This is a genomic window from Methylobacterium sp. J-088, assembly GCF_022829295.1.
Taxonomy (GTDB): Bacteria; Pseudomonadota; Alphaproteobacteria; order Rhizobiales; family Beijerinckiaceae; genus Methylobacterium.
In genome coordinates this window covers 1-54,405 of sequence record NZ_JAKSYH010000072.1, presented here as the reverse complement: position 1 = coordinate 54,405, position 54,405 = coordinate 1, and the positions used below count along the sequence as shown (strand labels likewise).

Below are 54,405 nucleotides of genomic sequence, written 5' to 3'. Positions count from 1 at the left end.
CAGGCAAACGTCGGACCTCCCCCGAGGGCTTGCACACTGCCCTCCATGGTATCGTCCCGATCATCGCGGCCTGTTCCTACCTCGCCATGGCAACGGGACAGGGTCTGATCCTTCTGCCGACGACCGAAGCCGCCGGGGCCGGAGCAGTGACGCCCACGCGAATTTTCTACTACGCGCGCTACATCGACTGGACCTTTACGACACCCCTGCTGCTGCTCTCGCTCGGGCTCACCGCCATGCGCCACGTTCCCAAGCGTCACGGTGCCATCGTGGGGGCCATCCTCGCGGATGTGATGATGATCGTCACCGCCTTCGCGTTCGGAGCCTCCGAGCTGGGCTGGACGAAATGGACATGGTTCATCGTCTCGTGCGTGGCGTTCCTGGGCGTCTACTACGCCATCTGGATGCCGCAGCTGGAAGCCAACGCCGCCGAGCGGGACGACATTCAGTACACCTACCGCCGCAACGCCTCCATCCTGTCGGTCGTGTGGCTCGGCTACCCGGTGATCCTGGCGGTGGCCCCGGCGGCTTCGGTCGTCGGCAGAAGGATCAGACCCTGTCCCGTTGCCATGGCGAGGTAGGAACAGGCCGCGATGATCGGGACGATACCATGGAGGGCAGTGTGCAAGCCCTCGGGGGAGGTCCGACGTTTGCCTGTGGCCAGGATGAAAAGCCCGCCTGCCAACATGATTATGGTGGTTGCCTACAAAATATAGTTGGAATTCATCGTGTCACCCGGGCGTATTTTTCGCGATATGCGTGCCTCTGGCCAATAAATGGTAAGGAGGATAAATGCGCATCAAATGACGTGAAATTCAAAAACATCCCGATGTTGCATTTTCATCGGTTAAAATGCTTTTCAGAAATATAATGCTGACGTGATAAAACGCATCAATGATCTGTTCTCTGGGTCATGCAGTGGTGAATGATCTGGGGCGGTTGCAAGCAGACTTTCCGTCGGTCCCTGAGTGCATACCCAAATCGCACTGCACTAATCGTTTGCTATTGGTGGACAGCAGCCCGGCCGCTTCTGAGTTAATCTATTGCGCGAGCGGACGTTCAACGACTATGCCTGTCTGGCAGGCCCTGTCAGGCACCACGGCTCAGCACCGGATCGGACAGGCTCAGGCCAGTGTTGACGATGGCGAGAAGCGGCCGATCCAGCCTCACCGATAGGCCCGCATGTCGAGGAGCGCTTGCTCGGGGTCAACCCGCTCTTCGCCCGACGCCGCGTCCATCAGCGACGCATAGGAGAGGACGAAGCACAGGCGCCCCCCTCCTTCATTGTGAAGGCCGTCATCGCCACGTCGTCATCGAGTGTCGCCGCCACGGACACGTCGAGGCTCACCCTGTCGGAGCCAATTATGGCCGTGATGCCGCGCGTGGTTGCCTCGCACCAGGGCGGCATAGTGCCGGAGGCGAAACGCAATGGCAGCGCCCTGTCGAGCGCGACCTCGCTCGACAGGCTCGCGACGATCCGCACGAGCCACGACTGGTCGCAGCAGTGGATCGGCATAAAGTCGGTGCCTCGATCGGCCCCGTCATCCCGCTCGAGATCCCATATTCACGACCCTGTCCGCCGACCTCGCACCCTCCCTCTTCAACTGCAGCCTGCTGCTCAGCGTCCTGTCGAGTGCGGTCTTGGCCGAGAGCATCGATCAGATCAGCGAGCGTTTCCGCTTTCCCCCCGGGGCTCGTCGGGCTGTTGACGGCGCCGGGGACGGACTCCCCCAAGATCGCCTCTGCCATCACTACGCTGGTCGGCGGCCAGCACAACCCGGGAGCTCGGGGTGATCTTCGGCTTCAAGGCGTTCAAGGCTTGACCCGAGAGAGCGTGCCGAGGCCCGCCTACTGCGGCGCGTGGCCAGCACGCGCGAGGACGCGGCGACCTCCGTCGCAGAGCAACGTCGTCACGGCGATGCCGATGACGAGAACCCCGACGGTCGCGAGGTCCGCCTCGAACCCCCCGAGCGTGATCAGGAGCGTCGTAGCCGCAGCAGGAGCATGCCCGGCGCGGAGTGGGATCTGGCCGCCAATGGTCAGCGCGACCGCCACGGCGCTGGCCGACGCACGAGCCATCGTAAGATGCCCCATCGTCATGGCGGGAGGCGCGTGCAAGCCGCCGAAGATCGTGAGGGAGAGGTAGGCCGCGGCCGCCCCCACCCCATGTCCCACGAAAGTGTTCCAGGGCCGTGCTGCGGCATCGTGTGGCGAGACGGTGTGGATGAATATCGTCGGCCCGAGGCTCGGGAACAACCAGGGTTGCTGGAATGCGAAGCCGAGGGTTCCCACGGCAAAGGTGATGACGAGCGAGACCGAACCGGCATAGGCCGCGGCGCGCAGACGGAACGGACCGGTCACGGGATGTGAGGACCGGTCCATCATATCGGCATCCGATAGCCGTAGAACTCGTGGTCCTCGTTGTAACCGCCCTGACCTGCGCCGAGGTGAGCGAAATCATTCACGAACTCGATCGCTGCGATCCACTTGACCATCTTGAAGCCGAGTTCGTTCTCGCAACGTAGTCGCAGCGGCGCCCCGTGCAGCACGCCGACGGCTTTCCCATTCATCTCGTAGGCGAGGATCGTCAGCGCGTGCCGCATGTTCCGCATCTCATGCACATCGTAGTAACGGCCTCCCTCGCCGCCGTCGGCGAGCGAATAGAAGACGGCGTAGCGGGCGGCATCGGTCGGCTTCACGAGGTCAAGAATGTGGCTCATCGGCACGCCGCCCCACTTGGCGACCCCCGACCAGCCTTGGATACAGAAATGCGTGGTGATCTGCTCCTGCCTTGGCATGGCCCGGAGGTCGGCGAGGGAGAACTCCAGCGGCTGTTCCACCAGACCATCGACCCGCAGACGATAGTCGACGAAGTCCCCGGCCACCAGGGCGTCGAACTCGGGCGATGCCGGCATGGTGCCGTTTGGCCAGAAATAGGGCGAGATATCCGCTTCATTCAATTGCGAGCGGGGATCCCACCATTCCGCCAGTCCCTTGAACCAGCCGACCATGAACTTGCCGGTGTGTTGCACCGCCCGGGCATGGCGAAGGGTCAGGGGAGAGGCCGCGGCCCAGGCGGCGATCACCACCCCCATGGCGAGCAGGAATGGCAGGATGCCGGACCAGGACGCGTTCTCCACGCCGGCGAACATATGGTTGGTGTTCTCGCGCAGGCTGGTGACAAAGACCATGATTCCATGCGCCAGGATGAACATGACGAACCACAGGAAGGATAGGAAGTGGATCGAGCGCGCAACCTGCCTGTTCAGCACGCGGCCCGTCCAGCCGAGTCTGTTCGAGATCGCCGGGCTCTGCAGTAGGCCCGTCGCGATAGAGAGGGGAGCTGCCACGAACACGGTGACGAAGTAGAAGATCTGCTGGAGGGCGTTGTAGCGCGTCCAGCCCTGATCCACCGGGAAGTTCAGGGACGCATATTGGATCGCGGTCGAGACCGCGCTCGGGAACACCTCCCAGGTCGTCGGCACGATGCGGTGCCACTGATCGGTCGAGAAGATGAGCGCGTAGAACGCGACGCCATTGAAGGTCCAAAGCATATTGACCGAGAAGTGCCACCAGCGGGCCAGCCCGATTGAGTGACGCAGGCCCGGGATGCCTAGCCACGCCGGGATGGTCACTGAGTCGTCCTTGGCCGTCCAGACGCGCCCGGTGGGCACGGGCTTCTGGAACCGAAACCAGTCGGCGCCCGGCGTACAGTCGCGTTGCCAATAGAGTCGCGGATGATCGGCCAGGATCTGGATGCCCGCCCGAATGATGAACATCATGAACAGCATGTTCAGGAAGTGCTGAAGCCGTAGCCACCAGGGGAAGCCAGACTTCACTGCCGGCGCTGCCTGAGCGATCCCGGGATGATGGAGGAGGAACTGCTGCACCTCGGGCAGGTCGCGGAGGCTCTGCGCGGCTGCGATGGCGAGGATCAGGGCCGCGAAGCCGATCGGCACCGCCCACAGCGTGCTGAACCAACGGTTCCCGATGCGCAGGAGCGGGACGATGCCCGCTTGCGGGGGCAACCAATGGCTCAGGAGGACCCGGTCGTCGGCCTCGCTCAACTTGGCGGCAAGAGGATCGTACGGCGGCATCTCAGAAACGTCCGTCATGTCATCTTTCATCGGACTACGGCAGCAAAGGAAGATCTACCTCTCTATCTTCGACATGGAATATAAAATTCATCATATGATGGATAGCTATGAATAGTAACGGCTCAGTGATTGGGACGGTTGCGACCATTCGCTTTTGGACGCAACAAACCGAAGCTCAACGTACCTGTCCCGATGAACGTCTGCGTTACAATGACGGCGCGCGCTGTCTCCGACCTGCGGGGTTGGGTCAGAAGCGGCTTGGAATATGGGGTCGACAGGGGCCTCTCCAGGCCGAACCGGTCGCGCCTAATTCTTCGGTCATACCCAAATCGAACCGGCGATCGGCTTCTATGGGTGGTAACCGGACTTTGGCTTTTCATACTGAAGCGGACGTGACACATCCGACCTAACCCCACCATTGAGGCCGATGCGCGCAGCTTCCCAAATTGGACGAAAGGAAAAGCGGACCAATAGGTCTTGCGTGATGGAACGCCTTTGATAGAACTTTGCCGCGCGGAGGGGGCGTGACTTCTATACGCAATCCTAACTCGTAGCATACATCAAGTCGGCCCTGTCACTAATCGCGGAGCGGCGCGGGCTTTTGCCCGTCTGGCAGGATCTCCTTGATATGCTCTCGGACCATCTCAGCCGAGAACGGCTTCCCGAGGAAGCGCGCACCCTCCGGCAAGTCTCCGGAGCAAGGGCGAGCCTGCCCCGACGCGACGACGATCGAGATATGCGGCCACTGGCCAGCCGTTTCCCGGGCGACGGCAAAGCCGTTGCGGGACCCGGGCATCTGCACATCGGTGAACAGCAGAACGATCAGGGCATGCTTCTCGGCGAGCAGTGCCATGGCCGCGTCGCCGTCCCCGGCCTCGAAGGTGTGGAACCCCGCCTCCTCCAAGATACTCATCGCGGTCATACGGATCAGCGCGTCATCGTCCACGACGAGGGCGTAGGGCACGTGCGATACAGGCGATTGGCTCATTTGGTGAAGGTAACCCGACGCTTGAGAAGAGTTTCGGCACCGTGTTCCAGCACTGCGCCGGGACCCGTGTCACTTAACCATGGGACAGCGCCGACGAGGTCAGGTCGGCGTTAGGCGTCGTCGCAGCCAGCGCGTGGCGTCCTCTACGTTCAGGAAGGTCGGCGCCCTCTGCCCTTGCAGCCGGCCGAACCCCGCTTCCAGGAACCAGCTTCCGACATTGTCATGCTCTGGCTCGGCAAGTCGTACCAGCACGGCCACCAGCAGGCCGTTGGCCGTTACCAGCATTCCGTCCCGATCCGGGCTTCCGGTATCGACCGCGATGGGCTGAAGCTGCAGCACGAGCAGCGTCGCGACGTTGCTCCGCTCGGACATCGCCTAGCCCTCCTGCACGTGACCGGGCCAGCTCAGGTCGCGCCGCTCACCCCAGCGCGTGTTGCGCAGATGCAGATAGTTCGGCGTGAAGTCGCAGAAGGCCTGCAGCCGCTCGACGTCTAGGATGGTCAGCACCCGCCGCTTCAGGTGGATCAGGCCCTGTGCGCGCAGATCCCGCAGCGTCCGGTTCACGTGCACGTCGGACAGGCCCATCATATCGGCGATCTGCGTCTGCGTGAGTGGGAACGCGTAGCTGTTGTCGGTGACGCGCCCTACCGCCTCCAGGCGCATGAGAAGCTCGCAGAGAAGGTGGGCGATGCGCTGGGGCGGGAGCCGGCCGCCGATGTTGACGAGCCACTCGCGCAGGACGGCGCCGTCGACCAGCGAGCACCACCAGAAGGCGCGCGCGATGCTCGCGTGCTCACTGGCGATCTCATCGATGGCCTGGCGCGGTATGTCCACGACCTGGCAGGTTGAGATCGTGCCGATGGCGTGGTCCATCTCGTCGAGGATGAATACGTTCAGGTCACAGAAGTCGCCGGGCACGAGCAAGGCCATGATCTGGCGCTGGCCGTCCGGGAGGACCTTGTAGCGGCAGGCGAAGCCGTCGAGGATGAGCAGCACATTCTCGGGCTTGTCGCCCTCCTGGATCAGATCCTGGCGAGCGTCCACCTGCCGAACCTTGAGCACCACGCGGTTCAGGGCCCAGCGAGCCCGGTCGGACAGGGGTTCGAAGCTTTCCAGCTTCCGCGTCAGCGCTTGCTGCATCGGACCGTCCTCCCTGAAGGGAGAACGCGGTGATCGTTCTGAAGGTGACCTTCGGAGGTACACCGGATTGAGCGTCGCCATTCCAGCGACATCACTATCAGGGCAACGTTGGATGCCAACGCCCTGTCCCACGATCGCTGATCCGCCCGGTAAAAGACCCCGCCACCCGGACCGGGCGACGGGGCTTGAGTGCGCTCGGGTCGGAAGAAGCCGTGCAGGCGATGAAGGGGCAAGGAACGCTCGCGCGGCTCGCTGCGCTTGCAACATCACAGCTACAGCCTGCTATCCATGACACTGGCGGGGGAGGCGCATCTCGTCAAAAAGCAGGTTTCATCCAGATTTACTCTCAATAGGGGGCGCGCGCGCCAAAGTAACGATTAATTTACCGTAAAAGGTTCGCGCAACTGTCTTTTGATCGCGGGGGAAAGCGCAGTTTCCGTAGCCTAGCCATAGCTTGACACTTCGTCATGCACGACCAAGGCGCGGGAACCGGCAATGGCAGCAGGACCTCTGTGGGATCGTCTCTCTCTGGCGCTGTCTCCCGGCCCGAATGGCTACGGCTCACCCCGGCGCCGCACGCCTGCGGAACACCGGCTGTTCGATACCGGCACGATCGAGGCGGTACGGCGCGGCCTGTGGTCGGTCGAGACCCTGAGCCGGTGCATCGTCGAGGCGAGCCCGGACTGCATCGAAGTGCTCGACCCGCAGGGCAACCTTCAGTTCGCCAACCCGACCGCGCTACAACAGCTGCGCAGCAGCGAAACTGCCGAGAACGAGGGCGAACCCTGGGTTTTGTCCTGGCCCGATGATGCGCGGTCGGCCGTTCTCGAAGGGCTTGAAGTCGTGCGGGAGGCGGGCGTGGCTCGCTTCAGTCATTGGCGTCCAGGCCTCTCCGGAGAGGCGCGCTACTGGGACGTGACGCTCTCGCGCATGTTGGACGATGACAGGGATCCCATCGGCCTGCTCGCGGTCTCGCGAGACATCACCGCCCTGGCTCAGGCGGGAACCGACCGCGACCTGTGCAGCCGTGATTTGAGCCACCGGCTGAAGAATGTCTTCGCTCTGGTCAACGGCCTCGTCACCCTGTCTGCACGAAACACTCCAGCAGTTCAGCCGTATGCGCGGACGCTGAGGGATCGTTTCACTAGTCTCGGTCGGGCGCTGGAGTACCTGCAGGTGCCGCCCCCGGATGAGGCAGCGCCGCGCCCGGCGCAGACCCTGCAGGCGCTACTGCGTACCTTGCTGATGCCCTACGAGGGCGTGGGCAACGCGCATCGCCGCATCCGTTTGTTCGATGGGGCTGATATTTCAATCCGCGACACGGCGGTGACGAGTCTCGCGCTGATCATCCACGAACTTGCGACGAACGCGGTCAAGTACGGAGCCCTGTCCAGTGACACAGGCACCGTCAGTCTGAGCTGTCGCCGCCACGCCAAGAGCATCGGCCTGATCTGGTGCGAGCGAGGGGGGCCGCCGATCGCGCATCCGCCGGAATATGCTGGGTTCGGTGCAACCCTGGTCCAGCGTAGCGTCGGCGGCCAACTCGGCGGCAAGATCGTCTATCACTGGGAAGCCGAAGGCCTGCGCGTGCTGATATCGATGCCGACTGACCTGCTGTTGCAGCAGACAAGTTGACGCACGCTGGGAGACCTCGGAAGGCTCAGCACTGATCCCGTTCTTTTGGACGATCCACCAGAGTGTGCACATCGGGGACACGCAGGAGCGCGTGCGGCTGGGAGATATCGACGATGTGGAAGGGCTTCCGATCGTATGCGGTTAGGTCGAGCTGCGGAACCACGTCGCCTTACTGATACAAACCGCCTCTCGCCGCCTTTGGTCAGGATCAGTCAGAGAACTGGATCAGGCTCCCCGCAAGCGGACCTTCCGAACTTCATAGAAGGATCGATTGCGGCTGCTAGCGGCGGTTCGCTAGAGGCACATCTATAGCGGACCGACCGTGCCGATCCTCGTTTGCATACCCAAAAAGGACTATGCGTGTCGGCTGCTATGGGTAGATTTCGTTGAAAAACTCGCGCCCGAGCCGAACGTGCAGTGCGGGCCGCTCCAGATAGAGAGGTTCCTGCTATCGTGCTGCCCGAAACTCGCCAATGGAGCGGCAATGATCGGCAATGAGAGATGAACATTCTCCAGGGCGCCGCCTCGGATGACGCCTGAAGAGCCGCCTCTGAGTTTTTCAACAAAATCGGTAGGAACCAGATCCCGACATTACGCTCGAAAGCGGACGAGAAGTGTGACGTTCTATAGCGCAAGCCCACTGGAACTGCATAGCCGGAACTTGACGTTGCCATCGATGATCGACGGTGTGAGCCAGCTTTTTTGGTTTGATTGGGTTTGCGTCGCAGTCGTCCCGCCGTTTACGCGACGATAAGGTTTCTGGGTCGTGCTTGGCGCTCGTAGGCGAAGGCACTACAGACCGCACGGATGACCTCGACCGCGATCGATGGGTTTGCGGCCGAGCTGATGCCGTCCCACCCCGGCTTTCCCCCGCCGAACCGCAACCTATCCAGGATCGGCCTGCGCACCCGTGCTCGTGGCTGGCCGGAGAGATGGCACCTGCCCCAAGATCCTGTCGGCCGGGCATCTCGATGTCCCTGACCACCCGCATCCTGCTGCTCGTGCTGCTCGCCCTCGCCCCAGCCCTCGCGATCTGGAGCTATAACGAGGCTGACCTGCGCGCCGCGCGTGACGAGGCTGTGCGCGCCGACACGATGGCGACCGCCCGGGCCGTCGCGGATGACTTCGCCCAGCTCGCCGACGGCGTCGACCAAGCGCTGGACCTCGTCGGCGAGGACCCGAGCGTTCGCAACCTCGACGCCGTCCCGTGCGCGGATTACCTGCGCCGTGCCGCCGCCCGACTGCCGCACATCCTGTTGCTGGCGCTGGCCCGCCCGGACGGATCGGTCGTGTGCAGCAGCGTCGGCTCCCCGCCAGGCGCCTACTCGAACGCCGAGCGCACCTACCACCGCCGCGCCCTGGCCGAGGGCGGCTTCGTCATGGGCGGCTATGCGCGCGGGGCCGCGACCGGCAAGGCGTCGATCCACTTCGCCCAGCCCCTGCGCGGCGCCGGCGGGGCCATCGACGGCGTCCTGGTCGCAGCTATCGATCTAGATTGGTTGTCGCAGTACCTGCAACAGGGGCTGCGGCTGTCGAGCACCTCGCTGACCATCGCCGACGAGGACAACGTCATCATCGTGCGCAGGCTGGATGGGACCGACTGGGTCGGCAAGCCGGTCCCCGCCGAGCGTATGGGACTCCTGGCGAGCCGGGGCGAGGGTGTGCGCTTCGACTTCGGCATCGACGGACGTGCGCGCATCCTCGCCAACGTCCGCCCGCGGGGGACGGCGGTGCGGGCTTGGGTCACGGTCGGGCGCGACCGCGACACCGCCTTCGCCGACGTCGATGCGGCAGCGCGCCGAGGCACGATCCTGATCGGGCTGGGCGCGGCGATGGCGCTCGCGGCAGCCCTCGTGGCGGGGCGGCTGTTCATCCGCCGCCCGTTCGACCGCCTGCTGCGCGCCGCCACCGCTTGGCAGACGGGGGACCTGACCGCGCGGACCGGGCTGGGCGGCGCCAGCGAGTTCGGGCGGCTCGGGGACAAGCTCGACGCGATGGCCGGCCTGCTCCAGCGCAACGAGGGCGAGCTGCGCGAGGAGATCCGGCGCGGGCATGCCCTGCAGGAGCGGCAGGTGACGATGCTGCACGAGCTGAACCACCGGGTGAAGAACACGCTTGCCACCGTGCAGTCGCTGGCGCGCCAGTCGGCGCGCGGCGGTGAGGGGCAGGCGGTGCAGCTCGAAGCGCGCATCCTGTCCCTGTCGAAGACCCACGACCTGCTCACCCGCGAGGACTGGAGCGGCGCCACCCTGAATGAGGTGCTGGAGAACGAGCTGTCACCCTACCGCGCCGGGTGTGACCACATCGTCCTCGACGGGCCCGAGGTGGCGCTGCCGCCGCGCCACGTCCTGGCGCTCGGCATGACCGTGCACGAGTTGACGACCAACGCGGCCAAGTACGGAGCCCTGTCGACGGCGGAAGGGCGGGTCGAGGTGAGCTGGCGGGTGGATCGCAGCGAGACGGGGGGGCGTGGTTGCGGCTGACCTGGCGGGAGAGCGGCGGCCCGGCCGTCGCTCCGCCTGAGCGCCGCGGGTTCGGGACGCGGCTGATCGCTGGCGGCGTCGGGCGCGAGCTGGCCGGGGACGTCGATCTGGACTTCGACGTGGACGGGCTGCGTTGCCGGATCGCCGTGCCGCTGGCCGAGATCGGCAGCCGTATGCTCGCGCCTACACAATAGCCTCACCCTGTTGGTGAGGGCGATAAGCCTCCAGATCCGCGTACCTGTGTCACCTCGGAGATAAACACGTCGGACGTGGTGACGATCAAGATTAAATCAGGTCCCTTTAGCAATGGCTTGGCGGGGCGTGGATGTCCGGGCTACAGCTCAGCTCGGTCCACCGAGGCCGTGCCGAGCCTCCTCCATCCGTCGCCTTCTTCGGACGCATGACGATCGCCCCTCCCTCGAACCCGATCGCCTGCACGCCCTGGCCGCCTACGCGGTCATGGGCACGCCAACGGAGAAGGGGTTCGATGACCTTGCCAGGATCGCGGCCCTGCTGTGCGGGGTGCCGACCGCGCTCGTGACCCTGGTCGACGATCAGCGCCAGTTCTTCAAGGCACGGGCGGGCTTCGACGGTGGATGCGAAGCGCCGCTCGATGTCGGGTTCTGTCCGCTGGTGGTCAGGGTCGAGGCGCCGCTCATCATCCGCGATACGCGCGAGGAGGGCCACGCCGATAACGCGGCCGTCGCCGACGGTGGGGTCCGCTTCTACGCCGGCATGCCGCTGCGGACCGCCGCCGGCGCGGTGCTCGGCACGCTGTGCGTGCTCGATCGGCAGCCGCGCCCGGAGGGACTGACACCGGGGCAGACCGAAGGGCTGGAACGGCTGGCCGAACAGGTGGTCGACCAGCTCGAACTGCGCCGCGCTCTCATCGAGCGCGAGCGTCTGCTCGCTGAGCAACGGGGGGCGGCTCGGGAGCGACGCACCTACAGCCAGATCCAGGACGCGATCGCGGCGAGCGGCGGCGATCTCGACGCCATCCTCGACGCCCTGATCGCAGGGGCGATGCGCGCCGTGCCCGCGGCCGAGGGCGGCGTCCTGGAACTGCTCGACGGCGAGGAGCTGGAGTACCGCACCGTCGGCGGCACCCTGACCCCGCACCGGGGCGTGCGCGTGCCGCTGGACGGCAGCACGTCCGGCGCCTGCGCCCGAGCCAACGAGCCGATCCTGCTGGCCGATGCCCTGCGCGACCCGCGGGTGAACGCCGATCTGCGCGCGTTCATAGACCTTCGCTCGGCCGTGCACGCCCCGGTCAACCGCGGCGGCAGAGTGCTCGGCGTGCTCAAGCTGCAGTCGAGCAAACCCGACGCGTTCACCGAGCACGATCTCGAACTGGTCCGAAGTTTCGCCGGCTTGGCCACCGTCGGGCTGACTGAGGCGAGCGAGATCGCGGCGCAGCGGGCGGTGCGGGCGAGCGAGGCGCGCTACCGAGCCGTGTTCGAGAGCGCGATCGACTACGCGATCATCGTGCTCGACCTGAAGGGTCACGTCATCGACTGGAACGCCGGTGCCACCCGGATCCTGGGCTGGACCCCGAGCGACGTCTGCGGGAAGCCTGCCGACGTGTTCTTCACCCCCGAAGACCGTGAGGCCGGGATCCCCGACCAAGAGATGCACAGCGCCCTGACCGTGGGTCGCGGCATCGACGAGCGCTGGCACCTGAGGAAGAGCGGCGAGCGCTTCTGGGCCAACGGCGAGATGATGGCGTTGCGCAACGAGGCCGGCGTGGCGATCGGCTTCGTCAAGATCCTGCGTGACCGCACCGAGCAGCGCCGCAATGCCGATGCGCTGCGGGACAGCGCGTTGCGTCTGCAGAGGGCGCAGGAGGCGGGCGGGGTCGGGGTATTCTCGATCGGCATCGCCGACGCCATCCTGCGGCCGAGCCCGGAGTTCTGCCGCCTGTACGGCCTGCCGAAGCGCGAGGCGTACCCGTCGACGGCGTTCGAGGAACTGATCGTCCCGGAGGATCAGCATCTGATCTCCACCGCCCGCTCGCGCAGCAACGGCGCCGCGCCGCGGGACGTCGAGTACCGCATCCGCCGGCCGGACACCGGCGAGGTCCGCTGGATCGCGCGCAAGGGCGAGATCGAGCACGATGACGCCGGACGGCCGGCGCGCTTCTCTGGCGTCGCCCGTGACATCACCGCTCAGCGGGCGGCGCAGGAGGAGCTGCGGATCAGTCAGGAGCGCTTGAGCCTGGCGTTCGAGGCGGCGGGCGCCATCGGTTGGTGGGACTGGGACGTCCCCAACGATCGGATCGTGGCGAACGCGCGGTTCGCCGAGCTGTACTCGGTCGATCCCGCGGCGGCGGCGGTCGGCACGCCAATCGCTGGCTACATCGACGGCATCCACCCCGAAGACCGGGCTTGGGTGGGTGCGAAGATCCAGCAGGCGCTGGCCAGCGCCGGCGAGTTCGCCGAGGAGTACCGCCTGCTCCAGGCGGATGGCAGCGTTCGCTGGGTCTATGCCCGCGGGCGCTGCTACCACGACGCAGCCGGCCATCCGCTGCGGTATCCGGGGGTGTCGATCGACATCACCGCGCGCAAGCTCGATGCCCTGCGTCAGGCAGCTTTGGCTGCGCTGGGCGACCGCCTCAAGGACCTGACCGATCGCTCGGAGATCATCGGGGCCGCGGCCGAGATCATGGGCCAGACGCTCGATCTGTCTCACGCTGGATATGGCGCCGTCGATCAGCGCCGCGAGACTATCGTGATCACTCGGGGCTGGAGCATGTCCGGCGTCCCGGCCATCGCCGGCCTGCACCGGTTCCGCGACTACGGCTCGTACATCGACGATCTGCAGGCCGGCGCTACCGTACTGATCGCCGATCTCGCCCGCGACGCGCGCACGGCGGCTGCGGCTGACACGTTCGCCGCCATGGAGGCGCGCGCGCTGGTCAATCTGCCGGTGATGGAGCGCGGCCGCTTCGTCGCCGTGTTCTTCGCGCTGAAGGCGACGCCGCACGCGTGGAGCGCCGACGAGGTGGCCTTCCTGCACAGCGTCGCCGATCGCGCCCGCGCGGCTATCGCCCGGGTCGAGGCCGAGGACCGGCAGCGGCTGCTCAACCAGGAGCTGAGCCACCGCATGAAGAACGTGCTGGCGATGGTGCAGGCCATCGCCACGCAGACCATGCGCACGGCCACCGACATGGACACCGCCAAAGAGGTGCTCGCCGGGCGGCTCGTCGCCCTGGGCAAGTCGCACGACCTCCTGCTCGGCGGTGAGATCGGCAGCACCGCGCTCGACACCCTGATCACCAATGCCTTGGAGCTGCACCGGGATCGCCCTGATCGGTTCGCGATCGCGGGTCCGCCGGTCGAGGTCGGCGCGAGGGCAGCACTGTCGCTATCGCTGATCCTGCACGAACTCGCGACCAACGCGGCCAAGTACGGCGCGCTGTCGGCGGCCGCAGGCCAGGTCAAGATCGATTGGCAGATCAAATCCGAAATGCACGAGCCGGAGATGGTGCTGAGCTGGCGGGAGGTCGGCGGCCCGGTTGTGGTCGCACCGACACGGACGGGCTTCGGCACCCGGTTGATCGGTCGCGGGCTTGCCGGCAGCTTTGGCGGGGTGGTCGATCTCGCCTACCCGCCGACGGGGGTGGTCTGTACGATCACGGCGCCGCTCAGCGGATTGCGCGCCCAAGATCTAGGATCGCTCGGCTAATCTTCGGTCGCGTCCGGATCAGAGACACGATGGCTTTCGGCGGTATCCAGCCGATGGAGCAGCGCGGCCATAGCCTCTGGCACCGGCTCGGACGGGAGCGCGGCGTAGACCTGCTGTAGATTGCGGCCGAGGTGACGCTGGATAGCCTGGGGGGAGCTGGAGTGAACCCAGTGCGTCTGGGGTCCTGGCATGGGGAGGGGGCTTTCAAGGTCGAATATCGGCGGCCCAACCGAGGGCGTTCGCTCTGTCACACCAAGTGGCTCCCACGACTGCAGGTTGCGACGATCTATGACAAAATGGACCGACGCGGTTACGTTCCCGCTAACTGACGAAAGCTGAAGCGTGTGGCCTGACCGGCACAATTGCATAGAGAACAGCTAAGCCGCACTAGATTAGAATTAACCACGGAGCTGGATCAGGCGACCCGGAAGCGGACGGTCCGAATTCCTGAGTTGGGTAGGTAGGGGAAATTCGATACGCAAGCAGCAGACTGGCCTATCGCCCCAACGTTGACTTAGCTCGGCTTTGGCCAATTGCGGCGTATCGAGTGGGCTGAGGTGACGAAGCGGGTTTGACGAGGCGTCACGCTGGTCCGCGATGAGAAGTGCGTAACCGTCATCATCTGAGTCGTGTTGCCGATCAGCGCTCGACGGACATGGATCAAGCGTCCTAGCTCAGCACCTGGGGGGACCGTCCGTGAATCATCGTATCGCCGCCATCTCGCTCGCAGCCGCCCTGAGCGCCTGCCAGGCTGCCGCCCCCGAACCTCGGCAATCTGTGGTCTTGCAGGAGGATCTCAGTCGGCTCAAGGCCGATCGGGATGCGGGCCGGATCTCGTACACACAGTGGGCGGAGCGGACTGGGGCGGCAGCACGCGCGAGCGTGGTGCTGACGTCTGAGCAGGAGCAGGCGATCGCCTTCCGCACACAGCTCGCGCGCCGTGTCGATGCGGGCGAACTGACCCCGGCGCAGTTCGATCAGGAGAGCGCCCGGACCCTGCAACGCCTGAAGGCTGCCCAGGGCGATGCCCGAACCCGGAGCTGACGAGCGCGGTTCCGAAGCGACTCGCTCAGCGGGCACGGGGTCAATATTGTTTTGACGAAAGCTGAATTGGAGTTTCGCCCGCTAGTTGTATAAAATTTCTGTGATACCGGCCTCAAAGTAGTATAAACTTAACTGCACGGTGCCGTAGCGGTCGGAGAAACTGTACGCTCTTTGAGATCTGGGGGAACGACCGTGCGCCTGTTTGATGCCGACCTGCGTGCCTTGATGGACGCGATCGACCGCTCGCGCGCGCGCATCGAGTTCGCCCCCGACGGCACCATCCTCACCGCCAATCCGATCTTCCTCGAACTCCTCGGCTACACCCTCGCCGAGTTGCAGGGGCGCAACCACAACACGTTCATGCCGGCGGCCGAGCGCGATGCACCGTCCTACCGGGCATTCTGGGAGGCGCTGCGGCGCGGCGAGCCGCAGACCCGCGAGTTCAAGCGCGTGGCCAAGGATGGTCGGACGATCTGGATCCAGGCCACATACAACCCCGTGCTCGACCGGGCGGGACGCGTGCGCAGGGTCGTCAAGTTCGCCTCCGACGTCACCGCGCAGGTCGAGCGCAGCATCGATCACGCCGGCCAGCTCGATGCCCTGCATCGCTCGCAGGCCGTCATCGAGTTCGCCCTCGACGGTACCATCCTGACCGCCAACCAGAACTTCCTCGACGCGGTCGGCTATCGGCTCGAGGAGATCCGAGGGCGGCACCACAGCTTGTTCGTCGATGCCGTCGAGCAGCAGGGCTCCGCCTACCGTGGGTTCTGGGCCCAATTGGCGCGCGGCGAGTTCGCCGCAGGCGAGTTACGGCGCATCGCGAAGGGCGGCCGCGATGTCTGGATCCAGGCGACCTACAACCCGATCAAGGATCGTGACGGTGTGCCGGTGAAGGTGGTGAAGTTCGCCACCGACATCACCGCGCAGGTGCACGAGCGTCAGCGTCGGGCCGAGGCGCAGCGCGCGATCGGCACCGACCTCGACGCGATCGGCGCGGCGGTTGAAGACGTCACCCGACAGACCGCCGAGGCCGCCGGCATCGTGGGACAGGTGTCGAGCGACATCCAGGCGGTGGCCTCGGGCGCGGAGGAGCTGTCGGCCTCGGTCGGTGAGATCAGCCAGCAGGTCAGCCACGCCGCGCGCATGGCCGGCGAGGCCGTCGAGCAGGCGCGCCATACCGGCAGCATCGTCGAGGGCCTGAGCGGGCAGGCGGCACAGATCGGCGAGGTGGTGACCATGATCCAGGGGATCGCCTCACAGACCAATCTCCTGGCGCTCAACGCCACGATCGAGGCGGCGCGGGCTGGCGCGTCGGGCAAGGGCTTCGCGGTGGTGGCCTCCGAGGTGAAGGCCCTGGCCGAGCAGACCGCCAAGGCGACCGACCAGATCCGTGTGCAGATCACCGCGACCCAGGCGGCGACGCGCGAGGCGGTGGGCGCGATCGGCTCGATCCAGGGTACGATCCGATCCCTCGACGAGGTCTCGTCGGCGATCGCGGCGGCGGTGGAAGAGCAGTCGGCGGTGACCCGGGAGATGTCGGGCAGCATGCACACGGCCGCCCACGGGGTGACGACGATCGCCGGCGGCATGGAGGCGATCGCTCGGGCGAGCGAGCAGGTCGATGCCGCCACCGAGCAGGTCCGTGTGGCCGCCCGGGCGGTGGGCTGAGGTCATGGGCGACCAACGCAGCCCGTCCGGTCCCGAGGTATGCGATGCGTCCCGCCGCGAGGACGGCCGCGGCGATGAAGCTGTCGTCCGAGCTAGCCTCGACGGTGCACTCGAGGATCTGATCCGCGGCGCGGTCGAAGCGGGGCCGGAACCCTACGGGGTGAGTTGCACCCGGATCGACCGAGCGATCGATCGTCGGATCGCAGCTCATATCGGGTTACCGTGGGCCCGGGCGAGAGCTGAAGCTCTGCGGCATCAGCTCAAGGCCGGCCTGCGCGGACGGTGGGAGGCCAACCCATGACCGGAACGGTCGTCCCGCTGCAGCCCAGGGGTGATCGCGCGTCCGCGCTCACGCGCATCGACGTCGCCGCGATCGAACGGCTGGCGGAGGGGCGTGCGGCGACCCTGTCGGCGGCGCGGCTCGACACGATCCTGGCACACCTCAACGGACATCGCGCGGATCTCGTCGCGGTGATCGCCGAGTTGCGGACCCGGCCGTCGAGCGGCGACGCCCGGGTCGATGCCGTCAACGCGACGCTGCGCGTCGAGGCGAGCAAGGGCTTGGCTCAGATCGACCTGTTCATCGGTCAGGCCGAGACCTGCGCCGGCGCGGCGAGATCCGGCGATCTGCCGACCTGATCCTCAACCAAATCGACGAAGGCTCAGACCGACCCGTCATCGCGGCGTCCGGTGAGATCGAGCGCCGGCGTCGCGTGTCGCGGACCCTCGGGACGCAGGCCGAGCACCGCCAGCACACGACCGCACGCCGCGGCATCGGCGACCGCCTCGCCATTCTCCAGGGCGACCACCACGCCCGGATCGACGCGGGCGAGCGCCGCGACGGTTGCGGTCGTATAGGCGCCTCGTGCCCGCGCCGCTTGGACGCGCGCGGCCGACGGCGGATCTGTGGTTCGGGGCTCGTCGTCGGATATCCGCATCAATGCGCACTACGCGAGGGCGAGAGCCAAAGTTGCAGACGCACGGACTTTTGAGGTGGCGCTACTTCATTCCGGCAGGGCTGGGACGCGGCAGGACGCTCTCGGTGAGGCCGAGAAACAGCGTGAGCTGCTCCACCGCGGCGAGCGACAGCGCGCAAACCGCACCGCGTTCGACGGTTACGAGCCCCTCCGGGGTGAGACCGACCAGGCGTGCCGCATCCGTCAGCGACAGGCTCATCCGTCCGCGGGCTGGACCGGCGTGCAGGGCGAGGTTGCGCAGCAGATCCCGTCGTCGCTCCTCGTGTTCGTTCATCGCCTAAAACCGAACACGCCTGTGGAACTGCCCGCGTCAGGCGGCCCTGCGGTCCTTCCGGTCCCGCTCAGCCATGGCGCCGGGCTGGCCGAGGCCGATCGCCTTGGCCAGCGAGGAGCGACGCTCGGCATAGTCCTGTGCGACCATCGGGTAATCGGCCGGCAGGCCGTAGCGGTCGCGGTAGGCCCGCGGGTCGAGCCCGTGGCTCGTGAGGTGGCGCTTGAGCGTCTTGTAGGTCTTCCCGTCGATGAAGCTGACGATCCCGTCGGGGCGGACCGACTTGCGGATCTGGGCCAGGCTCGGCCGGTCGATCTCGGTGGGCTGGTGCGCTCCCTCGCGGGACATCGAACCACCGAAAGCGAGGCCGGCGACTGCGCCGTGCAACCGGGCGATCAAAGCCGGCAGTTCGGCGGCCGGGACGGGGTTATTCGCGACGTAGGCGGCGGCGATGGCGGCGGCCAGCTCGACGGTCGAGGCGCGACCGGAGGGGGGTATTGTAGACACGCGCGTGGCTCCTGGGAGGGACGAAATACACTTCTAGGTTGATGCGCCGCGTTGCGCTTGTCCGAGAGCGTGCTACGGTTTGACCGAGAACGTGCCGTCGCGTTTTTGGGCGCGCGCATCCAAGCAATCATCCGGCAGATCCGATGAGGACTTTGTTCTCGACCGCAGACGAAAAGCCCAAGAACAGTTTCCGACGCTGGCGCGAGACGGTGTTCGAGCGGATCGTGCCGGTTGAACTGACGGCCGCCGATCCCGAAGCGTTTCAAGGGACCCTCGAGGTTGCAGACGTCGGTCCACTGCTGATCACCCGCCTCAGACAGAGCGCGATCAGGATCGAGGCGACCCCGGGCACGATACGCCGCCGCGCCAAGCACGACACCTTGAACGTGGTTATCGCGTTGAATGGCGAGGTGATCAGTTCACAGGACGACCGCACCGCGATCCAGCGTGCCGGCGACATCGCGGTGCTGGATTGGCGCCCAGTCCTCATAGACGTATATTCTTATAGTCAGGCCCTTTTCATCGAGGTTCCGCGCGAACGGTTGGAGCGCGCGCTCGGATCGACTCGGCGGTACACGGCGCTGACCTTGGGGGCGGATCAGGCCAGCACGTCGCTGGTGACCACCTTCTTCAATCAGCTGGTGCGCACCTACGCCGGTCTGCCATCGGATACCGCCGACCAGATGGCCGCGATCGGGATCGATCTCCTCATCGCCGGCATCGCCGAGCGCCTCGCGCGGGAGGCGCCCAAGCCGCTGCAGGGCACGCTCATCGTGCAGCGGGCCATGGCCTTTATCGAGGCCAACTCCGGCGATCCGAGCCTGGACCCAGCCACGCTGGCGGCCGCCGTCGGGGTGTCGCTGCGCTACCTGCAGCAGCTGTTCCGCGGGCACGAGCGCAATATCGCCGATCAGATCTGGCAGCGTCGCTTGGAGATCGCGGCGCAGCGGCTGGCGGATCCCGGGTATGCCCACCTCACGGTGGGGACGCTGGCCTACGGCTGCGGGTTCAGCGACCAAGCGCATTTCGGCCGCCGGTTCAAGCATCGCCATGGGCTGCCCCCCGGTGAGTACCGCTGGCGATCCCTGAACAGCATGCCTCTCGTCGGATGAAGGCGATCGTGCTTCGCCGATAAACCCGCAGCGTGCCATAGGTGAACGGCCCAAAAGCAACCTCTGAGCGAGATTGTACCGCTTAAGGTTGTGGGTTATGCTCACCATCACCGTAGCCAAGGTGATCGTGAGCGCGATGATCGATGACGCCTATCGGCGAGCCGCGACAACGCGAGCAGGCGTTCTCGCTCACATAGCCGAGCTGCTCGGCGTGCCGATCACTGAGTTCTACGATCCCCACCTGATCCGTGGCGCACTCGAAGGCCGCGGGGAGGAGGCCGCCGCGGTGTTCGCACTGGTGCAGGCCTATCTCGCGATCGACGATGCCGAGACGCGCCATCGCAGCATCCAGGTCGTGCGGGCGATGGCGCAGGCTGGTCGCGTCTGAAGGTCCGATGCGAGGCGTTCAGCCCGCGCACGGTACCGGCCGGAGGCGATCTCGCGATGGCAGACCCGCGGCCCGGATGATCCGCCGATCCAGTCGTCGGGGGACGACCTTCGAGCTCAGGCGAGCGCCTTGATCGGGGGCACGGCGAACAGCGCCCGTAGCCGCGCCAATTCCAGTTCGGACGCCGGCAAGGTCGGCGCCGGGCGCGCGAACAGGTAGCCCTGCATCTGCTCGCAGTGCAGCTCGCGCAGGATCGCCAGCTGCTCGGCGGTCTCGACCCCCTCGACCGTGACCTGCAAACCGAGGTTGTGCCCGAGGTTCACGATCGCCCGCACGATCGCCAGCGTGTCGGCGTGCTGGCCGAGCCGGCGCACGAACGACTGATCGACCTTGATCTTGTCGAAGCGGAACTGCTGCAGGTAGCTCAGCGACGAGTACCCGGTGCCGAAGTCGTCCAGGGCCAGGCGAACGCCCAGGCCGCGCAGGTCGGTCAGCACCCGCACGGCCTTCGCGGCATCCTGGATAAACACGCTCTCGGTGATCTCGACCACCAGCCGCGCCGGGGCGAGCCCGTGACGCGCCAGCGCCGCCGCGACGACCGTCGGGACGTCGGACTGCCGGAACTGGGTCGGGGAGACGTTGACCGAGACCCGCCACGGCTGCGGCCAGGCCGCGGCCGCCGCGCAGGCGGTGTCGATCACCCATTCGCCGATCCGCCCGATCAGGTCGGCCTGCTCGGCCACCGGGATGAACTCGGCCGGCGAGACGAAGCCGCGCTCCGGGTGCTGCCAGCGGATCAGCGCCTCGAAGGTCTCGATCTCGCCGGTGCGGGCGTTGACGATCGGCTGGTAGAACAGCCGCAGCTCGTCGCGGGCGATCGCGCCGCCGAGCTCGTGCTCGAGCTGCCGCCGCGCCTGCAGCTCGGCGTCCATCGCCGCCTCGAAGAACCGGACCGCGCCGCGTCCCTCGTCCTTGACGCGGTACAGCGCGGTGTCGGCGGCGCGCAGCAGCGCCTCAGCCGTGCGGCCGTCCGCGGGGTAGAGGGCGATGCCGGCCGAGGCGCCGATCTCGACGCGATGGTCGTCGATCTGGAACGGGCGACGCAGGCCCCCGACCAGGCGACCGGCGATCTCCGCGACCCGCTGGGGGGCGCGCGCGCCGGTGAGCACCGCCACGAACTCGTCGCCGCCGACCCGGGCCAGGGTGTCGCTCGGGCGCAGCTCGGTCAGCATCCGCCTGGCCACCTGGACCAGCAGCGCGTCGCCGGTGGCGTGGCCGTGCAGGTCGTTGACCGCCTTGAACCGATCGAGGTCGAGGTAGATCACCGCGACGCCGGTCCCGTCCAGGGCCGCGGCCTCGAGCGCCGGGCCGAGGCGCTGCTCCAGCAAGTAGCGGTTGGGCAGGTCAGTCAGGGCGTCGTGCAGGGCGAGGTGGCGGATACGGGCCTCGTCGCGCTTACGGTCGGTGAGGTCGCGCAGGGCGACGGCGGTGGCGGGCTTGCCGCCGAACTCGATGGTGCGGCAGGACAGCTCGACCGGCACGTGCGTGCCGGCGGCGGTGCGGGCCTCGAACTCCTCCGGCCGCAGCTCCTCGGAGCGGCAGCGCGTGCGCCGCAGCAGCCCCGGCGTACTGGCCTGCGAGAACAGGTCGAGCACCGGTCGGCCGACGATCTCGTCGGGGGCCATCCCGAACAGGCGGGTACCGGCCTGGTTGACCTCCAACACCACTCCGTCACGATGGATGAACAGCACCTCGTATGCGAGGTTGCTCAGCAGGCGCATGCGGTCGAGCTCACGCCGATCGCGCTGCGAGAGGTGCTGCTGCAGGGCCAAAGCCACGAGGCCGGCGATCAGCACCGCGAGGCTGACGGCGGCGACCGTCAGGGCGAGCGGGGTCGAGCCGAGCACGTAGCTCTCATCCGCTCGCGGCGCGATCGGCGCGACCGTGACCGCTGTCATGCCGGTGAAGTGCAGGCCGCAGATCGCCAGCGCGAGCCAACCGGTGACCTCGATGCGGCGGCCGAGGCTCGCCAATACGCCGGCTCGTGCCAGGGCGAGGACTGAGAACGCGACGCTGATCAGGACCGAGGCGGCGACGTAGATGGGCTCGAACAGCACGAGGCTGGAGGCGGCCATCGCGCCGACGCCGAGGTAGTGCATGCCGGTGATCGCCAGCCCGAGCACGGTGCCGGCCAGCACGATCCCGAGCGGGGTGGAGGATAGCCGCCGCCACAGGCGCAGAGCGGCGAAGGCGCCGGCGACGGCCACGACGATCGAGCCGGCGGTGAGGTCGAGGTCGTAGGCGACCTGCGCCCCGGGCCGGAACGCCAGCATGGCGACGAAGTGCAGCGACCAAACGCTGCCGCCGAAGATGATGGCGGCGATCAGCAGGGAGCGCGGAAGCGGGCGGCCCCCGGCATCGGTGCGCGCCATCAGGGTGACGGTGGCGAAGCATCCGAGCGCGCAGATCACCGCCGATAGGGCGACGAGGCGTAGGTCGTGCTGCTGCGCGACGCAGGTGAGGACGCGGATCATCGTCGGCTCAATCGTGACGACAGCGAATGGTCGTCAGCCTGATCGTAGAACCGAGATGCCTACCGATCGGTCATCAACCTGAGCGAGTTCAATCTTTGGTTGAGAGACGATAAAACAAATCTCCGCATTGTGTGGCGCGGCGCCGTCGGCACGGGACATCGCTCGCCGAAAAGTCCGTCACAGCCGAAGCTTCTTGCGCAGATCCTCGAGGATCCGTCGATCCGCCGTCAGCGCGTCGTCGTGATCGACGCTGATGATCGATCGCTAGCGCGCCAGGACGGCCTCGATCTTGGCTCTCAGCGTGTGGAGGGTGAACGGCTTGACGATGTAGTTGTTCGCCCCGGCGTTCTTGGCCGCGATGACGTTCTCCATCTTGGACTCCGCCGTCACCATGATGAACGGTGTGGTCCGCAAGGTCTCCTCGGCGCGGGCGTGTCGGAGCAACTCGTAGCCGGTCATCGGCTGCATGTTCCAGTCGGTGATCACCAATCCGTACGGGCGACTTCTCAGGCGCGTCAACGCGGTGCTACCGTCGGGGGCATCGTCGATCTCGCGGAAGCCGATCTGCTTGAGCAGATTGCGGAGGATGCGGATCATGGTCTGGTAGTCGTCCACGACCAGGATCGGAATGCTGAAGTCGAGCGTCATACGGGATCGCTATGGCTGAGCGTGAGGCCTCCGCTCACCGTAGGGTCAAATCTGAAGCGAACGATGAACGGTCAGATATCAGTGATCGCGGTAGGCCGGCCTATAGTGAGGCGACGATGCTCCGCAATCGAGGCTGCTCTGCTGCGATCAATCCGAACGGACTCGACCCTCGTAGCGCTGACACGACTCTCGATCGCGCACCGAACGGTTGTAGGTGTCGTTGAACAGCTGAGCCGGCTGGCTCGGGTCAGCCTTCGCGCGAATGTCCCGCACGACATCCCGCCCGTGGCCGATCACACTTGCCACCGTGTCCGCGTAGCCGGTGCAGGATGAATTCGCTTTGGGGCTCATGCCGTCGAAGGTCGCACCGAGCTGTCGGTTGGCGGTCGAAACGTCGCTCAGTGCGGCGAGGAACGGGGCTGTATCAGCCTTCGGACCGAGCGCCTCGAAGCGCTGCACCGCCCGGCGCAGGGCGAGGCTGGTCGCGAGGAGTCGGCGGGCCGGTGCGTCCTCCGGGAGCGTCGCCATCCGCCGCTCATCGCGGGCAAGCTCGCGCTCGAACAAGGCAGTGCCGTAGGCGTCCATCGCCTTGGCGGCCGTTTCGACCTTCGGCACGAGGATCGGGTGTTGCTCGCGAGCGAACTTGTACCCGTCCTCCTTGAACTCCCGGGTCGTCTGATAGCGAGTCAGCGCCTTCAAGATCGGGTTGACCTCGCGCAGCGCCGCCAGCAGCTGGTGGGCTTGAGGGTCTACCTCAGGCACGGTGCCCGGTAGCGCGACCGCCTTTTCCAGCTCGTCGATCACCCCGTCGAAATCGACGATACCGAAGTGGTACCAGGCGTTGGCCCCCAGCTTGGTGCCGAGCTTGAGCACGCGTTCGTTGTCGCGCCGGTACTCGGCGAGCTGACGTTCCAGGGGATGGGAGCGCACGAGGTGGTTCTGCACCTCGGTGTAGGCGTTCACCTTCGCTACCTGTTGCACCTCAGGGCCGGGTGGCGGTGCTACGCGCGCGGACGATCGAGCCGCGCTGGCCGAGGGAGGCGTGCTCTGCAGCAACGCCTGCGATGCTGCGGGTAGGGCCGGGAAGTCGAATTTGAAGGCTTCGATCAGGCTTTTGCGCACCGCCTCGTGGGTCTGGGCGCACTGGTACGCGATCGTGGGTCGGGCGGCCTCATTGCGCGTGACCGTGTCGCGGAAACTGTCGCGCATCGTATTGATGCCTTGACGGATGCTGGGCCTCGCGACCTCAGGTACGCCGGGGCTCGCGGCGCACTGCGCGTAGGCGGCGAAGAACGCGTCGCAGCTCTCGATGCCTACCGGGGCGACCGGCGTGATGGCTGCCGCCGGCGCAGATGATGCGACCGTCAGGAGAGCAGCATTGAGGCACCGCCTCATCCGCCTGGACGCCCCGGTCATGCCGCGCATCATCATCTCCCAAGTTTGAGAAGTCGCCGAGACGCGGATCGCGCTAGAGATTGCGCAGGGCGAGCAGAGGCACGAGCGCCGCGAGCGCCACGGGAATGGACCAGTACTCCATCCGGATCCAGAACAGCTTGTGCAGGCGACGCAGCAGCACGCGCTGGTTCGTCGCCGGGTCGATGAGCTCGCGCGGGGGCGTGCCGTTGAGACGGCGGCCGACGAGCCAGTTGGCGGCCGCGGCGGCGAACAGGCCGAGACTGACGGCGACGAACGTGAGTTCGGGATGTCCCGAGGCGCGCAAGGCAAATCCGCCCAGCGCTCCGACGACGACGGCCGTGCCGACGATTACGGGGACGACGAGGATCCCCCAACCCGACCAGATCAACAGCATAGTCCGGCTCGCGCGTCCGTGCAGGGTGGGGAGGAGATCGCGTAGCGAGGCTCGCGACGTTCGAAGGATGCCTGCGTCGGTGAATGCGGCGAACGTGAGATGGCGACGAGGGTCGGTTATGGGGTGCCGATGAGCCGGAGCGCCCCTGTCGAGGGTGGCGACGGCCGTGCCGGATCGGCGCAAGAGGTTCGATTGCGTCCGCCCGCCTTGGCCCGGTAGAGCGCCTCGTCCGCCCGCCGGTACAGATCGGCCAGCGCGGTGTCGGCGGCCATGTAGCTCGCCAGCCCGACGCTGACGGTGATCGCTCCGGCGCCGATGCCGGCGGCACCGATCGCCAGCTTCGCGATCTCGGCGTGGATCCGCTCGGCGATGCGCAGCGCGCCCGCCTGATCGGTATCGGGCAGCAGCACCGCGAACTCCTCGCCGCCCACGCGACACACGAGATCGGGGGGGCGGTGGACGCTGGCCGACAGGTGGCGCGCCAATCCCTGCAGGACCGCGTCGCCGACCGGGTGCCCGTACCGGTCGTTGAAGCGTTTGAAGTGATCGGCGTCCACGATGAGCAGCGACAGCGGCTCGCCCCCGCGCCGCGCCGCCTCCCAGGCCCGCGTACCGGTTTCCTCGAACGCCCGTCGGTTGGGCAGGCGCGTCAGCGCGTCGGTCAGTGACAACCGCTCGAGCTCGGCCTGCATCGCCGTGCGGCGGCGCAGCTCACGCCCGAACAGCAGCGACAGGGCGATGGTCAGGCAGCACAGGGCCAGCACGATCGCGCCAATCACCAGGGCCTTGATCCGCCAGTCCGCGTCGATCGCCCCGGTGGCGAGCGCGACGTTCAGGATCAGCGGCAGCGTGCCGATCTGCGTGAAGGTGTATTGCCGCTCCACGCCGTCGCGCACCGAGGTCTCGATCAAGCTGCCGCTGCGCTCGCGCACGAAGCCCTTGAACGTCGCCGCCCCGGCGATGTTCGCGCCGATGTCGGCCTCGGTGTAGGGCTGGCGCATGACCCGCGTGCCATCGCGCAGGTACAGGTTGATCGCGCCATCCCGGCCGAGGTCGATCTGGCTGAATAGCCGCGTGAAGTACGACAGCTTCATGCTGCCCATCACCACCCCGCCGAACGCCCCGTCCGGCTTGGTGATCCGGCGGCTGAACGGCAGCATGCGCTCGCCGGTCAGGCGCGAGACCAGTGGGTGACCGATGAACAGGCCAAGGCCGGCGCGCGCCTTGTGCGCCTGAAAGTAGTCCCGGTCGGCGTAGTTGCCCTTGCGCGGCGGCACGGCATCGAGGTCGGCGACGACGTCGCCGTTCTCGTCGAGGATGATCATCACGCCGATGTCGCGGGCGGTCGCGGCCCGGTCGAACAGGATCAGCTGGCGCAGGGCCGGGCTGACCTCGGCGACGCCGGGGGCCCTGAGGTTATCGACCGCCGCCTGGATCGACAGATCGAACAGCTCGACGTTGCGGGCGATGTCAGCCTCGAGGACCTGGAGCAGGTTCCTCGAGGTCAGCTGTGCCTTGTCCCAGGCGTCTTGGCGCAGGTCGAGCAGCATGAAGCCCGACGTGGCGAGCATGCCGACGGGGGCGATGACGCCGAGGCCGATCCATATTCGGGCCGCGTTGAATGCGCGCTTCAACCTCTGCAGCGAAGTCATCGTACGCTCGCCAGCATGCCTGTCGGGCGGTGATATCATGGTAAGATTTAATCAAAAGTTCGGTTCGGTTGTAATCTGCCGAACATTGGGTCGGCTCATATCCCGCGATCACCAACTTCAGAATGAGCGAAGTTCGTAATCAGCACAGACGAAGTTGAGCTCGAGCAATTTGACATGAACTGCTCCGGCAGAACGTAGGCTTGCGGCACGGCGAGCCGCATCCAGAACGCGGTGATGTTTTTCACCGAGGTCGAGATCTCGGTGTCGTCCGGCAACCGGATCATCGCGATCCGTTTCGTCGGCTTGCGCTCCCATCGCCGATCGATCGCCGATGGGAAGAAGGCTTTGTCTGCGACGGCCGCCGCGTCGTTCCACTCGATCATGCCGCCACCGTCGCGTCGTCCCTAGGGGCTGCACCGGTCACCGGTCGGAACGCGCGCACGAGGTCGGCGTCGAGCTGGCCGGTCATGCGCGTCAGGACGTCGTAGGCCTGCCGGTCCTCCATCGGCGCCCTGTAGGGACGTCGTTCGATCAGCGCCGCGTAGATGTCGCATACCGTGACCAACCGGACCAGATCCCGGATCTCGTCGGCCTTCAAACCGTCGGGATAGCCGGAGCCGTCGAGCATCTCGTGGTGCGAGCGGACCACCGTGAGCAGGACGTCGTCGAAGCCGGCGCCGGCCAGCATGGCGTGACCGAGTGCCGGATGCGTGCGCATCACCGCGAGTTCCGCGGCGTCGAGCCGGGCCGGTTTGTTCAGGATCGCGGTCGGGATCCGGGTCTTGCCGACGTCGTGCAGCAGCGCGGCTTTGACCAGGCGGTGGCGGTCGCTCGATCCGAGACCGAGCGCGCCCGAGAACGCGGCCGCTAGCCCGGCCACGAGCAGGCAGTGCTGGTGGGTGACGTCGTCGAACCGTTGGACGGCGGCGACCCAATCGTGGACGCCGGCGTCCTGTATCGCCCTGACGATCAGCTCAGTGCCGTTCTCGACCATCGGCGGGGTGATCGACCGACCGGAGAAGAATGTCTCCGCGAGGAACAACCTCAGCCGCGTCGCCTGCTGGATGGTCGCCGCCGGGACAGACCGCCTCGTCCCACGCATCTGAACGAGTTTGCCGTGGATGAGGCGCACGGCGCTCATCGCCGAGAGGGTACCGTTCGCACCGAGGACGCGGGCCTGCGCCTCGGCGCGCGCGACGTTGCCGTGCGCGAGGAACAGGTAGGGCGCGGGTTCACGACGCACGCGGCCCAGGAGATCGCGCAGGCGCACGATCGCTTCCGAGTTCAGTTCCTCGACGTCGCTGACGATCAGACTCGGCGTAAGCGAGGGAACGGTGGCTTCATACAGGTCGTGGACGTGGCATCGCCCCAATGACGTGAGATCCCGGGCCAGACGCTGGGCGCGCTGGACGTCATCACTGATCAGCAGGACCTCGCCGGGAGCTGCGACCGAATTGGCGTCGGTGGATATCGTCGGCATCGTCAGTCCGCTGTCTGGTCCATCACGCTGCCGTCCTCGAAAGGAGCGGCGTGAACACTGGTGGATTTGGGCTGAAGATTTCTTACGCGGGTTTCACGGACATGGCCGCGGCGGCTCTACCGTCTGGGTCGAGCCTGTTCCGCCGGTGAGGTCGGGAACGTCATAGCGCAGACGTGACCGAGATCGCTGGCCATCACGTCGCGGGCCCATTTCCGTCGCCCGCTCTCGATCAGCGTCAATCCAGCGGCTTGGGGGATCGTCTTCGCGCACGCCTTGGCGGCCGTCATCTGTCCAAACACCTCATCGCGGCTGCATGACTTCTGAGCTTGGAGGAAGTAGCCGTAGTCGGCGAGCAGGCCGGCGCACGCGTCCTGCCCCGACGCCGGCGAGATGACGCTGACGGCCAGCGCCGAACCCATCCAAATCCAAGCTCGCATCCGCGCCCCGACGCGCATGCCCGAGAGCTGAGACTGGACCGGCTTTGGCATCGGTGTCTCACACGACCGAAACGAGGCGCTCTGAGCCTGAACCGAAGCGACAGGAGTGTCACGAGCGCTGATCGGCCTACTGCGCTCGGCGTCGAGAAAGACGTGTGTCGTCGAGGGCGGAGGTCCCGACATCCTCACGGCGCAGATACGGGCCGATCGCCTCCGGCGCCATCGGTCGGTGGAACAGGTAGCCCTGCATGGTTCGACAGCCCAGCGCCTGCAACAGCGCGGCCTGCTCGTGCGTCTCGACGCCCTCGACGACGCAGTCGAGCTTCAGGCTGCGGCTCAGCTCGAGGATGGAGCGGATGATCTTGCGCGCGCTGTCGTGCTCCATGAGTCCCTGGGTGAAACTCCGATCGATCTTCAGCTTATCGACCGGCAAGCGATGCACGTAGGCCAGCGAGGAATAGCCGGTCCCAAAATCATCGAGCGACAGGCTCACCCCAAGCGCCTTCACACGCGCGAGACCGGCCTGCGCCTGAGCGAAATCGTCGATCATCGCCGTCTCGGTGGCCTCGAGCTGCAGGCGGCTTGGATCGACGCCGCTAGCCTCGATCAAGGCGCAGAGCCGACCGACTGCTTCTGGCGCCGTGATGTCGGCCATGGACAGGTTGAACGACAGGCCGACATGCGCGGGCCACTCGGCCATCACACGCAGCGCCTTGGCCATCAGGATCTGCGTGAGTTCGTTGATCAGCCCGACGCGCTCGGCGACAGGGATGAACCGATCCGGAGATACCAGACCGAGTTCGGGACTGTGCCATCGTGCCAGCGCCTCGAACGCGACCGTGCGCTGTTGGCCGACATCGACCATCGGCTGGAACACCAGGCTGAGTTCCGCGGCGAGGTCGGCGTGTCGCAGGGCGTGTTCGATCGCCCCCTGGAGCCGCATACGCGTCTCATGCTCGTGCGCGAACATCACCCACGTGCCGCGATGATGGGCTTTGGCCTCGTACAGGGCGAAATCGGCGCGCTCGACAAGCTGTGCCGCGGTCGTACCTGCCTCGACGTACCGGGCACAGCCGATCGATGCCCCGATCCGCGCGTTGAGGCCGTCGCAGGCGAATGGCCTGCTGACCGCCGCGATGATCGATCGGCACTGAACCTCGAGATCGTCGTCCCGGCCACGATGCACGATAATCAGTGCGAACTCGTCTCCGCCGAGGCGCGCCAGGGTGGATCCACGCGGCACGACCGCGTTCAGCCTCTCGGCGACCTCCTCGAGGACGCGATCGCCGGCCACGTGGCCATGGGAGTCGTTGACGCCCTTGAAGCCGTCGAGATCGATGATGGCCAGGGTGAACCCGTCGCCCCCCGCCTCCGTGCAGCGGATCGCGGCATCGAGGGCGGGAAAGAAGCTGCGTCGGTTCGGCAGCCCCGTGAGCATGTCGGTCGCGGCCAACCTGAGGTTCTCGGCGCCGAGGGCTTCGAGCTTCTCGTTCTGCCCGACCAGGCGGGTGAAATCCCGGTAGTACACGAACAGGATGAATACCATCACGCCGCCGACGAGCAGCTGGTTGACGGCGATCGCCTTCAGGATCGCCTGCTGCTGGACGAGGGCGAAGCCGACGAACGGCACGATCACGCAGACGGCGACGATCAACGCGGCCGAGCGCAGGTGCATCAGGCAGAACACGCACGCGATCGTGGTGATGGCGACGTAGAAGAACACGTGGAAATGCGCGATCTCGTCGCCGTACTGGGCCAGGGCCAGCGACCAGGCGAGGAATGCCGGCCCCAGCAGCGCGCACAGTCGGTTCGTCTGGCGCAGCAGTGGGGCATAACGGTCCGGCGGGAGGGCGGCGAGATCGAGCCGGGTCCAGGTCCAGGTGCGAGCGAGGCAGACCGTCCCCAACAGCAGCACCGGGACCACCACGAGTCCGGTCGGGGCGACTCCGAAATGGGTGTAGGCGAGGGCGCCCGAATTGATCGTCAGGATGACGTACAGTAACGGGACCTGCAGCTTCAGTGCCGTTAATTGAGCGGCCGCCAGGGCTGGCGCTGTTTCTGGAACTCGAAGGAGTGAGTAGGCGTGACGAAGGGGCATAATGCTGCTCTTATTGGCAGCACGTACCCTCCTATCTTAGGTCTGAATATTGAGTTATCAGTCAGGATCCATGCCTGGGCAGATCAATCATATGACTTTGAATGCGCCTTATATGAAGTTAATCGTTGTGCTTAAGAGAATGTAGCATATGCGGCTTCAAATGCGCCTGAGCTGTACTCACGATACAAATTTTGCATGATCGACCTGCGAGGCTGGCGCGCTGCGGCGCTATGGGCGGATCATCATCCGAGGCTAGGATTTTTAAATTCTGACAGAGCGCCCACTAAATTACCGGTCAATTATCAGGCGAACAGACCGCGCCGCCAACCGGCGGGAGAATAGTCTAAGAGCACTTCTAAATGCCAGATCGATATGTCGGCAATTGGATCGTTTTCCCGACGAAAATCTTGTGCCTGTTGGCGAGCGTCTGAAAGGGCTATTTTCTGACGGGAAAGCGTGTCGGCCTTTCAAGTATCGACAAAACGCGGCTGTAAACGGAGAATGTCCGGTTAGGTCATCGCGCGCCAGAAAGCGGACCGGCGGCTTTCGGCCAAACCCGGGCGGCGGCTTTGCGCCCATCTCAGCCATTCGGCGGAGTTTATTGAGATCTCCGAAGCAGACATCGGAACAGATTGGTTCGTAAGTTGTACCCAGCGCCCGCCGACAGAGCGTCTCGGGGTGGTGCGATGACGGAAACGCATCAAGCCGGGCTTGCGAAGAAGAAGGTTAGGCCGAACAGGACGTAGACCCCGAGCAGCAGGAGCCCTTCGAACCAAGTCGTCTCGCCGTCCCGGGCGATGGCGTTGACGATGAAGGCGGTGCCCGCGATGGCGAAGAGGTGCAGCGGGTTCGAGAACACCAGCGTCATCGGGTGGCCAAGGGCCCAGGAGATGATGACTAGCAGCGGCGCCAGCACCAGAGCCACCTGGATGGCCGAACCGATGCAGATGTTGAGGACGAGCCCCATGCGGTCCTCGTGCGCGAACCAGACCGCCGCGAACAGGTCGCCGGCCGTGCCGACCAGGGCAAGCACGATCACGCCGAGGAACATCGGCGAGAGATGCAGGGCTCCGGCGGCCGGAATGATCGTCCCCGAGAGCATCTCGGACTCGAACGCGATGGCGACCGTGGCGGCGACGAGGACCCCGATGGCGAACGGCAAGCTCCAGTCGGCTTCGCCGCTGCCCTTGTCGTTCGAGAACACGTCTCGGTGAGTCACCAGTGTGAAGGCGAGGTTGGCGAGGTAGAGCAGCAGCAGCACGACGGAGACGCCGAGGCTGACCTCCTCGTCGGTAACGCGAAGGGTCGCCGCCTGCCCCGACATGCGCCCGCTGGCGTCGAACACGGCCGGCAGCAGCAGGGCGATGACGACGAGGATCAGCAAGGTCGACAGCAACCCGGCCCGCTCCGGGTTGAACTTCTGCCGCTCCCGGGTCGCCCCGCCGACGATGATGGCCATGCCGAGGCCGAACAGGCTGGTGCCCATGATCGAGCCGGCAATCTGCGCCTGCACCACCGCGGCTTCGCCGCGCAGGAGCACGAATAGGGCGAGGACGAGTTCGGCGATGCTGCCGAAGCTGACCGTGAGCAGGCCGCCGATGGCAGGCCCGACCTGGTCGGCGAGCTGGTCGGTGGCGCGCCGCACCCACTCCGCCAGGACCGCGATGGCGAGTGCGCTGGAGGCGAAGACGAGGAGCGGGGAGGCCCCGACGAGGTACTTCAACGCCGCCGAGATCGGGATGAGGACGAGGAGAACGGTGAAGACCGTGCGGGCATTCGGGATCCAATAAAGGGTTTCGTCTGGTGGTGACGCACCTACCCGGCAGGGGCGAGCAGTTCGCGCTGCCGGGGACCATCAGTCTGCGCGCAGCGTCCTCCGTGCGACCATGCCGAGGGTCGAGCCCTGGACAATGATGGTGAACAGCACCACCGCGTAGGTCGCCGCCAGGATCGCGGGCTTGGCGTCGCTCTCGGGGATCGAGAGAGCGAGTGCCACGGAGATACCGCCGCGCACGCCGGCCCAGGTCAGGAACGGGACGTTGCGGGCCGAGAGGTTGCCGCCCCACCGGAAGGCGAGGAGCGGCGTCGAGACGGCCACCAGACGGGCGACGAGCACGATAGGCACCGCGCAGGCGGCGAGCACCAGCCCATTCGCCTCGAAGCGCAGCACCAGCACCTCCAGCCCGATCAAGAGAAACAGGACCGAGTTCAGCACCTCGTCGATGAGCGTCCACAGGGCGGAGACGTAGCCTTGGGTCTTCTCGCTCATGGCGTCCCGCGGGGCGCGGTCGCCGACGAGGAGGCCGGCGGCGACCACCGCGAGCGGCCCGCTGAAGTGGAGCTTCTGGGCGAGGGCGTAGGTGCCGGCGACCAGCGCCAGGGTGATCAGCACCTCCACCGGGAAGTCGTCGATGGCGCGCATGGCCCGGTAGGCGACGTAGCCGGTGATCACACCGAGCAGGAGCCCGCCGCCGGCCTCCTGCAGGAGCAGCGTGGCGATGCCGCCAGCGCTGGTCGCGTCGCCACCGGTCCCGGCGGCGAAGGCGACGAGGACGGTGAACAGCACGATGCCGATGCCGTCGTTGAACAGGGCCTCGCCCTGCATCACGACCTCAAGGGTCTCGGGGACCTTGACGTTCTTTAGGGTCGCCAGCACCGCGACCGGATCAGTGGGGCTGATGAGGGCGCCGAAGACGAGGGCCCAGGCGATCGGGACCGGCCTGCCGATGAGGTCGGCGGCCAGCCAGAACGCGCCTCCGACGATCGCCGTGGAGATCAGCGTGCCGATCAGGGCCAAGGTCGCGACGCGCCCGGCCCTGTCGCGAAGCATGCGCAGGTCGAGGCTCATCGCGCCGGCGAACAGCAGGAAGGCAAGCATGCCGTTCATCACCACGTCGGTAAAGTCGACCTGATCGAGCACCCGCGTCAGATCTTCGTAGAGATGCTGCTTCGGGAAGGCGAGGTCGACGAGAACGAGCGCCAGCGATGCCAGAAGCCCCATCACGAGCAGGCCGATGGTATGCGGCATGCGCAGGAAGCGACTGTTCAGCCATCCGAATAGGGCCGACAGGGTCAACAGCAGGGCGGCGAGATCAAAGATCGAGATCACGGGATCTTTCAGTCAAAACTGGAACGGTGGGCGCTCTACTCGTCAATTCAGACGGAGACTTCACCACCGTATCTGGGCTCGACTAACCCGTGCCGGCGCGCGAGCTCCTACCAAAGCCGGGCGCAGCATGTCATCCAGGCCTCCGAGCAGCCCGGGGCAATGCCCAACCGGCCATCATTCGGGCTTCGTTGCCGGCTGCCCGGAAAGCTGCTGGCGCACGTCGGCGAGCTTGGCCTGCGCGGCGGAGAGTTCCTGGCGGGTCGCGCCGAGATGGTCTTCGAAGCCGGCCATCTCCTTGTTCCGCGTTGCCATCGTCTCGGTCAGTCTGGCCAATTGGGCCTGAGCCTCGGACTGCCGCTTCTGAACGGCATCCAAGGCGGAAGCAGCGTTGTCGCGGTCGGCGGACAGCTTCTGGACGGCCTGCTCGACTTGGCTACGCTCCGATGTCACCCGATCCCGCTCTGACTGCGCGGTGGCGAGGTCGTTCCGCGTCGAGACGAGGTCGTCCTTGGCTTGCCGAAGTTGTTCGCCCGCCTGGGCGATCTCGGCGGTCAGCTTGTCTCGGTCGCTGGTCAGGCTGGCGATGGTCCCCTCCAGGTCGGTGCGCTGCTGTCCCAATTCCTTGGCCCGCGTCCGGGCATCCGAGAGTTCCTTCTGGGCGGCGGCGGCCCCTTCCCGCGCCTTCTGCTGGCTCTCCTCGGCCTTGGCGAGCTCGGCGGTCTTGCTCGTCGCCTCCTGGGACATCGCGGCGAGGTCGGAGCGCAGCTTGGCCTCCTGCTGGCGCGCCTCCTCCAGGCGGCGTCCGACATCGGCCAGGTCCTTCGTCCGGGCCGTCGCCGCCTGCTCTGCGGCGGTGATGGCGTCGCGCATCGGCGCGAGCTTCTGTTCGGCCTGGCTGACCTGGGCCTGCAGATCGGTCAGCCCCTTGGTCTCAGCTTCGGCGCTCGCCTTGGCCTCGGCCGTCCTGGTCTCGGCCGCCTGCCGCTCGGAAGCCAGGCTTGCAGCCATCGCTCGGGCTTGTTCCGCTGCCTGGGCCGCGTCCCGCTCCTGTTGTTGGGCCGATGCGATCTTGGCCTGGAGAAATGCGAGGGTGCCGGCGCTCGCCCTCTGCTGGTCGAGGTCGACCTGAAGCGCCGTCTGGCGCGTCTCCAGGTCCTGGATGCGATGATCCCGCGCGGACCGCTGCTTGGTCCCGGCGATAGACGCGACGACGAGCCAGATCAGAAGGACCCCCGCCACGACAGCGAGGCTGAACGGCAGGGGCCGGCGAAGTTCCGAACGGTAGTCGATGGCCATGGCGGTCTCGCAAGCTTCGGAAAAGGCAAGTTAGAGCGTGTGCGGAGGAGCCGGTGGTCGTCGCCGGCACCCGCATGGATCGGCGTTCGCATGACGGGCATGGCGGCCGGCTCGATCCTATGGCTCGCTTGTCATGGATGCGCCGGGGCGAGGCCCGACCTTGCCGGCTGGGTCGGCGTCGGGGTGCGCGTCCCGTAAGGCGCGGTGGATGACGCCTTTGCGCTGCGCCCTGGGCCGCAGGAGCATCACCGCCCCCAGGCACATCAACGGCACCGGCACCGGGCTTCGACGGACCGCGTTGAGGGCGCCGTCATAGAGACCGGCCCCTGCCTCGCTCCGGCGCACGGTCCCAAGCATGTCCTCGACGATGCCGGCCGCGTTCAGCCGTCCCTGAATCCCGCTCAGCGCATGATCGAGTCGTGCCCTGCTCGCGAAAATGTCGCGTTCGAGTTCGTCGGTGCGGACGCTCATGACCCGACCTGCTCCCGGATCGCCTCGGCATCCTGCCTGAGTTGGCGGCTCGTCCGGGTGGGGACGAGCGTCGACGCTGAGAGCCTGCCGCGCGCGACCAGGACGAGGATCACGGCGACCGCGAGCAGGCAACCGCCGACGAGGAGGGCCGAGAGAGCTTCCGAGTGGACGATGGTGGCGAGCCACTTCACCAGGGCGTCGATCAGGACCAGCAGCCCGACCACGGCGAACATGGCCGCCGCGGCCATCGCCGCGACGCCGATGGCAACCTCACGGACGTTGTCGGCCATCTCCTGCCGAAGAAGGGCGAGCTCCCCGCGGACGACGTCACCCGCGGCACGCAACGCCCCGGCGACGAGCCCCTGGATGCTGTCCGCCGACGCGGACGGAGGCGCCGCGGTCATGGGTAGCCGCCCCACGGTTCCCCGGGCCGCTCGGCCGTGGGACCGGGATCCCCGGTCCTCGACGCTCGCTGCAGGTGGAAGATGCCGTAGCCGGCTGCGAGTGCCACGGCCATGGACGCTGTCGGGTACCTACGGACGACGAGCTTGGCGTCGCGGTAGAGTTCGTGAAGGCCGCGGCGGTCGATGTTACCCGAAAGGTCGTCGAGACCGTCGGCCACGGCATGCACGAAAGACTTGACCTGCGCGCCATCGTCGATGCGCTCGGTGTCGCCGCGCAACGCCTTGGCGAGGTCGGCGAGGAAACCGGCCGCCTCACCTTTGCGACGGTCGACGTAGCCGGTGGCTTGGTCGCGGATCGCGTCAGCGAGGCCGGCCGGCGACTTGGCCGCCGTCGGGGAGGCACCCGCAGGTTGGGAATGGTCATTCATGGGATGCTCCGATCCGGCGGGAGGGCACGGGGCCTTTCGACCTAGCGGCGCCCGTGGATCACCATGGCGAGGAGGTAGCCGACAGCACCGGCCATCGCCGCTAGCGCCAAGGGAGAGTCCTTGGCGTAGCGGGCGACCGTCTCGCTTCCCTGACGGTATGCGCTGCCGGCCTGGGGGGACGCGTCGCGGCCCCTATCGATGACGCGGTCGACGAGGTTCCCGGCCTGGTCGGCAACCTCGCGGATCGCGTCCTTGCCCTGCCCGACGAGGTTCTCGGCGCTGCCCTTGGCTTCGTTGGCCTTGCCCCTGGCCTGGGTCTCGCGGTCGCCGGTGACCTCGCCGACGGCGCCCTGGACCTTGCCGCCAAACTCCTTGGTGGCGCCGGTGATGCGGTTCTCGTCCATCTGGCTCTCCTGTCTTCGTAAGCTTCGGGCTTCGCATAGTCGTACGGTGCTGTGGCAAGCGAAAATGGGTTGGCGGGACATTCCCTCGTCAGGCCGCAATCCCTACTGAAGGGCGCCGGCGCTGCGAGGCATGGCCTGCAGGGCGAGAACGACCTGGACCGCGTAGATCAGGCCGACCGTCCGTTCACTCGCCCCATTACGGAATGCTCTGTCCCGTAGAATGGCGAGGGCGATCTCGATGTCCGCGCGTTTGGCACCGTCTTGGGTCTCCCTCTCCCTGTCGAGAAGCGAGATCAGGTCCCCGAGATAGCGTCTGGTGGCTATCCGTTCTGCATGCCCCATTGGTCGCTCCCTGGGGGATTGGACTGGCGCGCACCATGCGTCCGGTCCAGGCGCGTTTGGCCCTACGATCCAGAGCGCGAAGGGAAGACGTGCCGAAACAACCAGCACTGCGTCGATGGAGCGGGCTTCACCATCGAGGCGAACCCGGCAGGCAGACCGGGCTCCTTCCGAGCATGGATGCTGTGGTCCTGCGCGATCATATGATGGAGCTGCTGTACAATTCCGGGATTGCAGGCCTCTGGTCGCTCACCCGGGCTGGGATACAGCCCTCACAGCCTCGCGGAGGTGATCTCGGTCGGACTGCACACGGGATCCGGCCACGCCGACAATTTCAATGGGCGCCTCCGCCGCGGCTGCTAAACACGCTTCGACCGCCTCACTGAGCGAGGACACGTACATATCCGCGCCGACTTCCCGCCTCAGGGCGGCGTCAGTGAGCACCTTCTCGCCGGCGGGCCAGAGACCAACCAGAACCCGCACGCCCGGCGACCGGCGCTTCAGCCGCTCCAGCAAGTAGCGCAGGTGGGCCGGGTGGCCGGTGATGTCGAGATAGGACACGCACACCATCGCGACCCCGGTTACGTCGAGGTCGCGGACGCGCTCGCGCGAGACCTCGCCGTGCTGGACCAACCGTGTCCCGAGCCCGCGCCTCCGCAGCAGTTGCGCCAGTATCGCCGAGGCGGCCTCATCGAGAGGGCCGCGTCCGGCCACGCACAGCACCGGTGCATCACCGCGCCATCCAGCGGGCCATGCCACGCTCGACGGCGTCTGTGCGATGCCGTCCTCGTTCCCCGGTCGGCGAGGCTCGGTGGAGGGCGTTGGCGCCTTCGGGTCGACGCCCTCGTCGTCGCCATCCGTCTCGACGTCCTCATGGTCCTCGAAGTCCTCGACAAGGGATCGGGCCGAGGCGCGGATGTCCTCCAATTGCGCCGGCGTGACGACGCCGCGGGCGTAGTCGTCGGCCGCGAGCTGCAATCCCTTCAACGCCACCTCGTCGTAGTACGAGGACAGCGAGCACTCCCGCAGCATGGTCTCGCCGAGGTTACGGGCTTCGTCCGGGTCGCCGGCCAACATGCGCTGGTAGAAGCTCTCCACCGGCGTCAGCGGCGGCCGGTCGCCGAGCAGCACGTCTAGGAACTCAAGGCTGTCGACGTGGCGTCCGAGCACGACGAGGCAGACGGTGAACGGGGTGGCCAGGATCATTCCGATGGGCCCCCATAGGCAGCCCCAGAATAGCGTCGAGACGATCACGGCGAACGGCGAGAGACCGGTGGAATGGCCGTAGAGCAGCGGCTCGATCACCTGCCCGAACAGGGACTCGGTCACCACGAACAAGGCGGCCGTGGCGATCACCATGCCCCAACCGGGATCGACCGCGGCCGCCAGCGCCAACGGGAGGATACCGGAGATGAAGGCACCGATGTACGGCACGAAGCGCATCAGTGCCGAGAACACGCCCCATAGGATCGGGTTGGGCACCCCGATGAACCAGAGGCCGATCCCGACGATGACCCCGAAGAGGGCGTTCATGCCGAGTTGGGCGAGGAAATAGGTCCCCAGGCGGTTCGCCGCGTCGTCCATGGCCATGGTGGTGCGGTGCAGGTCGCTCGATCCGAACAGGCGGATGATGCGGTCGCGCAGGTCCTCGCGCTGCAGCAGCAGGAACACGACCACGACGAGCACGATGCCGACCGTGGTCAGCGGCTCGACCACTGGGCCGAGAACGTCGCGGGCCAGCGTCAGCGGCGAGGCGTCGGGCTCCTGGACCTTGACGAGTTGCGCCTTCCGCGTGTCGCCGGCCGGCCCCGCCGCGGCGGTGGTGCCGGCGGCGTCGGCCTTTTGCGCCGCATCGTGGACACGATGGCTCAAGGTCCGGATGACTTGATTGGCATCGCCGAGCCATCCATCCCGCAACCCGGCGAACTTCTTCTGCACGGTTGCCTGGTACTGCGGCAGGTTGCCCGCGAGCCCCACGACCTGGCTGCCGATGATCGTGCCGACCCCCCCGATGACGGCGAGCGCGAGGAGGACGGCCACGATGACGGATGGAACCCGTCCGAGCTTGATCCAGCGCAAGAGGTTGACGACGGGTCCGAGGACGAAGCTGAGCAGGACGGCGAGGACGAGGGGGATGAACACCTCGCGCCCGAGGTACAGGGCGGCCACGACCACGACGCCGACGGCGAGCGTCAGCAAGCACCTAAGGCCAGGTATGACCGGGGGCGGAACGCGAGCGGGCGGACGGATGACTACGGCATCGTCGATCGGCATCCGGCATGAGCCCTTCATCGCTGAGCCGACGGACGCGGCATGCCGGCGATGACGCCGCCAAACCCATTCCGACGCCGGGCCCAAGCTGGTTCGGCCGCTCTCAGCACGGCGGCCGCCGCGTAGAGTTGCGCGTCCCGGCCGCGGGCGGATTGCCAGGGTTGCGGAGGCTTCGGATGGATGCCGACGAAGTCGACCACCTCCCCGGTGCGCAGGGTGACGCCGGTGACGACGGCCGGGGTGTCCTGCCCGGCGAGGTGGCGGATCTCACCGTTCACTAGGGGCAAGCGCGAGAAGAAATGGATGCCATAGTATACGACCCGGTGATCCGCTTGAGCGTGTGGGGCATCGCCTCCGCCACGGGCTTGAGCGCATCCTCCCACCATGCGTCGGTTTCCATCGCGAGAAAAAGGTCGGGCTCGGTGCGCTGCACGGCCGTGAGCAGCGGACCGGCCTCGCGATTGCCGAACTGAACGTTGGCGATCAGGACGGAGAGACGCTGCTCGGCCGGGCAGGTATCTACCGCCACGCCTCGGGTGGGCAGATACGGCCGAAGGATCCAACCATTCACCGTCAGTCCGACCGCCACGAGGGCAAGGGCTAGTCCGGAAGACCTGGGAGCCATCCGAAGGCACATGAGCAGGCCGACACCGACCGCGACCAGCGCGGCGGCAAGTGGCAGGCGCGGGAAGTCGAGCAGGCGGACCCACCACCACTCGGTCGGGATCAGCGGGACCAGACTCGCGGCCGCGAGAAGAGCGGCGAGAAGGAGGAGCGCCCAGCAGGCGACAAACCTCACGTCCGGCTCGGCATTGGCGGGCTCGCCTCCGGCCGCGGAACGCCGGACAGGCGATCCTCTTCGTCGGAGAGGGACTTGAGCACACTGATCGAGCCGTCGGTCTCCAGCACCACCGCCGCAGCCTGGGAGAGATCGTCTATGCCCTCCGAACGCAGGGCCGAGAGGACGTCGTCCCGGGTCATGCGTTGGCGGCGCATGGTCCCCGCGATGAGTTCCCCGCGATGGGCGAGCAGGCTCGGTTCGGCCTTGATCAAGGCCCGCACTCGCGACGAGCGAACGCTCGTCCAGGTGATCAGGTACTGCAGGCCGATGAGGGTCGCGAGTGCGAGCAGGCCTTCGAGGAGTGCGACCGACTTGGTCAGCACGATGGAGGACAGCGTCGAGCCGAGCGCCACGGTCACAACGAGGTCGAAGGCGTTGAGCTTCGTCAGGGTGCGCTTGCCGGAGATCCGCAGGAACAGGATCAGGGCCACGTAGGCCAAGGGTCCGACGACGATGACCCGCAACAGGCCGGTCCAGGTATCAAAGAACATCGTCGGTCCACTTCCGGGAATGCCCACCCGGCGATGCCGATGCGCGAGCGGGAGCCGTCCAGAGCCACTGAAAGGCCCGGCGACCGCGGAATGTGATCATACTCAGCGCATGTCCTTGGGCAGGTGCTTGATCGGGTCGGTCGTCCCGCCCTAGGTTCTGCTCGGGATCGAGCCTTCGGACTGCATCACGTCCGTCGAGGACTGGATCGCGCTCGGCGCGGCCACTTGGCCGGTCGCATGTTTTGGTGCCGCCCCGCCGCTTTTGCTGGTGGACGTGCGGTCCGGCAACGTCCCCGGCGTCTGCTGATCGATGGAGCTCGCCGCCGATTGCGCGAGAGTCGGACCGCTTGACGCGAGTCCGGCGGCAGCAAAGAGAGCCCACCCCGTCAAAGGTCCGGGCGGGCAGCATGCAGCGAGAACAGACTGAACGGTCGGCATCCTGATGGTCCAATCTCGTGACGATGCCAAAACATCGTGGTCGGGTGTGATCAATCCCTGGCCGAACGCCATGGTTAACGGCCTCGCCGTCCATCCCAATTGCGGGCGGCGAACCGTGCCGGGCGATACGCGACGTCGCAGCCGCCAAGCCGATCCTTATGCGTTCAATGCCATCCAGGCTCTAAAGCACCAAGCATTTTTGAATATATTTTTTCTGAACTCATTCGTGAATTGAACGTTTTTCAGCAAGAACCTCAATATCGGCGCTCAATGCACGGCAACAATTGACTGGTTCTTCGATATAAAAGTGAATTTTTTTCGTCATATGATGGGAATGATCACGTCAAAGCGTCTTATCGTTGGTGTCCTGGCTTTGTCCTGCGCCGCGTTCCCCGCCCTGGCCCAGACCGCCACTGCGCCCACCGGCGGCATGGGCTCATCCTCCGATATGGGGATGAAGATGGCCGACACAGCCACGGTCAAGCTTAAGTTCGTGACGGTGAAGCCGGCCGACGTGATGTCGTCGAAGCTGGTCGGCGCCACGGTCTACAACAACAAGAAAGAGACTGTGGGCGAGATCGAGGACCTCGTGATCGAGCACGGCAAGATCGTGACCGGCGTGATCGTCAGCGTCGGCGGCTTCCTCGGGTTGGGCGAGAGCTACGTCGTGCTTGATCCGTCGACCATGGCCGTGGGCGACAAGGGCGGGAAGTGGGCGACCTACGTCGACACCGACAAGGACACTCTCAAGAACGCGCCGACCTTCAAATACTCGAAGCACAAGATGTGATCCGCAACCGACGAGGAGATCCCATGATGTCCCGTACGATTCTCACGACGCTGTTCCTGGCCTCCCTCGGCGTGGCCACCTCGACGCTGCCTTCCGCGGCGCTGCCGGTCGCTTCGCCGACGATAATTGGGTCGGCCCACGCCGACCTCGTGCAGGTCCGGATGTCGCGTCACTCGATGCGCCACCGCCGGATGCGCGGTCGGTCGGGTAGCGGCAACGCCAACATGCCGTCGCGCGCCCCGGGCGCCCAACAGTACGGCCAGACCACGGGTGGCCCACGTCGCCGCTGAGGGCCTGGCCCAAGCGTCGATCCTCCGGCGGGGCCTCCATAGGCACTCCCGCCGTAGGTCGAGGTCAACCAAGCCCAGCCCGAGGTCAGTGTCGTCCAGCCGCAGGACAACGCCAAGGTCAGCCTGACCGGGCAGAACCAGAGAACCGCCATCGATTACGAGAAGTCGTCCGATCAGTCGCAGATCAAGTACGAGAGCGAGAAGGCTGGGGTCGACGTGAACCAGCCCGACGGCCAGCCCAAGATCTCGGTAATCAGGGACGGTCAGGGCTCGGCCATGGCGACGGAGGATACGACGGGCCGCACCACCGGGATGAGCAAGGTTGACGGCGACATGAAGCCGATTTCCGTCTCGACGCTGGTCGGCAAGAACCTCTACAACTTGGAGGGCGATGTGCTCGGTGACGTCGAGTACGTGGTCGACGGCGCCAATGGCCAGACCAGCGTCGTCATTGGTCTCGGTTGCTTCCTCGGCATGGGCGAGAAGCAGGTCGCTGTGGCGCTCGACAAGATCTTCATGAAGCGCGACCGGTTGGTCACCCGCGGCCGGACCGACGACCAGATCCGGGCGATGCCGGCTTGGAAGAAGGGTGACGCCAAGGAACTGGGTGGCAGTCACATGGTCAAGGTCGACACCAAGGCCTGATCCTTCTCGGGGCGTCGGTCAAGTGCTTGATCCGACGCCCTGTCGTTACGGAAATGATTTCGTAGGTGCTGAACCTAATGAAGGTCCGAACTTCGACACTGATATTTAGATTGGCATGAAGGACTTCTGTCGATGTTAAGATTAGCCTTCCTGTTTCTCGTCGTATCACTGATCGCTGGATTTTTCGGATTCTCCGGTGTTTCGGCCGCGACGGCAGGGATTGCGAAGATCCTATTCTTTATCGCAGTCGCAATCTTTGTCGCGCTGCTCATCACCGCTCTCGTTACAGGAAGCATGTTCTTCTAGCATCAATATTTCACTATGATGACAGCTCTTTATTAAGCGGTCGCTGGCAATAAGGAATATTCAAAATGATCCGACAGTTATCGTCATCTCTCGCCCTTATATCTGGACTGCTTGCAACGACTGCGATGTCTCCGGTCTTAGCGCAGACGCCGGCAACGCGTGCTCCGGAAGCCGGCACTCGGGTCGCGCCGCAAGCCCCGATGGCCTCCTCTCCCTCGCCATCGTCCGGCGGCGTCACCGGCACACCTGCAAAACCGGAGACGGATACGGCTCAGAGCAATCAGAACAGCCCTCACGCGTCTGATCGCGTTGCCTTTTTCGAGGCAGATCTCGCGGCTCTCCATGCAGGTCTGATGTTGACGTCCGACCAGGAGAAGCTTTGGCCTTCGGTCGAGCAGTCGATCCGGACCATGTCGACCATTAGGGCAGATACACGCGAAGCTGTCAAAGACGTCTTCGAGCCGCAAGATAGTAGGGGGGAGAACAATCGATCCCGCAATGCATCCGACCCATCCCTCGCAACGGACCCTTTCCTCGCCATCAAGGCCACCAGTGTACTGCTTCTGGAACGCGGTAAAGCGTTGGAGTCGCTCGCCGATGCGTCCGGGCCGCTCTACGCCAGCCTGTCATCTGAGCAGAAAGGACGACTACCCGTGCTGGTTCGGAGCTTGGCCCCGGACAACGTCAGGCTTCGCCATTTCGTAGCTCTCCTGACCTGGGACGCCACGGCCGAGAAGCGCGAGGGCCTCAAGACCCGAAACGATCAGGCGAAGCGGCGTCAGGACGGGCAAGGATCGTGGGGTTCGGAGGAGAGCGGCCGTCGGCGCGAGGGGGGCACGATGAGTCGCGATTCATATCAAGGCTGGTCCAGTCGTCAGCATGCGGACCGGGACCAAGCTCAGGAGGAAGATGAGCCAAGACAGATGTCAGGCAGACCGGGTTCGCGGCGCGGCTACGGCATGAGGCAAGGCGAACGTTATAGCGATCTGCCGTACGGCACGGACGAATGATGGCGAAAGATCACGCTGCCCTCGATGTCGCCCGACATTGCGCCGCCTATCGTGAGCCGGTCGTCCGCTGCGCCGCGATCCAGCTTGCGAACACCCTGGTGCCGTACCTGATCCTGTGCGTCGTAATGACCGTAGCCGCGGCGAATGCGAAGTGGTGGATCGTGGCGCTCTTGACCGTCCCCGCGGGCGGCCTGCTCGTCCGCCTCTTCATCATCCAGCACGATTGCGGGCACGGGTCGTTCCTGCCCTCGCGCGTCGCGAACGATGGGATCGGTCGAGGGCTCAGCCTGCTGACGTTGACGCCGTACGACAGTTGGAAGCGGGGGCACGCCCTGCACCATGCTTCGACCGGCGACCTGAGTCGGCGCGGCACTGGAGATGTCGAGACCCTGACGGTGCGCGAGTATCTCGCCCTGCCGCGCCTGGGTCGTCTGCGATACCGGCTTTACCGTAACCCCTTCCTGCTAATCGGCCTGGGCTCGCCCCTGAACTTCCTCCTCCTGCAGCGCATGCCCTTCGGCGTCGGCTTGCCGTGGCGGACGGCGTGGCGGGACGTCGTCGTGCTCGACCTTTGCCTGGCCGTGCTCGTCGGTGCGCTGGCCCTAGCGACGGGCAGTCTCCTGCTCGTGCTCGGGGCGCTCGTTCCGACGGTGTGCGTGGCGGCGTGGATCGGCGGATGGCTCTTCTACGTCCAGCACCAGTACGAGGACACGATCTGGGAAAAGGGCGACGAATGGGATTTCCACGCGGCGGCCCTGGGCGGCAGTTCGTACTACGTGCTGCCCGCCGTGCTGCAGTGGTTCACCGGCAACGTCGGGCTCCACCATGTCCACCATCTGAATAGCCGCATCCCGAACTATCGGCTCCAGGAATGCCTCGACGGTCACGAGGTGCTCGGACGGGTCGGCCGACTGACGCTATTGGAAAGCCTGCAGTGCCTGCACTTGGCACTTTGGGACGAGGATGCGCGCAAACTAGTCGGCTTCCCGCGCGGCCTGGGGATAGCTGCGGCCTAACAGATATCATCCACGTGGCCGCGTGCGCAGGCATCGGAAAGCCAGACGCTTTGATGGACGGGGCTGACGATGGCGCAACGAGAACGTCGGCGAAATCTAGGAACTCGTGATCGAGAACGGCAAGACGCCGACGCGCGTCGTCGTCAGCGACGGCGGCTTCCTCGGCATGGGAGAGAGCTTCGTCGTGCTCGATCCTTCGACACTGGTCATCGGCGACAAGGACGGCAAGTGGGCGGTCCATGCCGACACCGACGACGACACGCTCATGAACGCACCGAATTTCACCTGCTCTAAGCAGAAGAGCTAATCCCGCACGACGAAGGAGACATCATCATGAAGCATACTATCCTCGCCTCTGCACTGCTGGCCGGCCTCGGTCTTGGCACCTCGACCCTGCCGTCGGCGGCCATGCCGATGACCGCCTCCGGCGTCACTGCTCCTGCCAACGCGGATCTGATCCAGGTGCGCATGCACCGGCGCCACCGGATGCAGCAGGGCTCGGCCAGCCGCGGCAACGCGGCCATGCCGTCGCGCGGTGCCCGCGGACAGCAGTATGGCAACACGACCGGCGGTCCGCGCCGCTGAGGCGGTCGCGCATGCCTCGCGAGGGCTCGGTGCCCTCGGGTCGTTGAAGAAGCGCCGCCGGTTGGCCTCCGAGCCCCCGGCGGCATTCCCATGTGTCGGGACACCGCATGATCTTCTCGCAAGCGCTCGGGCGCCTCGAAGGGCTCGGCCGCTCGGCCGCAGCCCTACTGCCGGGGCTCGCCATCGCCCTCGTCCTGTTCGGCATCGGCCTGCTGGTCGCCCGAGGCGTCCGCGCCGCCGTGCGCAGGGCTGCGGAGTTACGCGATGCCTCACCGGGCTCTGCCGCGGTCCTCGGGCGGATCGCGGGCGGCGTGACGGTCCTGGTGTCGTTCCTGGTCGCGGCCTCGGTGGCGTTCCCCTCCGTCTCGGCCGCCGACCTGTTCAACCTGCTTGGCATCGGCGGCGTCGCCATCGGGTTCGCGTTCCGTGATGTCCTCCAGAATCTGCTCGCCGGCATCCTGATCCTGCTGACCCGCCCCTTCGTCATCGGCGACCAGATCCGGGCCGGGTCGTTCGAGGGGACGGTGGAGGACGTCTGGGTGCGCGCCACGGTGCTGCGCACCTACGACAACCAACGCATCCTGATCCCGAACGCCACGCTGTTCGTCGACAAGATCACGATCATCACGGCCCACGACAAGCGTCGGCTCGCCTTCCCGCTGACCATCGGTAACGGCGACGATATCAAGGAGGCGCGCCGGGTCATCGTCGAGGCCCTGCGCGGAACCGACGGCGTTCTTGCCGACCCGTCGCCGGAGGCACTCGTGACGGGCCTCGGAGCCGCCGGCGTCGATATGACAGCGCGGTTCTGGATCGACCCGCCCCGGCGACGCGACGCGGTCGATGCGCTCGACTACGCCATCTCGAACGTGAAGGAGGCCCTGACCGCGGCCGGCATCGACCTACCGTACCCGACGAGCCAGGTGCTCCTGCACGACCAGACCGAGGCGGCGGACGGCGACCGGACCCGCCAGCGCGAGGGGTGGCCCGCCGGCAAGAGCCCGCCCCGCGCCCGCTGGCAGGTCCTGCGTGAGGAAGACCAGCCGGAGGGGCACACCGTCGAACGGAAGGACGAGCGGGTATGAAGGCGCGCATCCGAGCCTGGATCGAGTACCTCGGCGACCTGTTCTGGCTCCGGCCCGCCGTGATCGTTCTCGGCTGCCTCGGGCTGGCCCAGCTCGGGGTCTGGCTGGAGACGGCCCATATCGCCGGCTACGACGCCTCGTCGCCCGACCAGAATTGGGGCTATTCCGGCGGCGCCGAGGGGGCTCGGGCGCTCCTGAGCGCCGTGGCGTCCTCGATCATCGGGGTCGCCGGTACGACCTTCTCCATCACCATCGCGGCCCTGACGCTCGCCTCCGGTCAGATGGGCCCACGGCTGCTGCGCAACTTCACGCGAGATGCCCGCAACCAGATCGTCCTGGGCATTTTTCTCGGCACCTTCGCCTACGCGCTGATGGTCCTGCGCACGGTGCGCACGGTGCAGGAGAGCCCGTTCGTCCCGCATCTCGCCATCACCGGGGCCATCGCGCTGGCGCTGCTGTCGCTGGCCACCCTGGTCTGGTTCGTCCACCACATCGCCACGAGCATCAACGTCGAGACGGTGGTCGACGCGGTGCACGGAGACCTCTGCTCGGCGGTGGAGGCGCGCACCCTCGACAGCGCGGGCATGAGGCCTCCCGCTCAACTGCCCAAGAGCGGCGGAATCATCGTCACCGGCAGCGGTTACCTTCAAGCGGTCGACGAGGACACGCTCGCCGACTGGGCCCACAAGCACGGCGCGACCGTCGCCCTGCGGGTGCGGCCCGGCGACTACGTGCCGAACCGGTTTCCGGTCGCGTTCCTCTCCGCCGGTATCAAGGATGCCGAGGCGGCTATTTCGCGTGCGCTGACCTTCGGCCGTCGACCGGCCGCCTTGCAGGACCTGGAATACTCGATCCGGCAACTGGTCGAGATCGCGGTGCGGGCGCTCTCGCCGGGCATCAACGACCCGTTCACGGCCGGCAGCGTCGTCGACCATCTCGGCGATGCCCTGTACCGGGTCGCGTCGCGTCACCTGCCGACCGGCGTCATCGTCCGGGAGGGTCGGGTCGCGCTCGTATTGCCCGTGACCGACTACGATGGCCTGTGCGACGCCATGTTCCATTCGATCCGCCAGAACGCCGCCGGCTCGGTGCATGTGCTCGCCCGGATGCTCGACGTGCTCACCCGCGTCGCCGAGGTCGAGCGGCTCACGAACCGGACCGCCGAGCTCGCCCGTCACGCGGACCTCGTCATCGCCGCGGCGAGGCGCGATGTTGCCGATCCCCACGACTTGGCCGACCTGGAGGCGAGGCATGTCCAATTCGCAGCGATGCGTGAGGATGGCCGTCCCGCGTGAAACCGTAAGGCAAACTTCCACCCCGATTTCCCAGCCCGCTCCCACGGGTGCTCCTGACTATGATCTAGGGCTTCATAGAGACCAGGTTCCTGAAGGGCGGCGGATGCGATCCGGCGGCGGTGCGGCCGAAGATCCGGGCGGTTGGACCGGCGGAGGTCAAGGAACCGGTGTCCGCAGCGGTCGAGGTTCGAAAACACCCGCCCGCACCGGACTTTCCTGAGAATGACGGCGTCAGGGCCTCGATCCGGTCCTTGACCTTGCCACGGTGGGAAACCCCATCTCGGCTCATTGATGGTTGTCGCGACGCATGCCGGGAAGCCGACCGTCGCGCTCGCGTTACCAGGGATCGGGCTACCCGAACCGCGACGCATTCCGAAAGGATTTTGTGATGCTAGACACGACTCGCAGGGCCACCATCCATCGCATGGTGATGGAGAAGCACGTCTGTCCCTACGGCCTGAAGGCTAAGGACCTGCTGGAACGCGAGGGCTTCAAGGTCGATGACAACTGGTTGACGACCCGTGAGGAGACCGACCGCTTCAAGGCGGAGCACGGGGTCAAGACGACGCCGCAGACCTTCGTGGGAGGCGAGCGCATCGGCGGCTACGACGACCTGCGCCGCCACCTCGGCAAGCCGGTCGCCGATCCAAAGGCAACGAGCTACACTCCCGTGGTCGCGGTCTTCGCGATGACTGCGTTGATGGCGCTGGCGGCGAGCTACGCGGCGTTCGGCACGCCGCTGACGGTGCGGGCGGGCGAGTGGTTCGTCGCCTTCAGCATGTGCGTGCTGGCCATCCTCAAGCTCCAAGACGTCGAGAGCTTCTCCTCGATGTTCCTCGGCTACGACCTGCTCGCCCGGCAATGGGTGCGCTACGCCTACGCCTACCCATTCTGCGAGGCGCTGGCAGGCGTCCTGATGATCGCGGGCGCCCTGTCCTGGCTGTCCGTCCCGGTGGCCCTGTTCATCGGTACCATCGGTGCGGTTTCGGTATTCAAGGCGGTGTACGTCGACAAGAGGGAGATCAAATGCGCATGCGTCGGCGGCTCGGGCAATGTGCCCCTCGGCTTCGTCTCACTCACAGAGAACCTGATGATGGTCGCCATGGCAGTCTGTATGCTGGCGATGGGACATTGAGGCGCCTGCCCCGACGACGATCCACGGGGCAGTTTTCGACACGCCGCCTCACGCCGATGTATTGTATGTTCGACGCATCGGTCACTCGTGGGCAGTGCATCGGGAGATGGGCGATGACGTCGCTGAGACGATGGTTCGAAAATGGTAGGTCGTACACCGATACGATGCCGTACACGAAACGTATCGTCGAAGGGCGGTGATGGAAGTCTTTCGCGTATGCGTTTCGCCGGCCTAGTCTTTTGCGCGGCCATGTTCGGCGGACAGCAGCCGGCATCGTCCGAGCCGCTCCCACGCGCCGAGCGGGCCACGGATCTCGACCGCGGGGATAAACGCGAGCTTCCCGCCGAGGCGACCTTCTCCGACACGCCCTACAACGCTCGCGAGGCGCCCTCCGTCGCGACTTCCCTAGGTCTCTATGCTGACCCGGGCGGCTTCCGCGCCATCCTCGCCAGCCGCGGCATCACCTACACCCTCGACTACGTCGGTGAGGTGCTCGGCAACGCCACCGGTGGCCTGAAACGGGGAGCGCTGTACGAGGGCCGTCTCGACGTGCAGGTTACGGCCGACCTCGAACGCATACTGGGTTGGGACCGCACGACGCTACATGGCATTGTCTATCAGATCCACGGTCGTGGTCTGTCGACCTTCCATCTCGACAATCTGCTCGTGGTGTCCGGCATCGAGGCGCTGGCCTCGACCCGTCTGTTCGAGGTCTATCTGGAGCACCGGTTCGAGGGGAACGCCGGCTCGATCCGGATCGGTCAGTTGGCAGCCGACTCCGAGTTCCTTCGCAGCCGTTACGCCGGGGTGTTCGTCAACTCGACTTTCTCCTGGCCGGCCATCACTGCCGCCGACTTACCCAGCGGCGGTCCGGCGTTCGTGCTGGCGACCACGGGGGCGCGTGTCGAATACCGGCCGAGCGAGACGTTCCGGGTGCGCGCCGCGATCTTCAATGGTAACCCGGCCGGGGGGCGCATCGGAGAGCCGCAGCGTATCGATGCCACTGGGCTGGAATTCCGGGTCAGTGACCCGCCCTTCGTGATCGCCGAGGTCGTCCTCGACTACGGCAAAGAGGCCGGAAGCCTGCCCGGCACCGCCAAGATCGGCGCCTGGACACATTTCGACAGATTCAACGACCAACGGCTCGCCACGAACCTCGTGTCCCTGGCCGATCCCGCGAGCAGCGGCATCCCCCGGCGTGTGCGTGGGAACGACGGCATGTACGCCATCGTCGACCAACTGGTGTACCGGGTGCCGGAGGACGCGGATGCCGGCGTCGGGGTGTTCGGCCGGGTCTCCTTCAGCCCTTCCGACCGCAACCTCATCGACCTCTACGCGGATGCCGGGATCAGCATCAACGGGTTGGTGCCGACCCGCCGTCACGATACGTTCGGCCTCGCCGTGGGCTACGCCCGGATTTCGGGGCAGACGACAGCTCTCGACCGCGACGTGGCTTGGTTCTCCGGTACGTCCTACCCGATCCGTTCGAGCGAGGTCGCCATCGAGGCGACCTACCAAGCGCGGATCGTGCCTGGTTGGGTGGTCCAGCCGACGCTGCAGTACATCGTACGGCCCGGTGGCGGCATCCCGAACCCCCGGATGCCGTACGAGCCTCGTATCGGCGACGCCCTCGTGGCCGGGATACGGACCATCATCCGATACTGAACCAGGTCAGGAAGGGCGGGGGTGTACTTCCAGGAATGGGATGAGTTAGTGATCTCAGGCACCGTATGGGTTTCCGAGCTCGTATGCATCGCGGGCGATGACGACGTATTACCCGAACTTGCCCAAAAACTGGGTGCCAAGGACCGTATCGTCACGCCAGAGGTGTGCTGGTTGCTGAGCCACCGGTCATCCTGGCATCCTGGTGCGAAATGAAGGTAGTGCCTGCCCCCGTCGCGTCGCGGCCCCGCTGATCGTCGATGCCGGCGGTCGCGGAGGGACGGATCGTCGAGAGCAAGTCGCCACTCATACTGCAGCCTGGACTTGCTGCCTTGACCCATAGCTCAAACGTAATTGCTCGTAAGCTTGGCAAATCGGATTGTAGTAAGGTAAAAAAACCTATTCGCAAACGTAAGCTTGGCCGCATCCTCTCAGATGTGGCCGGGCTTAACTATATATATTTCGAAACAGAACTTTTTGTCCCATATTAAAAAATTGGATCTGGGCGGATTATAACAAATTTATACTTACTAATACGAGCTGTTTAGCGAACCAGTTTTAAACACCAACGTAGATCCTGAGAAAAAAGGTCGGCCGTTTGCGTAAGGCGCCCTGATATGTGTACATGAGCTGCCCAAAACGTCCGCCTTTTCCAGTATGGGCACTGAAAGCAGACTCGCAGCTATCGGCTACTTCAGGCCTCGTCGGCCGGCGCCACTGAACGGCTGGGTGGGGTGGTTTCCTGCACGTCCGCTTCTGGATAGCGGTTGCATCAAGCGGACATAGCCGTGGGGACCGCTCACGACCCTTCTCTGAAGTTCGGAAGGTCCGCTTTCGGGCAACCTGATCCAATCCGGGTCCGATCCCGATCAAAGGCACCTCACGGCAGCGTTTCACACAGATCTAAAATGTCGGCCCTTTTGGCGTTCCAAACTTCGCAGACACCTTTTGAACGGCTCGGCTGGAATTGTAGACCGTCCCATAGGAGCAGGCTTCATTGGAACAGGAGGACGTTCTAGATGTCAGCCTGATTGAGCGTCCGTACCGCCGAGCGGTCCGCACGCTCGCGCATCACATGGGACCATGGCAGTGATTTTAGCCGAAGGTAGGCCTCGTAGTCATTGCCACCCTCACGCTGATCCTGGCCGAGCGCTTAGCGGTCATGCGGTCTGCAAGCCGACCCAGGGATCGAGTGTAGAGCCCCGATAGCCCACGATCAATCTCCATCGACGAATGGAACGATCGCGACGTTCTGTTGGATCGATGAGGCGTGTGCAGCGAGGATGGCGACAGATCCCAGTCCCACCGCGAGACTGCCATGTCCGACCCTGCCGCGACCAGAACCCTCCCGTCCGCCCCGCTCCGCGTTCTGCCAGGCCTGGCCCTTTGCTTAAGCGTGACCGGGCTCGCCGTCGGTTTGGAGGCTCTTGAGGAACACCTGTTCGGCCGGGCGTGGCTGGAGGCCCTGGTCCTCGCCATCGTACTCGGAACGGCGATCCGCACCGCCTGGAACCCGGGGCCACGGTTCTTCCCCGGTATCGCTTTCGGCGCAAAGACCGTCCTGGAGATCGCCGTCGTCCTGCTCGGAGCCTCGCTCAGCGTCGCGACCCTGCTCTCCGCCGGCCCGGGGCTCCTCGTGGGCATCGTCGGCGTCGTCGTGGCAGCCATCGCGGCGAGCTATGGCATCGGCCGGGCGCTCGGGTTGCATCCCCGCCTCGCTATCCTGGTCGCCTGTGGCAACTCCATCTGCGGGAACTCAGCCATCGCGGCGACCGCCCCGGTGATCGGGGCCGAGGCCGAGGACGTCGCCTCCTCGATCGCCTTCACAGCCGTCCTCGGAGTCCTCGTGGTACTCGGCCTACCGCTTCTGGTGCCGTTGCTCGGCCTGTCACCGATGCAGTACGGCGTGCTGGCGGGCCTGACCGTCTACGCCGTGCCGCAGGTACTGGCCGCGACTGCGCCGGTGGCCGCTCTCAGCGTTCAGGTCGGCACCCTGGTCAAGCTCGTGCGGGTCCTGATGCTCGGGCCGGTGGTGCTCGTCCTCTCTCTCGGGGCAAGCCGGCTCCGCGAGGAGACGGGCGAGGCCGCCCCCCACGTCAGCGCGGGCGAACGTCCGAAGCCCGGCAAACTTGCGGTCCATCGCCTCGTGCCGTGGTTCATTCTGGCATTCCTCGCCATGGCGGGGCTGCGCTCGGGTGGATTGATCCCGCAGGCTGCCCTGACGCCGATCGCCACGACCGCCAACGGGCTCACCATCGTCTCGATGGCCGCGCTCGGGCTCGGGGTCGACGTGCGCAGCGTGGTCGGCGCGGGTGCGCGGGTCACGCTCGCGGTGGTCGCCTCGTTGGCCGCTCTCACCGCCGTCAGCCTCGGCTTGATCCGGGTCCTCGGGATCGCGTGAGCCAGATCCCCCTCGACGCGCTCGCTCGCCACGCAAGGGAAAGAACGATCTGCTCAGCCGAACGGAACGAGCGGATCTTTCTATTAGAATGCTCATCCAGGGGGAGATATCTTTCCCTCATTAAAAAGACGGGCCCCGGGAGGCCCCACCCGAACGTGGAGGAACGCCGTTGAACCATGCTGCCATCCCTCGCCGTGCTGTGCTCGCCGGTCTCGGCATCGGCGGTCTCGCCGCTGCCGCACCCGCCTGGGCAGCCCGCTCGATCAAGCTCCCGCTCCCCGGCGGCCCCGACACGCGCGATCTCACGACCGCGTTCCCCGGCAAGGGGTCCATGATCCTGCAACGCACTCGGCCACCGCTCCTGGAAACGCCGTTTGAGGTGTTCGACCAGGGCGTGTTCACCCCCAATGACCGCTTCTACGTGCGCTGGCATTGGGCCTCGATCCCCACCGAAGTCGACGCGAACGCCTTCCGACTGAAGGTGCACGGACACGTCGACAAGGAACTGTCGTTGTCGCTCGACGAGATCGCTCGGTTGCCACGCTTCGAGATCGCGGCGGTCAACCAATGCTCGGGCAACTCCCGCGGGCTGTTCGAGCCGCGGGTGCCCGGGGCGCAATGGGCCAACGGCTCGATGGGTAACGCGCGCTGGACCGGCGTGCGCCTGAAGGACGTGCTCGACCGAGCCGGGGTGAGGGCCGGTGCCGTGCAGGTGCGCTTCAGCGGTCTCGACGAGCCGGTGGTGGATGATGCACCCGACTTCAAGAAGTCGCTCGATCTCAATCATGCCGACAATGGTGAGGTGATGATCGCCTACGCGATGAACGGCGAGCAGCTGCCGCTGCTCAACGGCTTTCCGCTGCGGCTCGTGGTGCCGGGCTGGTACTCGACCTACTGGCTCAAGATGCTGTCCGACATCGAGGTGCTGGACAAGCCCGACGATCAGTACTGGATGAAGACCGCCTACCGCATCCCGGACGTTCCGGGCGCCAACATCAAGCCCGGCCAGACCGGCTTCAAGACGGTGCCGATCAACAAGA

56 protein-coding genes and 1 pseudogene are annotated in these 54,405 nt (G+C 66.0%); 26 read left to right on the top strand and 31 right to left on the bottom strand.

The window, feature by feature from the left end; all coding sequences use genetic code 11:
- On the top strand, positions 1-581 hold a 581-nt coding region (locus tag MKK63_RS08745; protein WP_244000714.1), incomplete at its 5' end, for a bacteriorhodopsin.
- Here MKK63_RS08745 and MKK63_RS31950 read toward each other — a convergent pair.
- From MKK63_RS31950 to MKK63_RS08715, 7 genes are all read right to left on the bottom strand, one after another.
- Positions 497-688: a hypothetical protein gene (locus MKK63_RS31950; protein WP_313901758.1), complete on the bottom strand. Its 192-nt coding sequence runs from the start codon at positions 686-688 to the stop codon at positions 497-499. The two genes, MKK63_RS08745 and MKK63_RS31950, sit on opposite strands and share 85 nt — an antisense overlap.
- Before the next feature lie 549 nt (positions 689-1,237).
- Positions 1,238-1,516 carry a hypothetical protein gene (locus tag MKK63_RS08740; RefSeq protein WP_244000711.1) on the bottom strand — a complete coding sequence of 93 codons (279 nt, stop codon included), beginning with the start codon at positions 1,514-1,516 and terminating at the stop codon, positions 1,238-1,240.
- 332 nt (positions 1,517-1,848) lie between these two features.
- Positions 1,849-2,385 (bottom strand): HPP family protein, encoded by a 537-nt coding sequence (locus tag MKK63_RS08735; protein WP_244000710.1) that lies wholly within the window; start codon positions 2,383-2,385, stop codon positions 1,849-1,851.
- Positions 2,382-4,115, bottom strand: coding sequence for a molybdopterin-dependent oxidoreductase (locus MKK63_RS08730; protein ID WP_244000708.1), 1,734 nt, complete (start codon positions 4,113-4,115; stop codon positions 2,382-2,384). The genes MKK63_RS08735 and MKK63_RS08730 overlap by 4 nt, the downstream gene beginning before the upstream one ends.
- A gap of 559 nt (positions 4,116-4,674) precedes the next feature.
- Complete coding sequence (locus MKK63_RS08725; protein WP_244000706.1) at positions 4,675-5,085, bottom strand: response regulator; 411 nt, start codon at positions 5,083-5,085, stop codon at positions 4,675-4,677.
- Positions 5,086-5,184: 99 nt separating this feature from the next.
- The gene (locus MKK63_RS08720) at positions 5,185-5,457 is read right to left on the bottom strand and encodes a hypothetical protein (RefSeq protein ID WP_244000704.1); all 273 of its coding nucleotides are present in this window, start codon (positions 5,455-5,457) and stop codon (positions 5,185-5,187) included.
- Between the two features lie 3 nt (positions 5,458-5,460).
- The gene (locus MKK63_RS08715; protein ID WP_244000702.1) at positions 5,461-6,225 is read right to left on the bottom strand and encodes a Crp/Fnr family transcriptional regulator; all 765 of its coding nucleotides are present in this window, start codon (positions 6,223-6,225) and stop codon (positions 5,461-5,463) included.
- A gap of 495 nt (positions 6,226-6,720) precedes the next feature.
- Here MKK63_RS08715 and MKK63_RS08710 point away from each other — a divergent pair, with 495 nt between their 5' ends.
- The 4 genes from MKK63_RS08710 to MKK63_RS08695 all read left to right on the top strand — a co-directional run bounded on the left by MKK63_RS08710 (position 6,721) and on the right by MKK63_RS08695 (position 14,027).
- On the top strand, positions 6,721-7,860 hold the full coding sequence (locus MKK63_RS08710) for a PAS domain-containing protein (protein WP_244000700.1): 1,140 nt from the start codon (positions 6,721-6,723) through the stop codon (positions 7,858-7,860).
- Between the two features lie 971 nt (positions 7,861-8,831).
- Positions 8,832-10,343, top strand: coding sequence for a sensor histidine kinase (locus MKK63_RS08705; protein WP_244000698.1), 1,512 nt, complete (start codon positions 8,832-8,834; stop codon positions 10,341-10,343).
- Positions 10,334-10,537, top strand: a complete 204-nt coding sequence (locus MKK63_RS08700) for a hypothetical protein (RefSeq protein ID WP_244000696.1) — start codon at positions 10,334-10,336, stop codon at positions 10,535-10,537. The genes MKK63_RS08705 and MKK63_RS08700 overlap by 10 nt, the downstream gene beginning before the upstream one ends.
- Before the next feature lie 265 nt (positions 10,538-10,802).
- Entirely contained in the window at positions 10,803-14,027 is a 3,225-nt protein-coding gene (locus MKK63_RS08695) for a PAS domain S-box protein (protein WP_244000694.1), read from the top strand.
- Here the strand turns inward: MKK63_RS08695 and MKK63_RS32185 are convergent.
- Positions 14,024-14,218: a NepR family anti-sigma factor gene (locus MKK63_RS32185; protein ID WP_409564489.1), complete on the bottom strand. Its 195-nt coding sequence runs from the start codon at positions 14,216-14,218 to the stop codon at positions 14,024-14,026. The two genes, MKK63_RS08695 and MKK63_RS32185, sit on opposite strands and share 4 nt — an antisense overlap.
- Positions 14,219-14,723: 505 nt before the next feature.
- Between MKK63_RS32185 and MKK63_RS08690 the strand changes: the two genes are divergently transcribed.
- The 4 genes and pseudogenes from MKK63_RS08690 to MKK63_RS08680 all read left to right on the top strand — a co-directional run bounded on the left by MKK63_RS08690 (position 14,724) and on the right by MKK63_RS08680 (position 17,378).
- Positions 14,724-15,071 (top strand): hypothetical protein, encoded by a 348-nt coding sequence (locus tag MKK63_RS08690; protein ID WP_244000692.1) that lies wholly within the window; start codon positions 14,724-14,726, stop codon positions 15,069-15,071.
- Positions 15,072-15,296: 225 nt separating this feature from the next.
- A pseudogene (locus tag MKK63_RS32180) lies at positions 15,297-15,626 on the top strand (PAS domain-containing protein); the annotation flags it as partial.
- A 90-nt stretch (positions 15,627-15,716) separates the two neighbouring features.
- Positions 15,717-16,739, top strand: coding sequence for a PAS domain-containing methyl-accepting chemotaxis protein (locus MKK63_RS08685; protein ID WP_409564490.1), 1,023 nt, complete (start codon positions 15,717-15,719; stop codon positions 16,737-16,739).
- Positions 16,740-17,036: 297 nt separating this feature from the next.
- Positions 17,037-17,378, top strand: coding sequence for a hypothetical protein (locus tag MKK63_RS08680; protein WP_244000690.1), 342 nt, complete (start codon positions 17,037-17,039; stop codon positions 17,376-17,378).
- A gap of 23 nt (positions 17,379-17,401) precedes the next feature.
- Here the strand turns inward: MKK63_RS08680 and MKK63_RS08675 are convergent, their stop codons facing one another.
- From MKK63_RS08675 to MKK63_RS08665, 3 genes are all read right to left on the bottom strand, one after another.
- Complete coding sequence (locus MKK63_RS08675) at positions 17,402-17,677, bottom strand: hypothetical protein (RefSeq protein ID WP_244000688.1); 276 nt, start codon at positions 17,675-17,677, stop codon at positions 17,402-17,404.
- A gap of 61 nt (positions 17,678-17,738) precedes the next feature.
- A complete protein-coding gene (locus tag MKK63_RS08670) occupies positions 17,739-17,990 on the bottom strand; it encodes a hypothetical protein (RefSeq protein ID WP_244000686.1) in 252 nt (83 codons plus the stop codon).
- 36 nt (positions 17,991-18,026) lie between these two features.
- Positions 18,027-18,494 carry a MucR family transcriptional regulator gene (locus MKK63_RS08665; protein ID WP_244000684.1) on the bottom strand — a complete coding sequence of 156 codons (468 nt, stop codon included), beginning with the start codon at positions 18,492-18,494 and terminating at the stop codon, positions 18,027-18,029.
- 143 nt (positions 18,495-18,637) lie between these two features.
- Here MKK63_RS08665 and MKK63_RS08660 point away from each other — a divergent pair, with 143 nt between their 5' ends.
- A complete protein-coding gene (locus tag MKK63_RS08660; RefSeq protein WP_244000682.1) occupies positions 18,638-19,606 on the top strand; it encodes a helix-turn-helix domain-containing protein in 969 nt (322 codons plus the stop codon).
- Positions 19,607-19,703: 97 nt separating this feature from the next.
- Positions 19,704-19,994, top strand: a complete 291-nt coding sequence (locus MKK63_RS08655) for a hypothetical protein (protein ID WP_244000680.1) — start codon at positions 19,704-19,706, stop codon at positions 19,992-19,994.
- A 116-nt stretch (positions 19,995-20,110) separates the two neighbouring features.
- Here the strand turns inward: MKK63_RS08655 and MKK63_RS08650 are convergent, their stop codons facing one another.
- The 20 genes from MKK63_RS08650 to MKK63_RS08555 all read right to left on the bottom strand — a co-directional run bounded on the left by MKK63_RS08650 (position 20,111) and on the right by MKK63_RS08555 (position 40,707).
- Positions 20,111-22,528, bottom strand: a complete 2,418-nt coding sequence (locus MKK63_RS08650; RefSeq protein ID WP_244000678.1) for an EAL domain-containing protein — start codon at positions 22,526-22,528, stop codon at positions 20,111-20,113.
- A gap of 264 nt (positions 22,529-22,792) precedes the next feature.
- A complete protein-coding gene (locus tag MKK63_RS08645; RefSeq protein ID WP_244000676.1) occupies positions 22,793-23,176 on the bottom strand; it encodes a response regulator in 384 nt (127 codons plus the stop codon).
- Positions 23,177-23,323: 147 nt separating this feature from the next.
- Complete coding sequence (locus MKK63_RS08640) at positions 23,324-24,601, bottom strand: DUF3829 domain-containing protein (RefSeq protein ID WP_244000674.1); 1,278 nt, start codon at positions 24,599-24,601, stop codon at positions 23,324-23,326.
- 43 nt (positions 24,602-24,644) lie between these two features.
- The gene (locus MKK63_RS08635) at positions 24,645-24,986 is read right to left on the bottom strand and encodes a hypothetical protein (RefSeq protein ID WP_244000672.1); all 342 of its coding nucleotides are present in this window, start codon (positions 24,984-24,986) and stop codon (positions 24,645-24,647) included.
- Positions 24,987-25,102: 116 nt separating this feature from the next.
- On the bottom strand, positions 25,103-26,638 hold the full coding sequence (locus MKK63_RS08630; protein WP_244000669.1) for a sensor domain-containing diguanylate cyclase: 1,536 nt from the start codon (positions 26,636-26,638) through the stop codon (positions 25,103-25,105).
- Positions 26,639-26,733: 95 nt separating this feature from the next.
- A complete protein-coding gene (locus MKK63_RS08625; RefSeq protein WP_244000667.1) occupies positions 26,734-27,021 on the bottom strand; it encodes a hypothetical protein in 288 nt (95 codons plus the stop codon).
- The gene (locus tag MKK63_RS08620; RefSeq protein WP_244000664.1) at positions 27,018-28,118 is read right to left on the bottom strand and encodes an HD-GYP domain-containing protein; all 1,101 of its coding nucleotides are present in this window, start codon (positions 28,116-28,118) and stop codon (positions 27,018-27,020) included. Before MKK63_RS08620 ends, MKK63_RS08625 begins: the two co-directional genes overlap by 4 nt.
- A gap of 116 nt (positions 28,119-28,234) precedes the next feature.
- Positions 28,235-28,537 (bottom strand): hypothetical protein, encoded by a 303-nt coding sequence (locus MKK63_RS08615; protein WP_244000662.1) that lies wholly within the window; start codon positions 28,535-28,537, stop codon positions 28,235-28,237.
- 145 nt (positions 28,538-28,682) lie between these two features.
- Positions 28,683-30,653, bottom strand: coding sequence for a putative bifunctional diguanylate cyclase/phosphodiesterase (locus MKK63_RS08610; protein ID WP_244000660.1), 1,971 nt, complete (start codon positions 30,651-30,653; stop codon positions 28,683-28,685).
- 700 nt (positions 30,654-31,353) lie between these two features.
- Positions 31,354-32,394, bottom strand: coding sequence for a calcium/proton exchanger (gene cax, locus MKK63_RS08605; protein ID WP_313901759.1), 1,041 nt, complete (start codon positions 32,392-32,394; stop codon positions 31,354-31,356).
- Positions 32,395-32,508: 114 nt separating this feature from the next.
- Positions 32,509-33,762 carry a cation:proton antiporter gene (locus MKK63_RS08600; protein WP_244000656.1) on the bottom strand — a complete coding sequence of 418 codons (1,254 nt, stop codon included), beginning with the start codon at positions 33,760-33,762 and terminating at the stop codon, positions 32,509-32,511.
- 174 nt (positions 33,763-33,936) lie between these two features.
- Positions 33,937-35,058 carry a chromosome partitioning protein ParA gene (locus MKK63_RS08595; RefSeq protein WP_244000654.1) on the bottom strand — a complete coding sequence of 374 codons (1,122 nt, stop codon included), beginning with the start codon at positions 35,056-35,058 and terminating at the stop codon, positions 33,937-33,939.
- Between the two features lie 117 nt (positions 35,059-35,175).
- Positions 35,176-35,529 carry a DUF3618 domain-containing protein gene (locus MKK63_RS08590; RefSeq protein ID WP_244000652.1) on the bottom strand — a complete coding sequence of 118 codons (354 nt, stop codon included), beginning with the start codon at positions 35,527-35,529 and terminating at the stop codon, positions 35,176-35,178.
- Entirely contained in the window at positions 35,526-35,933 is a 408-nt protein-coding gene (locus MKK63_RS08585) for a phage holin family protein (protein WP_244000650.1), read from the bottom strand. Before MKK63_RS08585 ends, MKK63_RS08590 begins: the two co-directional genes overlap by 4 nt.
- Entirely contained in the window at positions 35,930-36,361 is a 432-nt protein-coding gene (locus tag MKK63_RS08580) for a hypothetical protein (RefSeq protein WP_244000648.1), read from the bottom strand. Before MKK63_RS08580 ends, MKK63_RS08585 begins: the two co-directional genes overlap by 4 nt.
- A 41-nt stretch (positions 36,362-36,402) precedes the next feature.
- The gene (locus MKK63_RS08575) at positions 36,403-36,765 is read right to left on the bottom strand and encodes a CsbD family protein (protein ID WP_244000646.1); all 363 of its coding nucleotides are present in this window, start codon (positions 36,763-36,765) and stop codon (positions 36,403-36,405) included.
- Between the two features lie 588 nt (positions 36,766-37,353).
- Positions 37,354-39,378: an AI-2E family transporter gene (locus MKK63_RS08570; RefSeq protein ID WP_244000644.1), complete on the bottom strand. Its 2,025-nt coding sequence runs from the start codon at positions 39,376-39,378 to the stop codon at positions 37,354-37,356.
- 14 nt (positions 39,379-39,392) lie between these two features.
- Positions 39,393-39,653, bottom strand: a complete 261-nt coding sequence (locus MKK63_RS08565; protein ID WP_244000642.1) for a hypothetical protein — start codon at positions 39,651-39,653, stop codon at positions 39,393-39,395.
- Complete coding sequence (locus tag MKK63_RS08560) at positions 39,653-40,174, bottom strand: hypothetical protein (protein ID WP_244000639.1); 522 nt, start codon at positions 40,172-40,174, stop codon at positions 39,653-39,655. The genes MKK63_RS08565 and MKK63_RS08560 overlap by 1 nt, the downstream gene beginning before the upstream one ends.
- Entirely contained in the window at positions 40,171-40,707 is a 537-nt protein-coding gene (locus MKK63_RS08555; protein ID WP_244000637.1) for a DUF421 domain-containing protein, read from the bottom strand. The genes MKK63_RS08560 and MKK63_RS08555 overlap by 4 nt, the downstream gene beginning before the upstream one ends.
- 442 nt (positions 40,708-41,149) lie before the next feature.
- On the opposite strand from MKK63_RS08555, the gene MKK63_RS08550 reads away from it, so the two are divergent.
- From MKK63_RS08550 to MKK63_RS08475, 15 genes are all read left to right on the top strand, one after another.
- Positions 41,150-41,380, top strand: a complete 231-nt coding sequence (locus MKK63_RS08550) for a hypothetical protein (RefSeq protein ID WP_244000635.1) — start codon at positions 41,150-41,152, stop codon at positions 41,378-41,380.
- 99 nt (positions 41,381-41,479) lie between these two features.
- Positions 41,480-41,935: a PRC-barrel domain-containing protein gene (locus MKK63_RS08545; protein ID WP_244000633.1), complete on the top strand. Its 456-nt coding sequence runs from the start codon at positions 41,480-41,482 to the stop codon at positions 41,933-41,935.
- A gap of 26 nt (positions 41,936-41,961) precedes the next feature.
- Positions 41,962-42,225, top strand: a complete 264-nt coding sequence (locus tag MKK63_RS08540; protein ID WP_244000631.1) for a hypothetical protein — start codon at positions 41,962-41,964, stop codon at positions 42,223-42,225.
- A gap of 216 nt (positions 42,226-42,441) precedes the next feature.
- Complete coding sequence (locus MKK63_RS08535) at positions 42,442-42,870, top strand: PRC-barrel domain-containing protein (RefSeq protein WP_244000629.1); 429 nt, start codon at positions 42,442-42,444, stop codon at positions 42,868-42,870.
- Between the two features lie 132 nt (positions 42,871-43,002).
- Positions 43,003-43,176: a DUF1328 domain-containing protein gene (locus MKK63_RS08530; RefSeq protein ID WP_244000627.1), complete on the top strand. Its 174-nt coding sequence runs from the start codon at positions 43,003-43,005 to the stop codon at positions 43,174-43,176.
- Between the two features lie 200 nt (positions 43,177-43,376).
- The gene (locus tag MKK63_RS08525) at positions 43,377-44,186 is read left to right on the top strand and encodes a hypothetical protein (protein WP_244000624.1); all 810 of its coding nucleotides are present in this window, start codon (positions 43,377-43,379) and stop codon (positions 44,184-44,186) included.
- A complete protein-coding gene (locus MKK63_RS08520; RefSeq protein ID WP_244000622.1) occupies positions 44,186-45,202 on the top strand; it encodes a fatty acid desaturase in 1,017 nt (338 codons plus the stop codon). The genes MKK63_RS08525 and MKK63_RS08520 overlap by 1 nt, the downstream gene beginning before the upstream one ends.
- A gap of 106 nt (positions 45,203-45,308) precedes the next feature.
- Positions 45,309-45,509 (top strand): hypothetical protein, encoded by a 201-nt coding sequence (locus MKK63_RS08515; protein ID WP_244000621.1) that lies wholly within the window; start codon positions 45,309-45,311, stop codon positions 45,507-45,509.
- Between the two features lie 26 nt (positions 45,510-45,535).
- Positions 45,536-45,787 carry a hypothetical protein gene (locus tag MKK63_RS08510; RefSeq protein WP_244000618.1) on the top strand — a complete coding sequence of 84 codons (252 nt, stop codon included), beginning with the start codon at positions 45,536-45,538 and terminating at the stop codon, positions 45,785-45,787.
- Between the two features lie 107 nt (positions 45,788-45,894).
- Complete coding sequence (locus MKK63_RS08505; RefSeq protein ID WP_244000616.1) at positions 45,895-46,872, top strand: mechanosensitive ion channel family protein; 978 nt, start codon at positions 45,895-45,897, stop codon at positions 46,870-46,872.
- On the top strand, positions 46,869-48,167 hold the full coding sequence (locus tag MKK63_RS08500) for a DUF2254 domain-containing protein (RefSeq protein ID WP_244000613.1): 1,299 nt from the start codon (positions 46,869-46,871) through the stop codon (positions 48,165-48,167). The genes MKK63_RS08505 and MKK63_RS08500 overlap by 4 nt, the downstream gene beginning before the upstream one ends.
- A 388-nt stretch (positions 48,168-48,555) precedes the next feature.
- The gene (locus tag MKK63_RS08495; RefSeq protein ID WP_244000610.1) at positions 48,556-49,302 is read left to right on the top strand and encodes a glutaredoxin; all 747 of its coding nucleotides are present in this window, start codon (positions 48,556-48,558) and stop codon (positions 49,300-49,302) included.
- 216 nt (positions 49,303-49,518) lie between these two features.
- The gene (locus MKK63_RS08490) at positions 49,519-50,967 is read left to right on the top strand and encodes a carbohydrate porin (protein ID WP_244000608.1); all 1,449 of its coding nucleotides are present in this window, start codon (positions 49,519-49,521) and stop codon (positions 50,965-50,967) included.
- 1,315 nt (positions 50,968-52,282) lie between these two features.
- Positions 52,283-53,365 carry a YeiH family protein gene (locus tag MKK63_RS08480; RefSeq protein ID WP_244000606.1) on the top strand — a complete coding sequence of 361 codons (1,083 nt, stop codon included), beginning with the start codon at positions 52,283-52,285 and terminating at the stop codon, positions 53,363-53,365.
- Positions 53,366-53,534: 169 nt separating this feature from the next.
- Positions 53,535-54,405 (top strand): molybdopterin-dependent oxidoreductase (locus tag MKK63_RS08475; protein WP_244000604.1); only part of this gene is annotated, 871 nt, incomplete at its 3' end.

Excerpts from the sequence above, each read along its gene's own strand:
- MKK63_RS08545 (WP_244000633.1), top strand. The coding sequence starts at position 41,480 with ATGATCACGTCAAAGCGTCTTATCGTTGGTGTCCTGGCTTTGTCCTGC.
- MKK63_RS08500 (WP_244000613.1), top strand. The coding sequence starts at position 46,869 with ATGAAGGCGCGCATCCGAGCCTGGATCGAGTACCTCGGCGACCTGTTC.
- MKK63_RS08725 (WP_244000706.1), bottom strand. The coding sequence starts at position 5,085 with ATGAGCCAATCGCCTGTATCGCACGTGCCCTACGCCCTCGTCGTGGAC.
- MKK63_RS08480 (WP_244000606.1), top strand. The coding sequence starts at position 52,283 with ATGTCCGACCCTGCCGCGACCAGAACCCTCCCGTCCGCCCCGCTCCGC.
- MKK63_RS08640 (WP_244000674.1), bottom strand. The coding sequence starts at position 24,601 with ATGCGCGGCATGACCGGGGCGTCCAGGCGGATGAGGCGGTGCCTCAAT.
- MKK63_RS08735 (WP_244000710.1), bottom strand. The coding sequence starts at position 2,385 with ATGATGGACCGGTCCTCACATCCCGTGACCGGTCCGTTCCGTCTGCGC.
- MKK63_RS08555 (WP_244000637.1), bottom strand. The coding sequence starts at position 40,707 with ATGTTCTTTGATACCTGGACCGGCCTGTTGCGGGTCATCGTCGTCGGA.
- MKK63_RS08645 (WP_244000676.1), bottom strand. The coding sequence starts at position 23,176 with ATGACGCTCGACTTCAGCATTCCGATCCTGGTCGTGGACGACTACCAG.
- MKK63_RS08510 (WP_244000618.1), top strand. The coding sequence starts at position 45,536 with ATGAAGCATACTATCCTCGCCTCTGCACTGCTGGCCGGCCTCGGTCTT.
- MKK63_RS08520 (WP_244000622.1), top strand. The coding sequence starts at position 44,186 with ATGGCGAAAGATCACGCTGCCCTCGATGTCGCCCGACATTGCGCCGCC.
- MKK63_RS08720 (WP_244000704.1), bottom strand. The coding sequence starts at position 5,457 with ATGTCCGAGCGGAGCAACGTCGCGACGCTGCTCGTGCTGCAGCTTCAG.
- MKK63_RS08680 (WP_244000690.1), top strand. The coding sequence starts at position 17,037 with ATGACCGGAACGGTCGTCCCGCTGCAGCCCAGGGGTGATCGCGCGTCC.
- MKK63_RS08530 (WP_244000627.1), top strand. The coding sequence starts at position 43,003 with ATGTTAAGATTAGCCTTCCTGTTTCTCGTCGTATCACTGATCGCTGGA.
- MKK63_RS08710 (WP_244000700.1), top strand. The coding sequence starts at position 6,721 with ATGGCAGCAGGACCTCTGTGGGATCGTCTCTCTCTGGCGCTGTCTCCC.
- MKK63_RS08585 (WP_244000650.1), bottom strand. The coding sequence starts at position 35,933 with ATGACCGCGGCGCCTCCGTCCGCGTCGGCGGACAGCATCCAGGGGCTC.
- MKK63_RS08580 (WP_244000648.1), bottom strand. The coding sequence starts at position 36,361 with ATGAATGACCATTCCCAACCTGCGGGTGCCTCCCCGACGGCGGCCAAG.
- MKK63_RS08650 (WP_244000678.1), bottom strand. The coding sequence starts at position 22,528 with ATGATCCGCGTCCTCACCTGCGTCGCGCAGCAGCACGACCTACGCCTC.
- MKK63_RS08495 (WP_244000610.1), top strand. The coding sequence starts at position 48,556 with ATGCTAGACACGACTCGCAGGGCCACCATCCATCGCATGGTGATGGAG.
- MKK63_RS32185 (WP_409564489.1), bottom strand. The coding sequence starts at position 14,218 with ATGCCAGGACCCCAGACGCACTGGGTTCACTCCAGCTCCCCCCAGGCT.
- MKK63_RS08715 (WP_244000702.1), bottom strand. The coding sequence starts at position 6,225 with ATGCAGCAAGCGCTGACGCGGAAGCTGGAAAGCTTCGAACCCCTGTCC.
- MKK63_RS08550 (WP_244000635.1), top strand. The coding sequence starts at position 41,150 with ATGGTCCAATCTCGTGACGATGCCAAAACATCGTGGTCGGGTGTGATC.
- MKK63_RS08705 (WP_244000698.1), top strand. The coding sequence starts at position 8,832 with ATGTCCCTGACCACCCGCATCCTGCTGCTCGTGCTGCTCGCCCTCGCC.
- MKK63_RS08570 (WP_244000644.1), bottom strand. The coding sequence starts at position 39,378 with ATGCCGATCGACGATGCCGTAGTCATCCGTCCGCCCGCTCGCGTTCCG.
- MKK63_RS08660 (WP_244000682.1), top strand. The coding sequence starts at position 18,638 with ATGAGGACTTTGTTCTCGACCGCAGACGAAAAGCCCAAGAACAGTTTC.
- MKK63_RS08740 (WP_244000711.1), bottom strand. The coding sequence starts at position 1,516 with ATGCCGATCCACTGCTGCGACCAGTCGTGGCTCGTGCGGATCGTCGCG.
- MKK63_RS08670 (WP_244000686.1), bottom strand. The coding sequence starts at position 17,990 with ATGAACGAACACGAGGAGCGACGACGGGATCTGCTGCGCAACCTCGCC.
- MKK63_RS08695 (WP_244000694.1), top strand. The coding sequence starts at position 10,803 with ATGGGCACGCCAACGGAGAAGGGGTTCGATGACCTTGCCAGGATCGCG.
- MKK63_RS08590 (WP_244000652.1), bottom strand. The coding sequence starts at position 35,529 with ATGAGCGTCCGCACCGACGAACTCGAACGCGACATTTTCGCGAGCAGG.
- MKK63_RS08630 (WP_244000669.1), bottom strand. The coding sequence starts at position 26,638 with ATGACTTCGCTGCAGAGGTTGAAGCGCGCATTCAACGCGGCCCGAATA.
- MKK63_RS08620 (WP_244000664.1), bottom strand. The coding sequence starts at position 28,118 with ATGCCGACGATATCCACCGACGCCAATTCGGTCGCAGCTCCCGGCGAG.
- MKK63_RS08635 (WP_244000672.1), bottom strand. The coding sequence starts at position 24,986 with ATGCTGTTGATCTGGTCGGGTTGGGGGATCCTCGTCGTCCCCGTAATC.
- MKK63_RS08490 (WP_244000608.1), top strand. The coding sequence starts at position 49,519 with ATGCGTTTCGCCGGCCTAGTCTTTTGCGCGGCCATGTTCGGCGGACAG.
- MKK63_RS08525 (WP_244000624.1), top strand. The coding sequence starts at position 43,377 with ATGGCCTCCTCTCCCTCGCCATCGTCCGGCGGCGTCACCGGCACACCT.
- MKK63_RS08505 (WP_244000616.1), top strand. The coding sequence starts at position 45,895 with ATGATCTTCTCGCAAGCGCTCGGGCGCCTCGAAGGGCTCGGCCGCTCG.
- MKK63_RS08625 (WP_244000667.1), bottom strand. The coding sequence starts at position 27,021 with ATGATCGAGTGGAACGACGCGGCGGCCGTCGCAGACAAAGCCTTCTTC.
- MKK63_RS08540 (WP_244000631.1), top strand. The coding sequence starts at position 41,962 with ATGTCCCGTACGATTCTCACGACGCTGTTCCTGGCCTCCCTCGGCGTG.
- MKK63_RS08730 (WP_244000708.1), bottom strand. The coding sequence starts at position 4,115 with ATGACGGACGTTTCTGAGATGCCGCCGTACGATCCTCTTGCCGCCAAG.
- MKK63_RS08610 (WP_244000660.1), bottom strand. The coding sequence starts at position 30,653 with ATGCCCCTTCGTCACGCCTACTCACTCCTTCGAGTTCCAGAAACAGCG.
- MKK63_RS08675 (WP_244000688.1), bottom strand. The coding sequence starts at position 17,677 with ATGCGGATATCCGACGACGAGCCCCGAACCACAGATCCGCCGTCGGCC.
- MKK63_RS08655 (WP_244000680.1), top strand. The coding sequence starts at position 19,704 with ATGCTCACCATCACCGTAGCCAAGGTGATCGTGAGCGCGATGATCGAT.
- MKK63_RS31950 (WP_313901758.1), bottom strand. The coding sequence starts at position 688 with ATGTTGGCAGGCGGGCTTTTCATCCTGGCCACAGGCAAACGTCGGACC.
- MKK63_RS08575 (WP_244000646.1), bottom strand. The coding sequence starts at position 36,765 with ATGGACGAGAACCGCATCACCGGCGCCACCAAGGAGTTTGGCGGCAAG.
- MKK63_RS08615 (WP_244000662.1), bottom strand. The coding sequence starts at position 28,537 with ATGGGTTCGGCGCTGGCCGTCAGCGTCATCTCGCCGGCGTCGGGGCAG.
- MKK63_RS08595 (WP_244000654.1), bottom strand. The coding sequence starts at position 35,058 with ATGGCCATCGACTACCGTTCGGAACTTCGCCGGCCCCTGCCGTTCAGC.